Raw genomic sequence first — 45,653 nt, forward strand, 5'->3', positions numbered from 1 at the left:
GTTGTAGATCAGCGAGGCGATCACCTCGGTGCGGTGCTGGGGCCCGCCGCCGGTGAGGGCGAAGACCATGTCGAACACCTGGAAGCTGGCCACCACCTGCGTGACCGCGAGGAAGAACGTGGTGGGCCGCAGCAGCGGGACGGTCATGAACCACAGCTGCTCGGCGGGACCGGCGCCGTCGATCCGCGCCGCCTCGTAGATCGAGCCGGGGATGCGGGACAGACCCGCCTGGAAGAACAGCGAGGTGTAGCCGACGTTCTGCCAGATCGCCACGAACGCCACCGCAGGCAGCGCGAGGGCGGGATCGGTGAGCCACTCGATCCGCGCGCCGAGGATCTGGTTCAGCGCGCCGACGGACGGCTGGAAGATCCACTTCCACACCACGCCCAGCGCGAGCGGCGCACACACCCAGGGGACCACCACGATCACCCGCACGACGGCCGAGCCCGGCAGGGCCCGCACCAGCTGCGTGGCCAGGATCAGCCCCAGCGCCAGCGAGACCGGCACCGAGATCAGGGTGAAGATCCCGGTCACCAGCAGCGAATTGGGCAGCGCGCCGTCGGTCAGGAGGCTCCGGTAGTTCTCCAGGCCGATGAAGCTGCGGGTGCCCAGCAGGTCCCAGCGGAACAGGGACACCAGGAAGGCGAGCAGCACCGGCAGGATCAGGAAGGCGCTCACGCCGATCAGGCTGGGGGTGATCAGCAGCCAGCCCAGCAGGGGTCTGCGCGAGTTCATCGGCCCTGGTCCCGGTGCGGTGTGGGCGGAGGAGTCACCAGCTCACGGTATAGCAGGCGGGCGCGGTGGGCGGAGCGGATCGCGTCCCCCTCGCACACGGGGGCTCGATTACGCTCGGCCCATGAGCTCAGCGACGGATCCCGCAGCCCGTGGCGCAGCGGCCACCGACCCCCACGCCAGCATCTACGACCACGGCTTCGTGCGCGTGGCGGCGGTGACCCTGCCGGTCGCGCTCGCCGATCCCGCCACCAACGCCGAGCGCCACCTGGAGATGCTGACCGAGCTCCACGACCAGCAGGTCGGCGTGGCGGTCTTCCCCGAGCTGTCGCTGACCGGATACTCGCTGGATGACCTGGTGATGCAGGAGCCGCTGCTGGACGCGGCCGAGCAGGCGCTGGCCCGCCTGGTCGCGGCCAGCCGCGAGCTGATGCCGCTGATCGTGGTCGGCGCCCCGCTGCGCGCCACCGACCGCAGCCGGGTGTTCAACTGCGCGGTCACCATCCACCGCGGCGAGATCCTCGGCATCCACCCCAAGCAGAACCTCGCCACCTACCGCGAGTTCTACGAGCGCCGCTGGTACGCCCCCGGCGACGACGCGGACGGGGTGGGGGTCAGCGTGCTCGGCGGTGAGCACGTGCTGACCCCGCACTCCCTGATCACGGTGCCGGACCTGCCAGGGCTGACGCTGTTCGTGGAGATCTGCGAGGACATGTGGGTGCCGATCCCCCCGTCGGCCGAGGCCGCGCTCGCCGGCGCGACCGTTATCGCCAACCTCTCGGGCTCGCCGATCACCGTCGGCCGCGCGGAGGATCGCAAGCTGATGGCCCGCTCCGCCTCGGCCCGTTGTCAGGCCGCATACCTCTATGCCGCCGCAGGGGAGGGGGAATCCACCACGGATCTCGCCTGGGACGGCCAGACCTTCGTGTACGAGTGCGGTGACCTGCTGGGCGAGTCCGAGCGCTTCCCGCAGGGGCCGCGCGCCACGATCGTGGACGTGGACCTCGACCGGATCGTCGCCGAGCGTCGCCGCCAGAACACGGCCGACGACAACCGCCGCACCCACGCGGCCTCGCTCGAGAAGTACAGCTCGTGGACCGCCACGCAGCTGTTCGAGCCCGAGCCCTACCTGGTGCTCGACGACGACGTGGTCGATGCCTCCGCGGAGGACGACGCCGAGCAGATGCCATCGCCGACCGAGGCGAGGCGCCCCGCGACCGGACCGCTGCGTCGACCGCTGCACCGCTTCCCCTTCGTGCCCGATGACCCCACCCGCCTCGCGCAGGACAGCTATGAGGCGTTCTCCATCCAGGTCGCGGGGCTGGTGCGGCGGCTCTCCGCGATCGGCGGGGACCGGCCCGGCGGGACCCGGCCCGTGCTCGGCGTCTCCGGCGGTCTGGATTCCACGCATGCGCTGCTGGTCTGCGCGCGGGCGATGGATCAGCTGGGCCGCGACCGTTCCGAGATCCTGGCGTTCACGATGCCGGGCTTCGCCACCACCGAGCACACCCGCTCCCACGCCGAGCTGCTCTCACGGGCGATCGGCGCGAGCTTCGAGACGATCGACATCCGCCCCGCCTCCACCCAGATGCTGAAGGACCTGGGCCACCCCGCCGGCAGCGGCGAGGAGGTCTACGACGTCACCTTCGAGAACGTCCAGGCCGGGATGCGCTACGACTACCTGTTCCGCCTGGCCAACCACCGCGGCGGGATCGTGGTGGGCACCGGCGACCTCTCCGAGCTGGCGCTGGGCTGGTGCACCTACGGGGTGGGCGACCAGATGGCCCACTACGGCGTCAACGCCGGCGTGCCGAAGACCCTGATCCAGCACCTGATCCGCTGGGTGATCGCCGAGCAGCTGTTCGATAGGGAGACCGCGGACCTGCTGCAGGCGGTGCTGGACACCGAGATCTCCCCGGAGCTGATCCCCACGAAGACGGGGGAGAAGGCGCAGTCCACCGAGGACTCGATCGGCCCCTACGCACTGCACGACTTCACCCTCTACCACCAGCTGCGCCGCGGCTACGGCCCCGCCAAGATCGCCTACCTCGCCCACCAGGCCTGGGGCGATGAATCCGCCGGCCAGTGGCCCGCCGGATACGTCGAGGCGGACAAGCGCGGCTACTCCCGCGCCGAGATCAAGCACTGGATGACCGTGTTCACCCGGCGCTTCTTCTCCAACCAGTTCAAGCGCTCCGCCATGCCCAACGCCCCGAAGGTGCTGGCCGGAGGGTCGCTCTCGCCCCGCGGCGACTGGCGGATGCCCTCGGACGTCACCTCGAAGGCCTGGCTCGCCGAGATCGAACGCGAGGTGCCGGGGGAGTAGCGCCGCGGCGTGGGCCCCGCCGGCCACCTGCCACCGGTCACGCCCGCCACCCCCTGCGGCGACGGAACCCTGCGGCGACGGAACCCTGCGGGGCAGACTTCTGCTGGCCGGAGGACCGATGCCAATCCCGACATCGGTCCTCCGGCCAGCAAAATCGTTCCCGGTGGCGGCGGCGGCGGCCGCGGGCGCCCCGTCTCGTCGGCTTACTTCACCGCACCCATCGACAGTCCGCGCACCAGCTGCTTCTGCGCGATCCACCCGGCCAGCACCACCGGCAGCGAGGCCAGCACCGAGGCGGCGGAGAGCCGGGCCAGGAACTGCCCTTCCGAGGTCATGGTCGACATCAGGAAGATCGGCACGGTCGCGGCGTCCGCGGCGGTGAGGTTCAGGGCGAAGAAGAACTCGTTCCACGCGAAGATCACGCAGATCAGCGCTGTCGCCGCGATGCCCGGAGCCACCATCGGCAGCAGCACCGTGCGCATGGTGCGCACCAGTGAGGCGCCGTCGATCGAGGCGGCCTCGAGGACCTCGCCGGGCACCTCGAGGAAGAACGAGCGCATCATCCACACCGCGATCGGCAGGTTCATCGCCGTGTACAGCACGATGAGGGTGAGGATGTTGTCGAGCATCCTGATCTGCCCAGCGATCACGTAGATCGGCATGATCACCGCGACGATCGGCAGCATCTTGGTGGAGATGAAGAAGAACAGGAAGTCCTGGGTCCGCTTCACCGGCCGAATGCTCACGGCATAGGCGGCAGGGACTGCGAGGACCAGCACCAGCAGGGTCGAGCAGACGGTGGCGGTCACCGAGTTCAGCAGATAGTTGCCCGCGCCGTCGGTGCTGATGATCGAGGCGTACTGGTCCAGGGTCGGAGTGAAGAAGAAGCTCGGCGGATTCGAGGCCGCCTGGCTCTCCTGCTTGAAGCTGGTCAGCACCATCCATGCCACAGGGGCGAAGAAGAGCAGACCTGCGGCCCAGGCCAGCACGGTCAGGGCGATCCCGCCGGACCTGCCGCGGGGCCGTCGCGACCGGATCGGCGTCGGTGCCGGACGGACGTCGAGGACCTGGGCGCTCATGACTGCTCCTTGGAGTTGATGCTCGTGAAGATCAGGCGCAGCGCGAACGTGGCCAGGATGATCGTGGCGATCACCGTGATCACGCCCATCGCGGAGGACTGCCCGATGTCGAAGCCGAGGAAGGCACGCTGGTAGATGTAGAACGGCAGGTTGGCGCTGGCCGTGCCGGGCCCGCCCGCCGTCATCAGGTAGATCTGGTCGAAGGTGTTCACGACGTAGATCGCCCCCAGCAGCACCGACAGCTCGAGGTAGAACCGCAGGTGGGGCAGGGTGATGTGCACGAAGGTCTGCAGCGGTCCGGCGCCGTCCATCGAGGCGGCCTCGAGCACGTCACCGGTCTGGGACTGCAGACCGGCCAGGAGCAGCAGCATCATGAACGGGGTCCACTGCCATACCAGCGCGATGATGATCGAGAGCATCGGCAGCTGGCTGGTCCAGTCCACGGGAGAGATCCCCACGGCGCCGATCAGCCAGTTCACCAGGCCGTAGGTGGGGTCGAACATCGAGATCGCCCAGAGCATCGCCCCGGCCACCGGCATGATCAGGAACGGCGTGATCAGCAGGGTGCGGATGAAGCCGCGACCGAAGAACTTCCGGTCCAGCAGCATGGCCAGCCCGAGCCCCATCACCAGCGAGACCATCACGCAGCCGAAAGTGATCAGGAGGGAGTTCAGCGCGGCGGTGCGGAACGTGGAGTCGACGAAGATGTCGAGGTAGTTGCGCAGGCCCACGAACTCCTCGCCCTCGGGGCGCAGCAGGTTGCGGGAGCGCAGCGAGTACCAGATCGTCAGCAGGAACGGGATCTGGGTGCAAATGACCACGAAGAGGAACGCGGGCATCAGAGGCAGCCGCCGCCGCCAGGCCTCGGCCTTGGAGCGCCCGCCGTCGGGCGTGCCGCCCGAGGCAGCGGCCTTCGCGGAGCGCGGCGCGGCGACTCCGGGCCCGGCGGGGGTGTCGGTGGCTGTGCTCATCGGTCCGTCTCCTTCGGCTGGTGGCTCGCTGCTCGTCGAGTGGCTGGCGCCATCGCTCAGTCCTCCCATCCGTAGGTGCGGGCGACCGATGCGGCGAAGCCCTGCGCCTGCTCCAGCGCCTCGTCGACGCTCTTCTGCCCGGCGATCGCCGCAGAGAACTGCTGGCCCACGCGGGTGCCGAGGTCCTGGAACTCGGGGATGCCCACGAACTGCAGGCCCGGGTACGGCACCTCCTCGGTCATGGACTGCTCCTGGGTGGCGGCCGCCATCGAGTTCAGGGTGGGCTCCGCGTAGGTCTTCGAGAGCTCCGCGTACTCGGGGATCTCATAGGTGGACAGCCGCGACCCGGGCGGGAGCGCCTCCCAGCCGATCTCCCCGCCCACCAGCTGGAAGTAGTCGGGGTGGGTCATCCAGGCGATGAACTCCCAGGCTGCATCCTTCTTCTCGCTGGTCTCCGGGATGGCCAGCGCCCAGGAGTACAGCCAGCTGGTGGACTCGGTGAGCTCGGTGGGCCCCAGGGCGTACCCGGTCCTGCCGACGACGGTCGAGGACCGGGGGTCCTCGATCCCGGAGACCATCGAGGTGGCGTCGAACCACATGGCGGCGTTGCCCTGGCTGACCAGGGTCAGGCAGTCGCCGAAACCGGAGGTCGCGGCACCGGGCTGACCGAAGGAGCGCACGGTGTCGACGTAGGTGCTCACCGCCTCCCGCACCTCGGGGGAGTCGAGGGAGGGGGCCCAGTCCATGTCGAACCAGCGGCCGCCGAAGGTGTTGATGGTGGTGGTGATCGGTGCGAGGTTCTCGCCCCAGCCGGCCAGCCCGCGCAGCGCGAGGCCGGTCATGCCGGCGTCGGGGTCGTGGAGGGCTTCGGCGAACTCGCGCAGCTCGCCCCAGCTGGGGCGCTCGGGCATCTCGAGTCCTGCCTGTTCGAAGAGGTCCTGGCGGTACACGAGGAACGCGCTCTCGCCGTAGAACGGCACCGAGTACATCGAGCCGTCGACGGTCAGGGCATCCTTGATGGTGGGGATGAAGTCATCGGGCTGGTAACCCTCGGTCTTCGCGATGTACGGCTCGAGGTCGGTGAGCCAGTCGTTGGCGGCCCACAGCGGGGTCTCATAGTTGGAGATCATCACGACGTCGAACTCGCCGCCCCCGGAGGCGACCGAGGCGGTGATCTTCGCGCGTGCCTCGTTCTCCGGCAGGGACACGAAGCGCACGTCGATATCGGGATGCTGCTGCGTGAAGTGGTCGATGAGGCTGATCGCGTCCTGCATCTGCGGGTTCGAGATGATCGCGACGACGATCGACTCGCGATCCCCGGAGCCGCCGCACCCGGCGAGGCCCGCAGCACCGAGACCGGTGAAGCCCGCTCCGAGGACCGTGCGCCGGCTCGGTCGCGCGGCGTTCAGCGGCTGCAGGGGCGATCCTGCGGCGCTGGCGGTCGACGCTCGTGTGCCTGCCGTGAGGCGGGGCGGCGGGGGCGAGGAGGCGGAGGTGCGTGGCGGGCGCTGGCGGTGCGATCCCATGGGCTGTTCTCCTGTGAACGGTGTGTGGCCGGACGGTCCGTAGCTGAGCTGTCGCGGCAGAGAGGGGTCGGAGGTCTGGGGGTCTGATCGGGGAGGGATCAGCGGTCCGGGGAGTCGGCGGGGTGAGGGGTGGGCCCGGTGGCCGGAGGCAGGCGCGCCCTTCGACTCGGCGGGCCCCGGTGCGAGTGTCGCCGACGGCCCGTCGGGGGTGTGGTCGGCAGCAGCGCCGACGCTCTCATCTGATGGGTCTAGCTTCTCAACTGAGAGTGACTCTAGCGATATATGCTCAGCTGAGCAACCTCTGGGTCGCAGATGTCGACTGCAGGAGCGGGTGGAAAGGGGGTCGTCATGGGATGCGACGGGACGCCCGGGCGCGAGAAGGCGCCGGGCGCGGCTGCGACGGGCGCCTCCGGCGCGGCGCCGGCGGACGCCTCGGGCGTGGCGCCGACCGATGCCGCTCCGGCGGGCTCGTCGGGCAGGGCCGCGCCGAGGGGCGCCTCGGACTCGGCCGCCCCGGCGGCCTCGTCGCCCGCTCCGCCGGCCGATGGTGAGGCCGACGAGGCGCTCAAGGTCGTCCTCGCCACCGAGCACCACCTCGACAGCGTCTCCAAGGTGGAGCTCGCACGTCGGCACGGGCTCTCCCGTTTCCAAGTCGCGCGGCTGCTCGACGAGGCGCGCGAAGAGGGCATCGTGCGCATCGAGATCGTGGATCCGACGGCCGCCGGCCGCGATATCGCGCCGCTCGCCCGGCAGCTCGGGGTCGCCTCGGTCACCGTCGCCTCGTCCCGCCCGGGGGAGTCGGTGCGTGCCGCGATCGCGCGGCAGGTCGCCGGCCTGCTGCGCGCCCACCTGCGGGAGGGCGGTCGCCTCGGGGTCGCGTGGTCCCGCACCCTCATGCATCTCCCGGACGCCCTCGGCCCGCTGCCGTCGGCGGACATCGTCCAGCTCGTCGGCCCGCTCAGCGCCAAGGGCTATTCCACCGCGCAGTCCTCCGGGCTGGTCCATGCCCTCGGCAGGCACGTCGGCGGGCAGGTCTGGGCGCTGCCCACACCGCTGATCGTGGACTCCCCGCAGGTCGCGGCGTCGCTGAGGTCGATGGAGGAGGTGCGCACGGCGCTCGACGCGGCCGACACCCTCGACGTGGCCACGGTGTCGATCGGAGCCTGGTCCGCAGGTGCCTCGACACTCTGGGCCCGGCTGCGGCCCGATGAGCAGCAGCGGGCCCGGGATGCGGGGGTCGTCGCCGAGATCAGCGGGATCCTCCTGGACCGCGACGGGGCAGTGTGGCACTCGGCGATGGAGGATCGGGTCATCGGGGTGCGCCCCGACCAGCTGCGACGGGCGCGCGTGATCGCCGCGGCCCCGGCGATCGGTCATCCCGAGGCAGTCATCGCGGCGGCACGCTCCGGCCTCGTGGACGACCTCGTGCTCGCCCCTGATCTTGCCGACCAGGTAGCGGCGCGGCTGGCCTGAGGTGCTGCCGCGGCGGGCAGGTGTGCTGTGCGGGCGGTGCGGCAGGGGTGCGTCGATCGGCAGTCGGGACCGCGCCCGTCCGTCGGCTGACGCGACCGCGCCCGTCCGTCGGCTGACGCGACCGCGTTCTATGGCGATGCCACAGGCGATGGCCGGGATGTGGGACAGATGAGCGTTTGCCCCTGCTCATTTGTGGTAAAGCTGTGTATCGTCGGCCTTGCCCGCACTTGCCGATGAAGGATGAGCCATGACGGATCTGAATGCTTCTGCACTGCCCGAGGTCGCCGGTCGCGGCGAGGTCGCAGTGCCCACCTACCCGCTCCAGGAGCGCACGATCGGCATCGTCCACTTCGGCGTCGGCGGCTTCCATCGCGCGCACCAGGCGATGTTCCTGGATCGCCTGATGAACGCCGGCCGCGACCGCGACTGGGCGATCTGCGGCGTGGGCCTGCTGCCGGGCGATGCCCGCATGCGTGACGCACTCACCTCCCAGGACGGCCTGTACACCCTGGTCACGAAGGCTCCCGACGGCACCCGCGACCCGCGGCTGATCGGCTCCATCGCCCGCTACCTCTTCGCCCCGGACGACCCCGAGGCGGTGCTCGCGCAGATGACGGACCCGGCGGTGCGGATCGTCTCGCTCACCGTCACCGAGGGCGGCTACAACTACAACCCTTCCACCGGAGAGTTCCAGTTCGAGACCGAGGCGGTCGCCGCGGACCTCGTCACCCGCTTCGATGCCGGAGGCGCGCCGGCGGCGGCCCGGGCCGGGGCGGACGGGGAGGATGCGGACACCGCGCACCGCGCCGGCCACCCCCGCACCATGTTCGGCTACGTCGTCGAGGCGCTGCGCCGACGCCGCGAGGTCGGCACCGCTCCGTTCACCGTGATGTCCTGCGACAACGTGCGCGGCAACGGCGACCTCGCCAAGCGGATGATCCTCGCCTACGCCCGCCGTCGCGACGAGAACGGCCTGCACGGTGACGCCTTGATCGCCGACTGGATCGACTCCGACGTCGCGTTCCCCAACTGCATGGTGGACCGGATCACCCCGGTCACCGCGCCCGCGGACATCGAGATGATCAGCAGCGACTACGGCATCGATGACGACTGGCCCGTGGTCGCCGAGGACTTCGTCCAGTGGGTCCTCGAGGACGAGTTCCCTGCCGGCCGCCCCGCCTACGAGGAGGTCGGGGTGCAGATGGTCCAGGACGTCGAGCCGTACGAGCTGATGAAGCTGCGCCTGCTGAACTGCTCGCACCAGGCCATCGCCTACTTCGGGCTGCTGCTCGGCCAGACCTACGCCGACGAGGCCGCGGTCGATGAGCATCTCGCACCCTTCACGAGGGTGCTCTATATGGATCGCGAGGGCACGCCCGCTGTGCCCGAGGTCCCCGGCATCGACCTGGCCGCCTACAAGGACGAGCTGATGGCGCGCTTCGCGAACCAGGAGATCAAGGACACCCTGGCCCGCCTGGCCGCCGAGTCCTCGGACCGCATCCCCACCTGGCTGGTCCCGGTGATCCAGGAGAACCTCGCCGCCGGTCGCGACGTCACGGCCTCGGCAGCGATCGTCGCCTCCTGGGCCCGCTACGCCGAGGGCTCGGGCGAGAACGGCGAGGAGTGGCCGGTCGTGGACCGCCTCCGCGACCGGGTCATGGCCGCCGCGGCTCGCCATGACGAGGACCTGCTCGCCTTCCTCCGCGACGAGGAGCTCTTCGGTGATCTCGCCTCGCAGGAGGCATTCACCGCCCCGTACCTCCACGCCCTCGAGACTCTCCGCGCAGACGGCGCCCGCACCCTCCTCCAGGAGCTCGCCGTGGGGGCCTGACCGGACGGGTCGCGGGGGCTGGTCGCGGGGCTGGCTGGTCGACGGGCCGACTGGCCGACTGGCCGGCTGGCCGTGCCGACGGGGAGCATGGATGGATCTTTTGCGCCGCTCGCGACTGGTCTGGGCCCAGACATCGGTCGTCGGCGGCGCAGAAGCTCGTCGAGTGGCGTCCTTGATCAGGTCGGTGGGCCAAGCGAGCGGCCGAGCCGTGCCTCAGAGCGGCCGGACCAGTTGCTCTCCGGTGGCGCAGAGGCCCCGAGGCGACGGAACGTTCGACGCAGAGCGGACAGCAGCCGCGCCGGAGACGTGATGTCCAGACCGGTGAGGGTGCGGATGTCCCAGCCCGCAGACGCGAGGGAGTCCTTACGGGCCTGGTCCTGCCTCCACTGCTTCTTGCTGCGCCGGTGATAGTCGCCGTCGTACTCCACGGCGATCTTCAGCTCCGGGTAGGCCATGTCCAGGTAGCGCATCTGCCCGGAATGCGGATCGTGCACCGGGAGATTGATGACGGGTTCGGGGAACCCGGCGCGTCCCAGCAGCAGCCGCGTACGTGTCTCTCCGGGGGAGTCCGTGTGCGGGCGCGCGTCTGCCAGAGCTCTTCGCAGAGGGACTGCTCCCCAGAGACCGGAGTACGACTCTGCCGCAGCGACGATCCCCTCGAGTGCTGCGCCGGTGACTCGGGGCCGGCGGGCGATCAGTGAATCGATCGCGATCACGAGATCGTCGTGCTCGAGTACTCCGGCGAGCTCGAGAAGCGCTACATACGGATGGGACACCTCCAGCCCGCCATAGGTGAAGGTCGGGCGTGCAGAGGTCCGGTGCACCACGACGTGAGGTCCGGCCGAGCGCTGAGTTCCCGGTTCTACCCGACAATGCATCAGGGGCGGGGTCTCCAGTGGGTTCGAAGCCCGTGGCGGCCCGTACGAACGGCCGTCGCGTCGGAGCGGGAGGCCGGATTCGACCCGCTCGGTCCAGTGCGGTGGCATGTGGCCGTCCTCGGGACCGGCGGATCGAGGCGTCACGGGCAGAGTGCTCGGGATGGTGAGCACCGAGTCGCTGAGGTACGCGGCGCTGCTCAGCTTTCCGATCTCGTTATCGATCCACCACGGGATCGCGATCCCCATGAGCGCGGCAACCGTCGCGTGGCTGATCACTGCACCGGGGACCACCACCTGTTGGAGGACATGACACATGGTGTTGACGGTGGCCGGGACGGCGGTCGGCGTCGAGAAGCCGCGGAATATCGTGGTGAGGTCGCGGCCCGCGAGACGTTTCGACGAGACCCCGCGGGCACGCCAATCGGCGCTGGAGAGCAGAACTCTCGGCGGTAGCGTTGTGGCTCGCATAGCGGTCGACGGTAGGCGCGGTGCGGGGCGGTCGGCTCCGGGTGGGCCGCGTTGGGGACAGCGGGCCTCTGTGGAGGAACGGTGCTGGGACCGGGGTGCTGGGACCGGGGTCCTGGGGTCGCAGGTGCCGGCTGGGAAGCTCGCATGCCGCTCTGATGAGGCCGGGGATCGGTGTCGGTGTCACAGATTTGCTGGCCGGGAGACCGATGTGCTTGCCGGCATGAGTCATGGCGGTACATTTCCTGCGCAGCGGCCCACCTGCGGCCCACCAGCGGCCCCCCTGCGGCCCTCCTGCGGCCCTCCTGCGGCCCTCCTGCGGCCCTCCTGCGGCCCTCCTGCGGCCCTCCTGCGGCCCACCGCGCAGCCCGCCCAGCGGCCCACCTGCGGCCCTCCTGCGGCCCACCTGCGGCCCACCGCGCAGCCCGCCCAGCGGCCCACCTGCGGCCCACCTGCGGCCCACCGCGTAGCCCGCCCAGCGGCCCACCCCGCACCGGCGCAGGGTACGCCGAGCGTCAACCCGGCCGGACCCCGCCACGCCCGGGTGGATGTTGTGCTGGTCACGCGGCGGAATCGCCGTGACCTGGGGGACTGTCTCGCATGCCGAGGTCACTGTGGCCAGGACCAGGCATTTTCGTAGACTGGACGGTGGCTGGTGCCCGGTTGCAGGGCGCTCGGAGCCGCGTCGGGCGAGTGGGATGACCGCTCCCGGTGCGGTGGATCCAGGGCAGCTCTGCGGTGCCGATCCAGCCCGACGTCCCGCCATCGGACGGCGCCCTCGAGGCGTCCACGGTGCGACGCACCGTACGTCCCCGCACCACCCCGTCTGTCCTCAACCGCGAAGGAAACCGCCTCATGAGCCTGGTCGTCCAGAAATTCGGAGGATCCTCCGTCGCTGACGCCGACTCCGTCAAGCGCGTCGCGAAGCGCATCTCCCTCTACTCGAAGGCCGGTCACCAGGTGGTCGTGGTGGTCTCCGCGATGGGGGACACCACCGATGATCTGATCGATCTCGCCGAGCAGGTGACCCCGAACCCGCCGCCGCGCGAGATGGACATGCTGATCACGGCCGGCGAGCGCATCTCGATGGCGGTGCTGTCGATGGCGCTGAACGAGGTCGGCATCACCGCACGCGCCTACACCGGTTCGCAGGCCGGCCTGATCACGGACAGCGACCACGGCAACGCGCAGATCCGCGACGTCACCCCGGGCCGCATCCAGGAGGCCGTGGAGGACGGCGCCGTCGCGATCGTCGCCGGCTTCCAGGGGGTCTCCCACGACTCCAAGGAGATCACCACGCTGGGCCGCGGCGGCTCGGACGTGACCGCGGTGGCGCTCGCCGCGGCGCTGGACGCGGACGTCTGCGAGATCTACTCCGACGTCGACGGCGTGTTCACCGCGGACCCGCGCATCGCCTCCGCGGCCCGCCGGGTGCCGCTGATCTCCAGCGAGGAGATGCTGGAGATGGCCGCGAACGGTTCGAAGATCCTGATGGCGCGCAGCGTCGAGTACGCGCGCCGGTACGGGGTGCCGCTGCACGTGCGCTCCTCGTACTCGGGCCGCGTGGGCACGATCGTCGCCGACGATCCCCAGCGCGAGATCCCCCTCGACCCCGACGTCACCCTTCCCACCGCGGACGTCGTCCGACGCGACGCCGCAGACCCGAGCAAGGAGCTCCCCATGCAGGACATCACCGCACCGGGCCTCGAGGCGCCGATCATCTCGGGCGTCGCCCACGATCGCAGCGAAGGCAAGATCACCGTGGTCGAGGTGCCGGACCTCCCCGGCCGCGCCGCACTGCTGTTCGACGTGGTCGCCGGCACCGGCGCGAACATCGACATGATCGTGCAGAACTCCTCCACCGTCGACGACACGGTCGCGATCTCGCTGACGCTGCCGGAGGCGGACGTCCCCGCCGCGCTGAAGGCCATCGAGGACGCGCACGAGCAGATCGGGTACACCGAGGTCCGCTACAACGACCAGATCGGCAAGGTCAGCATCGTCGGCGCCGGGATGCGCTCGCATCCGGGCGTCTCGGCGCTGCTGTTCCGCTCCCTCGGCGAGGCCGGCATCAACATCGACATGATCTCCACTTCGGAGATCCGCATCTCCGTGGTCACCGAGCAGAGCAAGCTCGATGACGCGGTGCGCGTGATCCACACGGCGTTCGGCCTCGACGCCGAGCAGACCGAGGCCGTGGTCTACGGAGGGACCGGACGATGAACACCAGCACCCCCAGCACCATCGACTTCTCGCAGACCCCCGGCTATGCGGCCGATGGCCCCGTCATCGGGGTGGTCGGCGCCACCGGTCAGGTGGGCCGTGTGATGCTGACCCTCCTCGCTGACCGATCGGTCAGGCACTCGGAGATCCGTGTCTTCGCCTCGGCCCGCAGCGCCGGGAAGGCCGTGCAGTACGCGGGGCTGTCGCTGACCATCGAGAACGCCGAGACGGCGGACATCACCTCCGAGGGGCAGCAGGTCGACATCGCGATCTTCTCCGCCGGCGGCTCCACCTCGAAGGCGCTGGCCCCGCGCTTCGCCGAGGCGGGCGCGACCGTGGTGGACAACTCCTCGGCCTATCGCCGCGACGGCGAGGTGCCGCTGGTGGTCTCCGAGGTGAATCCGGAGGCGCTGGCGAACCCGCCGCGCGGGATCATCGCGAATCCGAACTGCACCACCATGGCGGCGATGCCGGCGCTGAAGACCCTCCACGACGAGGCAGGGCTGGCGCGGCTGAAGGTCGCCACCTACCAGGCGGTCTCGGGCTCCGGCGTCGCCGGGGTGGCGGAACTGGCCGGTCAGGTTCGCAAGGGTGTCGACGATGTCGAGAAGCTCGCGATCGACGGTTCGGCCGTGGACCTCGGCGAGCCGGAGGTCTACGTCAAGCCGATCGCGTTCAACGTGGTGGCCGTGGCCGGCAATCTGCTGGACGACGGCAGCGACGAGACCGACGAGGAGCAGAAGCTCCGCAACGAGTCGCGCAAGATCCTGGGCCTGCCGGACCTGCCGGTGGCGGGCACCTGCGTGCGGGTGCCGGTGATGAGCGGCCACGCGCTGGTGGTCCATGCCGAGTTCGATCGGGCGCTCACCGCCGAGCGCGCCCGGGAGCTGCTCGAAGCGGCGCCGGGCGTGCAGGTCGTGGAGGTGCCGAACCCGCTCGAGGCCGCCGGCCGCGATGGAACATTCGTCGGCCGGATCCGCAAGGATCAGTCGGTCCCGGGGGACAAGGGGCTGGTGTTCTTCGTCGTGGCGGATAATCTGCGCAAGGGCGCCGCCCTGAACGCGATCCAGATCGCGGAACTGATCGCGCAGAACTGACCCGTGAAGGAGAACCTCCGATGACGCTCGCTGCTGCCAGTGGTCCTCCCGGCCCCGGGACCGGACCGTCGCCGTTGTCATCGTTGTTCTCCGACCGGGTGGGCGAGGAGCACGCGGACGGCGGAGCCACGGCCACGAGCGTGGATCCGCTGTCGCGCGTGCTGCGCACCCTGGACACGATCTCCGCCGCCGAGCTCGAGGGCGGACCGGACCTGCGCACCGTGGTCGAGGCCCCGCCCGTCGGTGCTGCCGATCCGGTGCCGGGTGAGCGCACTGCCGGGAAGCCGGCCGTCTCCGGCCGTCGGGAGGCGATCCTCGACGCCGCCGCCGCGCTGTTCGCCGAGCGCGGCTACCACGGTGCGAGCCTGCGCGACATCTCCCGCCGGGTGGGTATCTCCCATCCGGGGATGCTGCACCATTTCGCCTCGAAGGAGGCGCTGCTGGGGGCGGTGGTCGATCGGCTCGAGGCGCATGCCCAAGGGCTGCTGGACTCCGTCGAGGTGCTGCAGTCCTCCCCGCAGTCCCTGGTGGCGGCGCTGGCCGGGCCGTGGGACCCGCGCGAGCATTCGATGGCGCTGATGGCCACGCTCAGCGCCGAGGTGGTCAACCCGGATCATCCGGGTCGTTTCCGCATCGCCCGGCTGCGCCTGGTGCACGAGCATGTGCTGGAGCAGGTGCTGGCGGGCCTGAGGGCCAACGGCCGGCTGATCGAGGGCTCGGATCCGAAGTTCCTGGCGCGCACGCTGTTCTCGCTGCTGCTGGGCCTGACGGTGCGCGAGCGCACCGTGCGCGAGCTGCAGAAGGTGGCCGACGGCGACCCGATCGCCGATGTGCAGGCGTTCGTGCAGCAGCTGATCGCCGACTGAGCTCGCGTCCCTGCGGCCGTGGAGGGCCGGACGCCGCGGGCAGCGGCCCCCGGCAACGGGCCGGTCGGTAGACTCCCAGGTTGTGATCGCCTGCGGAAGTGACCGATGAGCCCCGGTACGGCACCCGACGGGTCGGGTGACGCCGCGCCGCCGTCGGTGCCCGACGAGGCTGCGGCCGAGGCCGCCCCCGGCGACCAGCCCGCCGCGCCGTCGGCGTCGGAACCCGGGCCCCGCGCCCGGGCACGGCGCCGGCGTCTGCAGGCGCTGGCCGGAGTGACCGTGCACGGCAGCGACGGAAGGACCGTGGGCCGGGTGCGGGATGTCTACCTCCGCGACGCCACCGGTGAGCTGGCCGCGATCGCCGTGACGCCGCGGCAGCTCAGCGCCCGCAGCGTGCTGATCCCGGCCATCGCGATCGCCGCCCTGCCGGAGGTGCACGGGGAGTCCTCGGCCCCGCCCCGCCCCGCCCTCGATGACGCGCCCGTGCCGGACGGCGACCATGTCCTGCACCTGCTGGTGGACGCCGCCACCGCGAAGGCGGGCACGCCCCCTCCGCTGACCCTGCATGCCACGCCCCAGGAGCTGCGGGCGGCCGCGGAGTCGCTGCACCTCGAGGAGGGGTCTGCCCGCGCATGAGACTGCTGCTGCTCACCCACTACTACGGCCCCGAGTTCGGGGCACCGCAGCGCCGCTGGTCGGCCCTGATCTCGCGCTTCATCGCCGCCGGGCACCCGGTCACGGTCGCCGCACCGGTGCCGCACTACCCGGCCGGCCGCCCCACCCCCACTCAGCGCCGCAGCCACCGGGTGGGCGCGGTCGAGAGGGGTCGGCACGGGGAGGTCATCCTGCGCACCGCCTACCTGCCGCACCGCGCGGACATCGCCTCCCGCACGGCGGACCACCTGGTCGCGGCCGCCGATGCCCTGCGACGGCTGCGGCGGCGCTTCGCCCGGCCCGGCACCCGGCCGGATGTCATCATCGCCACCGCCCCGGCGATCCCCACCCTCATGGTGGGCCGGGCGCTCTCGCTGCTGTGGCAGGTGCCGCTGGTGGTGGAGATGCGCGACGCCTGGCCGGATCTGGTCACCCATGTCGGCCCCGCCGGGGCGCTGGGCCCCGAGGCCGTGCACGCGGCACGGCGCAGCGTGCTGCGGCGGGCGCTGTCCTGGGCGGTGGCGCGGGTGAAGGGCACGGTGCATCAGCGGGTGACCGGCTGGCAGAGCGGAGCCCGCGCCGTGGTCACCACCACCGGGAGGTTCGCCGAGGTGCTGCGCGAGCGCGGCGTGGAGCCGGTGCGAGTGGTGCGCAACGGCACCGACCTCTCCCTGGTGGCGCGCCAGCGTGATCACCCCAGCGGGGACCATCCCGAGCTGCGCTGTCTGTACCTGGGCAACATGGGCCGCTCACAGGGGCTGGACACGGTGGTCCGGGCCGCCGCCGCACTGCACCGGGAGGGCGTGGACGTCCAGGTGAGGATGGTGGGCCACGGGGTGGAGGCCCCGGCGCTGGCGGCGCTGGCCTATGAGCTCGACGCCCCGGTGGAGGTGATCCCGCGGATCCCGCACCGCGAGGTGGGCTCGCAGTACGCCTGGGCGGACACCGTCCTCGTCTCGCTGCGCGACTGGGAGCCCTTCGCCTGGACCGTGCCCTCGAAGCTCTACGAGATCCTCGCGACCGGCCGGCATATCACCGCGCTGCTGGCGGGGGAGGCGGCGGATGTGGTGCGGGAGGCGCAGGCGGGGGACGTGCTCCCGCCCGAGGACGTCGGCGCGCTCACCGAGCTGTGGCGGGAGCTGGCGGCGGAGCGCTCCCGCACGACGGTGCGGGCCAGCGGCCGTGCCTGGGTCGCGGACCATGCCGATGATGAGGTGCTCGCCCGCCGCTATCTGGAGATCCTCCAGCGGGTCACACGAGACTGAACCGCTGCTCCTCGGCCGGGCCCGGGCGGCCGAGCAGCCGCGCCCGCGGCACCGCCGGCGGAGCCCTCACAGCTCGGTCTCCGCTCCCATCACCACGGTGCGATCGGTGGGCAGGTGCAGCACCAGGGTGCGCTGGGCCGAGGCCCGGTTCAGCTGCCGGAACAGTGCCCGCTGCCAGTGCGGCATCCCACCGGCCTGCGTGGTCGCGCCGCCGCCCGGTGCTTTCTCCAGGCGCAGCATCGAGAGCACGTAGATCGCCTCGTCGAGGTCGAGCTCGAGCTCGGGGATGAAGGCGGGGCCGTCTGCGGGGCGGTCGCCGCCGCGCCTGCCGTGCTGCTCCACGGCGGCGCGCAGCGCGGCGGGGACGTCCTGCGAGTCATGGAAGCCCACCTGGTAGATGATCTGCACCAGCCCGTCGGTGCCGTCGCCCAGCACGTTCACGTGCACCCGGTCGTCGCGGTGGACGTGCGGCACATGCCGGTGCTCGAGGGTCAGGATCACCACGTGCTGGTGGAGGACGTGGTGCATCTGCACCCCGGTGCGCAGCGCGAGCGGCACCGTGGTGGGATCGGTGTGCGGGTAGACGGCCAGTCCCGGCACCCGGGCCACGCTGCGGGCGCAGCGGGCGATGAAGTCCTCCAGCGGGCCCTCCCTCTCCCGGCGCCGCTCGGCCAGCAGGCGGGCGCCGCGCCGCCAGGTGAGCATGATCGTGGTCAGCGTCGCGGCGATCAGCAGCGGCAGCCAGCCGCCGTCGGGGATCTTGATCAGGGTTGCGGCCAGCAGCACCAGCTCGAGCCCGCCCACGATCACCGCGAGCAGCGCCACCTGCCACAGCGGCCGGTGCAGGATCTGGCGGGCGTAGAGCAGGAACAGCGCCAGCACCAGGATGATCGTCGTGGTGACGGCGACGCCGTAGGCGGCGGCGAGGGCGGAGGAGTGCTGGAACACCAGCACCAGGGTCGCCACCCCGAGGAACAGCAGCAGGTTCACGGTGCCCACGTAGATCTGCCCGCCGTGCACGGAGGAGGTCTGGGTGATCTGCAGCCGCGGCAGCAGGTTGAGCCGGATGGCCTGGCGGGCCACGGAGAACGCCCCGGCGATGACGGCCTGGGAGGCGATCACGGTGGCCATCGTCGCGAGCACCACCAGCGGGATCCGCAGCGGCTCGGGCACCAGCGAGAAGAAGGGGTTCGCGATCGTGGCCGGGTCGGAGAGGATGAGCGCCCCCTGCCCGAAGTAGTTCAGCAGCAGCGCCGGCAGCACCAGGCAGCCCCAGGCCAGGGCGATGGGATGATGGCCGAAATGACCCATGTCCGCGTACAGCGCCTCGGCGCCGGTGATGGTCAGCACCACCGCGCCCATCGCGATGAAGGCGATCAGCGGCCGGTCCACCATGAACGCGATCGCATAGGTCGGGGACAGGGCGCGCAGGATCGTGGGCTGGGCCAGCACGTGCGGCAGCCCCATCGCGGCGAGGGTCAGGAACCACCCCGCCATGACCACGCCGAAGGAGCCGCCGATGCGGCCGGTGCCCCAGCGCTGCACGGTGAACAGGGCGGTGAGCACGATCAGTGCGCCGGGCAGGATCACCGCGTTCGGGACGGCGCCGGTGACCTCGATGCCCTCGAAGGCGGAGAGCACCGAGATCGCGGGCGTGATCAGCGAGTCGCCGAGGAACAGGGCGGCGCCGAGGACCCCCAGCACCAGCGCGACCCCCGCCTCCCGCGGGCTCGCCGCCGGGCCCAGCCTGCGCAGCACCAGCGCGGTCAGCGACAGGATCCCGCCCTCGCCCTGGTTGTGCGCCGTCATGATCAGGCCGATGTAGGTGACGGTGATGATGGTGATCAGGCACCAGGTGACCATCGAGACCACCCCGAGCACATCGGAGTAGGTGGGCGCGACCGCGTTGTGGTGGGAGCTGAAGACCGTCTGCATCGCGTACAGCGGGCTGGTGCCGATGTCCCCGAACACCACGCCGAGCGCACCGAGCATCAGCAGCGGCACCGGCTCATGGGGCCGTGGCACGCCCCGATGGTCGAGGTGGCGGTGCCCGGGGGCGTGCTGACGGGAGTGCTGAGGGCGGTGCTGGCGTGAGCGTTGGGGGCGCGGCCGCGCGGCCGGCGCCGGTGGGTGCGCCGGGGAGGCGGCCGACGGGACCGTCGAGGAGGATCCGGCCGGCCGCAAAGCGGCTCGCGGGGCCGACGGGGGAGGGGCCGAGGGCGTGTGGCCGTCGGTCGGATGGGGCCGCTCCTCCTGCGTGGGGTGAGGCTCGTCGGCGCGGGGCGAGCGCGAGATGTCCTCGGGCACATCTCCGATCCTGCCACTGTTCGGGCCGGATGCACCCTCGGTCGAGGCATCGGTTCGATGTCGTGCGCGCGGGCTCCGGTCCGGGAGCTCGTCGGCGCCCCGTCTACGATGAGCCCATGACGTCCTCGCCCAGTTCTCCGCGCGGGGCGGGGCGCGGGAGCCGCCGGGCGGCACCGGTGGGCCACGCCGCGATGCGCTCGGCCAATCTGAGCCTGCTGCTGCGCCACCTGCACACCCGCGGCGGTCGCTCCCGCGCGACCCTCGCCCAGGAGACGGGACTGTCCAAGGCCTCGGTGACCTCGCTGGTCAGTGATCTCGCCGAGCTCGGGCTGGTGCAGGAAGGCCAGGTCGAACGGCGGGGCACCGTGGGCCGGCCCGGCACCGAGGTGCGCATCTCGCCGCAGCACGTCGCCGGGATCGGGCTCGAGCTCAACGTCGACTATCTCGCCGTCTGCCTGCGGGACCTCGCGGGGGAGGTCCGCTTCACCTCGTCGGTCCCCATGCCCTACGAGCTGGACGCGACGGTGGCGGACGGTCGCTCCTACCCGCCCGGCCTGGTCCTGGACCACGTCGCGCAGCAGCTGGCCGAGAGCCTCGAGGTCGCCTCCCGCAAGGGGCTCTGGGTCGCCGGGGTCACCATCGCCCCGCCCGGCCCCATCGACTACGAGGGGGTCAGCGTGCGCGTCGCCGCGAACCTGGGCTGGACGGATGTGCCGATCGGGGAGGAGCTCGCCGCCCGCCTCGGCCCCGAGCACCCGGCGCTCTCGCTGGAGAACGATGCGAAGCTCTCGGCGCTCGCGGAGGCGCCGCGGCTGGCCCGGCGCGGCATCACGGATCTGGTCTACCTCACCGGTGACATGGGCGTCGGCGCGGGCATCATCGCCGAGGGGCGGCTGATCCGCGGCTGGTCCGGTTTCTCCGGCGAGGTGGGGCACATCGGCCTGGATCCGGCAGGGGTGGCCTGCCGCTGCGGGCGCCGGGGCTGCTGGGAGACCATGGTCGGCTTCGACACGGTGCTCGCGGTCCTCGACGAGGGTGACCCCGCCCGCTCCGGGCGCCTGCCGATGCTGGAACGGCTCGAGCATCTGCGGGTGCTGCTGGAGGCCGGTGATCCGCGCCTGCACGAGCGCTTCACGCGCCTGGTCGACGATCTGGTGCGCGGCATCGGCGTGCTGGTGGACGTGCTGAACCCGCAGGCGATCGTGCTCGGCGGCTACTTCGGGTACTTCGCGGATCTGCTGGTGGGCCGGGTGCAGTCCGCCCTGGATGCGCGCCTGCTCGCCACCGATGGACGGGTCGAGGTCAGCGGGTCCGTGCTCGGCCTGGAGGCCGCGGCCAGCGGCGGGGCCGCGGCGGCGCTGGAGCGGGTGCTCGAGGACCCCCTCCTCGCCCCGCCCCTGAGCACCGACGCCTCGGTCTGATCCGCCCACCGATTCCTCGCCCTGATCCCCGTAGTGCCTCATGTCAAGATGCCCGCGAAATCCCTTGACAGCGGGCACCGCGGCCCCTAGTTTGTTCTGAACGTGAACGTTTTAGGTGTCGGGGCTCCCGCGCGATCAGCGCACCCCTGCCGCCCTCGACGAAGGAGCGAGCATGATCAAGTTCGGCACCGGTGGCTGGAGGGCCATCATCGGGGACGAGTTCACCCGGGAGAACGTGCGCCTGCTCGCCCAGGCGCTCGCCGATCGGATGCACGCCGAGGACGTCGTCGAGCGGGGACTGGTGATCAGCTACGACCGCCGCTTCCTCTCCGACGTCTCCGCCTGGTGGGCGATCGAGGTGCTCGCCGGCAACGGCATCCCGGTGCGGGTGATCACCCGCCCGGTGCCCACCCCGATGTGCATGTGGACGGTGCAGCAGACCGGCGCCGCCTACGGCATCGCCGTCACCGCCTCCCACAACCCGGCCCTGTACAACGGCCTGAAGATCTTCACCGAGGGCGGGCGCGACGCCGATCTCGGGGTGACCGACGAGCTCACCGAGCACGTGGCGACCCTGAGCGCGGACGACGTGCGCTCCCTGGCCCCGCACGAGGTGCACGACAGCGAGCTGGTCACCGAGCAGAACTCGATCAACTGGTACCTCGATGCGATCATCGACCAGCTGGACCTCGAGGCGATCCGCCACGCGCACCTGCACGTGGTGCTGGACCCGATGTTCGGTGTGGCCCAGACCAGCCTGCAGACCATCCTGGTCAGCGCCCGCTGCCAGGTCGAGGTGATCAACGCCCGCCACGACCCGCTGTTCGGCGGCCGCATGCCCTCCCCGGCCGAGGGCAGCATGACGCCGCTGCGCCAGGCCGTCCTCGAGCAGGGCGCGGACCTCGGCATCGCCACCGACGGCGACGCGGACCGCCTGGGCATCATCGACGACCAGGGGAACTACCTCAGCCCCAACCAGGTGCTGGTGCTGCTGTACGAGTACCTGCTCACCGGGAAGGGGTGGACCGGTCCGGTGGTCCGCAACCTCTCCACCACCCACCTGCTGGACCGGGTCGCGGCCGCGCACGGCGAGGTCTGCCACGAGGTGCCCGTCGGCTTCAAGTGGATCAGCGCGAAGATGACCGAGACCGATGCGGTCATCGGCGGCGAGTCCTCCGGCGGCCTGACGGTGCGCGGCCACATCCCCGGCAAGGACGGCATCCAGGCCGCCGGCCTGCTGGTGGAGATGGTCGCCCGCTCCGGCAAGAAGCTCTCCCAGCTCTACGCCGAGCTGGTGGAGCGGCACGGCTCGCTGGTGATGGAGGAGGCCGCCTACGGCTACACCCCCGAGCGCCGCGAGGAGCTGCAGAAGCGGATCTTCGTCGAGCACGAGCTGCCGGGCTTCGACCGCGAGATCGACCGGATCTCCTGGGAGGACGGCTGCAAGATCTACTTCGCCGACGACTCCTGGCTGACCATCCGCTTCTCCGGCACCGAGCCCGTGATCCGGGTGTTCTCCGAGGCGGAGACCGCCGAGGAGGCCCAGCAGCTCTCCCGCACCATCGCCGACCACTACGACCTGGGAGCATGATGACCCCCACCATCACCACCGCCGTCGTCCTCGCCCGTGGCCTCGGGACCCGCATGCGGGCCGAGGGCCAGTCCAGCCTGAGCGCCGAGCAGGCCGCCGCCGCGGCCTCGGGCCACAAGGCGCTGATGCCGATCGGCGAGCACCGTCTGATCGACTACTCGCTCAGCGCCCTGGCCGACGCCGGGATCCGCAGGGCGGTGCTCGTCGTCGCCCCCGAGCACGAGGACTTCACCCGCCACCTCGCCGAGCTCGCCCCGACCCGACTGGAGGTGGTCCTCGCCGTCCAGGAGGAGCCGCTCGGCACAGCCGACGCCGTCTCCTCCGCCCGCGAGGCCGTGGGGGAGGAGCCGTTCATCATGGTCAACGGCGACAACCTCTACCCCGGCGAGGGAATCGGCCGCCTGCTGCAGGCCGAGGGCAACGCCCTGCTCGGCTTCGAGCGCTCCTCCCTGGTCACCGGCAGCAACATCGCCGCCGACCGCATCGCCGCCTTCGCCCTCATCGAGCAGACCGGCGGCCGGCTCGAGCAGATCGTGGAGAAGCCCGACGCCGAGACCATCGCGGCCGCGGGTCCGGACGCCCTGGTGAGCATGAACTGCTTCGCCTTCACCTCGGAGATCTTCGAGGCCTGCGCGAGGATCGAACCCTCGCCCCGCGGGGAGCTGGAGATCGTCGACGCCGTCCGGGAGCTGGGGACGGTCCAGGTGCTGCCCTTCGCCGGCGGGGTCATGGACCTCTCGCGCCGCGACGACATCGATGAGGTGCAGCGCCGCCTGGCCGGCGTCGAGGTCTCCCTGTGACGCCCACCCCCGTCACCTGGGCGATGCCCGGACGGATCGAGGTGCTCGGCAAGCACACCGATTACGGCGGCGGGCGGGTGCTGGTCTGCGCGGTGGACCGCGGGATCACCGTCCGCGCGGAGGAGACCACGGGCCTTCCCGGCACCCTCGAAGCGGTCAGCGACGCCTACCCGGGCGCCCTCCACCTCGAGGCCGAGGCGCTGCCGACGCTCCCGGCAGGACACTGGGGTCGCTACGTCCACACCGTCCTGGCCCGGCTGACCGACAACTTCGGCCCGCTGCGCCCGGCCCGGCTCACGGTCTCCTCCGACCTGCCGCCGGCCTCGGGCATGTCCAGCTCCTCGGCGATGATCACCGGCGCCGCGATGGCGCTCGCGGATCTGAACGGCCTGCCCGAGACCGCGGCCTGGACTTCCCAGCTGCCGGATCGGATGGCACTGGCCGGGTATGCCGCCTCGATCGAGAACGGCAAGAGCTTCGGCACCCTGGCGGGCCGGCCCGGCGTGGGCACCAGCGGCGGCTCCCTGGACCACACCGGGATGCTCGCGAGCGAGGAGGGGCTGATCTCCTACGCGGAGTTCGATCCGATGCGGGTCATCGACCGGGTCGCGCTGCCGAGCGGATGGTCCTTCGTGGTCGCCGTCAGCGGCGTGCTCGCGGAGAAGACCGGCGGCGCCCAGGAGCTCTACAACCGGGGACCGGCGCTGCTGGCCGACCTCACCGCACGGTGGAACCGCGAGACGGGCCGCAGCGACGCCACCCTGCAGGCGGCGCTGCGCTGCCTGGTCGGATCCGACCTGGACTCCCCGCTGCTGCCGGGAGTCGAGCTGACCGCTCCGCTGCCCGCGGGCGGCGAGGCCTCGCCGCTGGCGCGCGATGAGCGGCTCGCGCCGCTGCGCCGCCTCGCCGCCGAGGGTGTGGAGCGGGACCGGCTGGACCAGTTCCTGCTCGAATCCGCGGTGCTGGTGCCGCGCGCCCAGGCGGCGCTGCGGGACGGGGACCTCGAGGCCTTCGCCGCCGCGGCGACCACCTCGCAGCGCCTGGCCGAGACGCACCTGCGCAATCAGGTCCCGCAGACCATCGAGCTGGCGCGCAGCGCCGAGCAGCTCGGTGCCCGCACTGCCTCCGCCTTCGGCGCGGGCTTCGGCGGGAGCGTCTGGGCACTGGTCCCGACGGCCGACGCGGACGGTTTCGCCGCCGCCTGGCGGGAGCGCTACTTGCGCACCGAGGGTGCACCGGAGACGGCCAGCACCCTGGTGACCCGGCCGGGAGCGCCGGGCCGGAGGGTGGACCCGGCCACGGTCTGAGCGCCCGGACGGGTGCGCCGGCCCGAGCCGGCGCACCCGGGCGCGGTCAGATCTCCAGCTTCTCGTCCGGATTCGGGCCGGCACCCGGATCCGGGTGCTCGGCCTGGTGCTGATCCGCCTCGTGCACGGCACGGAAGGCCGGCAGCACCACCTCGTCCCGTAGCGCCTGGCGCTGCTCCGTCGGGGCGAATCCCGCATCGAGCCCGGTGAGCACGACCTGTTCGAGGTCCGTCAGGCTCCAGTCGAAGGTCTGCGCCACCAGCAGCATCTCGCGGGAGGTGCGGGTGCGGCTCATCAGGCGGTTGTCGCTGCTGAGCGCGATCGCGAAGCCCAGGCGGTGCAAGGGGCCGACGGGATGGGAGGGGTAGTCCGCAGCGGCGCCGGTCTGCAGATTCGAGCTGGGGCACACCTCCAGGCAGATCTGCGCCTCGTGTACCCGCGCGGCGGTGTGCCCGAGCTGCGGGGAGGCCGGGCCCGTCTCCTCCTCGAGGTCCTCCAGCAGCCGTACGCCGTGCCCGATCCGCTCGGCGCCGCAGTCCAGGGCGTCGGCGATCGAGGAGGGGCCCTCGGCCTCGCCGGCGTGGATCGTCACCCGCACGCCATGCTCGCGGGCGCGCTCGAACTGGGCACGGAACCAGGAGGCCGGGAACCCGGCCTCCGGACCGGCCAGGTCCAGGCCCAGCACACCGGTGCCGTGGCGGGCGATCGCGATGTCGACCAGGTCCTCGGTGGGCTCGCGATGACGCAGATAGCACAGCAGCTGGCCCACCACGATCCGTCGCCCGGATTCCGCGGCCGCGGCGACCCCCTCGTCGAGCCCGTCCTGGACCGCCTGCACGGCCTCGTCCAGGCTGAGCCCGCCGGCGGTGTGCTGGTGCGGGCCCCAGCGGGTCTCGGCGTAGACCACTCCGTCGGCGGCCATGTCCTCGACGAACTCGCGCGCGATGCGTCGCAGCTGCGGGGCCGTCTGCATGAGGGCGACAGTGTGCTCGAAGGTGGAGAGGTACTCGGGCAGCGAGCCGGAATCGGCGGCGGCGTGGAACCAGTCCGCGACCTTCCGGGCGTCCTCGGCATCGCCGGCCGGCTGAGCCTCGTCGGAGCCGTCGGCCGCACGGGTCGCGCCGGCCGGGTCCTCCAGTCCAGGCACTTCGAGCCCCAGTTCACGGCTCAGCTCGAGCACGGTGCCGGGGCGCAGCCCCCCGTCGAGGTGATCGTGGAGCGCGACCTTCGGCAGCGCCGCGACGAGGGCAGGAGTGAGTTCCATCTGCCCAGGATACGCGGCAGAGCGTTCTGGTCTGTAGAGCACCCTGAGATGGAGATGCCAAGTCGCCGGTTCCCTCGGGACTTTGCGGCGCTATCGACGTGGTGAGTTCCTCTGTGAAACCTGACCGGCTCGCCGGCCAACTAGCTCCAGTGCTGAAGATCGGGAAGTGCTGTGCGGCTGAGAGGGCCACTAATGATGGTGGCGAGGATATGAAGCTCGCGTACACCCGAGGCGTAGAGTGCGCATGCCCGGTGGTTACCGTCGAGGATTAGCAGGCCGTCCGGGACCTCGCAGCACAGCACTGACAATACCGAGGACCCGAGATCGAGGGCAGATAAGCGGTTCACCTGCTGCTGGCGAAGGCTGTCGAGTCGGTCGAACGAACTAAACGCCTGGGAAATCGTCAGTGGGCGATCATCAGCCTGATCGTAACTGCTCTCATGTTGGCCGTCGGATGACAGATACCAGACGGTGTACAGGGCGCCGAGCTGCTCGCGGTCGAGGATAGCTGCGTGCGAGATGCGGGTGCCCTGTTCACGAAGCACCGACCACTGGATCTTCACTCGTACACAGGGCGAGTACAAGTCGAACACTTCATCGATGGAAAGGGCTGACGATGCATTCACTTTCGGGGCCGCCCATGCAATTCCTTCGACATGCTGAGAGTTCCGATCGTCGTGAGGATAAACCCAATAGCCCAGAGAGTGGTGGGCCAGACACGAGAGACCCATGACGAAATGTCTGGCCCGCCTTGCAGACTGGTCCACGTGGTCGGGCCCGCCAGCACCAGCGCGACGAGCGCCGTCCCATAGAAGATGGTGAGAATCGGGAACGTCCAGTTGCTTGTGCCTTCTTTGTCACGACCATTTTCGCGTAGGTGGGTCTCCCACAGCGAGGTCTCCAGGCTCAGATGCCTTGCGAGCTCCGGTTCTAGTCGGGTCCACATGTACTCCCCGAGGCGCTGTATGGCCTTGTGGTGGTCTAGCCATTGGTACCCGAAGGCAGCGGACAGGATCGGGATGAGGAGTAGCAAACGCGCATCACCGATGTGGCTGACAGTCACGCCCGCCAATGCCACGCTCGCACTAACACTCGAAGCCTGCACTGCCTGTTGCGTCGTGGACCGTCGCGCGATCTCGGCCGATACCCGGCTCATCGCCTGGTTCAGAGTGTCCACGTATTCGGGGGAAGCTCCGCCCGTCAGACCATGCGTGGCGCGGCCTGGAAGAGCAATTCTCTGCCTGCGGCGCCGGAAGGTGAGCATGCGTGAATCTAGCATGATTGCCCGGTATGCGACGTGGGTTCGGGGTGGAGTCGGCGGAACTCAGCCCGCGCTCGTCCCACGGTGCTTCGCGGAGAGGTCGACGTAGACGCGAGCGTTCTTCCGCAGCGCCTCGCGACCATCCTCGTCCAGCTGCTTGCGGACCTTCGCCGGCACCCCGGCCACCAGCGAGCCGGGCGGGATCTGCATCCCCTCGGTGACCACGGCGCCCGCGGCGACCAGGCTGCCGGCCCCGACCACGGCGCCGTTGAGCACCACGGCCCCCATGCCGATCAGCGAGTCGTCCTCGACGGTGCAGCCGTGCAGCACGGCCCGGTGGCCCACCGAGACCCCGGCCCCCACCACCGCCGGGAACCCCTCGTCGGTGTGGACGACGCAGCCGTCCTGGATGTTGCTGCCGGCGCCGATGCTGATCGAGTCCATATCCCCGCGCAGCACGGCGGTATAGAACACGCTCGAGCTCTCGGAGAGCGTCACCTTCCCGATCAGGGTGGCGTTCGGCGCCACCCAGGCGGTCTCGGGAACCTGGGGCGCAGCGCCCTCGAAATCGATGATGGTCACGGCGGGTGCTCCTTCGTCCGACGGATGTGCCTACAGCTGAGACGGTACGTGCTCGGCGCTCACAGCGCCCGCCAGAGGCTCGCCACGGCCTGCCCGCCGCCGATGCACATCGTCGCCAGGCCCAGCTCGCGACCGGTCACCCGCAGGTTCTCGATGGTGCGGGCGGAGATGATCGCGCCGGTCGCCCCGATCGGGTGGCCCCAGGCGATCGCCCCGCCCAGCGGGTTCACCCGCGCCGGGTCCAGGCCCAGGTCGCGCACGATCGGCACGGCCTGCGCGGCGAAGGCCTCGTTCAGCTCGATCCAGCCCAGGTCGCTGCTCCTGAGCCGGTTGCGGTCCAGGATCTTCTCGATCGCGGGCTTGGGGGCGTAGCCCATCACCGCCGGATCGATGCCCACCTTGGTGAAGTCCACCAGCTCCGCGAGCGGGGTCAGGCCGCGCCGCTGCGCGACCGAGGCGCGGGTGAGGACCATCGCGGCGCCGGCGTCGTTGATGCCCGAGGCGTTGCCGGCGGTGACGGTGCCGCCCTCCCGCTGGAACACGGTGCGCATCGCGGCGAGCTGCTCCGGGGTCACCGCGCGGGGGTGCTCATCGGTGTCCACGACGGTCTCGCCCCGTCGGCCGCGGATCGTCACCGGGGTGATCTCCGCGGCGACGGCTCCGGCGGCCAACGCCTCCTGGGCGCGGCGCTGGGATTCCAGCGCGTAGGCATCCTGCTCCTGCCGGGTGACGCCGTACCGGGAGGCGACGTTCTCCGCCGTCACCCCCATCGGCACCTCGTCGAAGGGGTCGGTGATCAGCGCGGAGGTGCCGTCCATCAGCACCCGGTCCCCGAGCGAGTAGCCCTGCTTCGCGGAGTAGTCCAGGAACGGCTGGGCGGACATGTTCTCCGTGCCGCCGGCGACCACGAGGTCGGACTCGCCGCTGCGCAGCTCCGCGGCGCCGAGCGCGATCGCCTGCATCCCGGAGCCGCACAGCCGGTTCACGGTCATCGCGGTCGAGGTGACGGCGGCGCCGGCCTCGATCGCGACGCGACGGGAGATGTAGGCGTCGCGCCCGGTCGCGCCGACGCAGCCGATCACCCACTCCTCGACCTCCTCGGCCGCGACCCCCGCGCGCTCGAGGGCCGCCCTGGCGGCGGTCGCCCCGAGGACGTGCGCGGGCACGGCGGCGAGGGACTTCCCGTAGGAGCCGACGGGGGTGCGGGCATAGCCGAGGACGACGATCGGGTCATCGCTGGGGCGCATGGGGAGCCTTTCGGAGCGGAAGCAGGCGTGCGGGAGTGCGGACCGGCCCGCCGACGAGGCCGACCGGGTCGTGTTGCCGACCGGGCCGGCCGGGCTGCGGAGTCCGGGCCGCGGAGTGGCGGGTCAGCCGGTGAGGGAGACGGTGAAGTCGGGCTCGGTGAGCTCCCGGACCTGCTCATGGGTGACCTCGGGCGCGAGCTGGGTGAGCACCAGTCCCTGGTCGGTGACGTCGAAGACGGCCAGCTCGGTGATGATCCGGTTCACCACGCCCTTGCCGGTCAGCGGCAGGGAGCACTCGTGGACGATCTTCGCCGAGCCGTCCTTGGCGGCGTGCTGCATCATCACCACCACTCGCTTCGCGCCGGCGACCAGGTCCATCGCCCCGCCCATGCCCTTGACGAGCTTGCCGGGGATCTGCCAGTTGGCGATGTCGCCGCTGCCGGTGACCTGCATGGCGCCCAGGATCGCGGAGCTCATCTTCCCGCCGCGGATCATGCCGAAGCTGGTGGCGGAGTCGAAGATGGTCGCCCCGGGCAGCAGGGTGATGGTCTGCTTGCCGGCGTTGATGAGGTCCGGGTCCTCCTCGCCCTCGTAGGGCCAGGGACCCATCCCCATCACCCCGTTCTCGGACTGCAGGGTGATGTTCACGCCCTCGGGGAGGTTGTTGGCGACCAGGGTCGGCATGCCGATGCCGAGGTTCACGTAGTCGCCGTCGCGCAGTTCGGCCGCGGCGATCGCGGCCATCTCGTCACGGGTCCAGGCCATCTCAGGCCACCTCCTGCGTCTGGGAATGCGGCGAATCGGGTCGGGGGTGCACGGTGCGCTGCTCGATGTCCTTCTCGGCGGTGGCCTGCATCAGATGGTGCACGTACACGCCGGGGGTGTGGATGTCGTCGGGCTCGATCCGGCCGGGAGCCACGATGTGCTCGGCCTCGGCGAAGGTGACCGCACCGCACATCGCCGCCATCGGGTTGAAGTTGCGGGCGGTGAGCCGGTAGCGGAGGTTGCCGAAGTGGTCCGCGGTGTGGGCGTGGACCAGGGCGAGGTCGGCGGTGATCGCCCGCTCGAGGACATAGGTGCGGCCGTCGAACTCGGCGGTGGGCTTGCCCTCGGCGATCGGGGTGCCGTACCCGGTGGGCGTATAGAAGGCGGGGATGCCGGAGCCGCCGGCGCGCATCCGTTCGGCGAGGGTGCCCTGGGGGACGAACTCGACGTCCAGCTCCTCGTCGATGTACTGCTTCATGAACAGCTTGTTCTCCCCGACATAGCTGGAGAGCACCTTGGTGATCTGGCCGTTCTCCAGCAGCAGGCCCAGGCCCTTGCCGTCCACCCCGAGATTGTTCGAGGCGACGGTGAGGTCCTTGACCCCGCTGTCGCGCACGATGGTGATCAGATCGGTGGGGATCCCGCACAGACCGAACCCTCCCACCGCGATGGTCATGCCGTCGCGCAGCACCGCGGTGAGCTGGGCGGCGGCGTCGTCCGTGACCTTGGACATCGCTGTCCCTCCTAACGAGTGCGTCAACCCCATGCGGCGCCGCGACCGGCTGGACGCATCGAGGGCGTGTCACCCCGACCATATGCGGTCCGCGGTGACCGGTGCCACAGAGGGGTGGACAGGATTCCCGTGCGGGATTTGTAGATTCCTACAGCCACGGAGCGCCTTCGGCGTCCCCATGGAGCACTGCACGGTGGGGCCGTCGTGGACGGCCGGACAGCCGTGGAGGCGCTCGCGCAACCGTCTGGTCAGTCTCCGTGATCCGAGGTGCCCGCGGTCGGCGGACCTGCAAGGGTGGGCACCATGGACGACACTCATGAGACCCCGAGCTCCCAGGTTCCCACGACGGGCGCCAGGGTGCTGCTGGTGGCGGACCCCGGCCTGCCCACGACGAGAGCCCACGCCATCGAGGGCCAGCTGCAGCAGCTGCTCGACGAGGCCTACAGTCCACCGATCAGCCTCGAGGTGAGCACGGCGATGCTGCGCCTGCAGGCGGATGAGACGCTGGACCTCTCCCAGGCGGTGGAGCTGTCGGAATCCTTCGGCGACCCGGATGCGGTGCTGCTGCTGACCGAGATCCCGCGCGTGCAGGACGGCCACCCGCTGATCGCCGAGATCTTCCCCGAGCAGAACATCGCGGTGATCTCCTGCCCCACCCTGGGGGTCGTCACCACCGGGCGCCGGATCATCGATGTGATGATGAGCTGCACGGTGCGGATGAAGCCGCTGCACGACGCCCGCGACACCTCGCGCTATGAGCGCTGGTGGACCACGTGGCGGGAGGGGGACGGCGGCGAGGCGCATCCGCTCCTGCTGGCCTCACGGTTCCTCGGCGGGGCCCGGACGGTGACCGGCATGGTGATGGGCAATGAGCCGCTGCGCACCGCGCCGCGGCTCTCCAGCGCCCTGGCCGCCGCCGCCGCGACCGGGGCGTTCGGCATCTTCTACAGCTCGATCTGGTCGATGTCGATGTACCTGTCCACCCAGCGCCTGGTGGGCATCGGGGTGCTCGCGATGCTCGCGATCACGGCCTGGCTGATCATCGGCAACAAGCTGTGGGATGCCCCGAAGAATGCGGGCCTCGCCCGGGTGGTGCTGCTCTACAACCTCTCCACCGCGCTCACGCTGCTGATGATCGTCGGCCTGCTGTATGTCGTTCTGGTGGTGCTGATCTTCGCCGGAGGGCTCATCGTGATCGCCCCGGAGTATCTGTCCGAGATCATCGGGCGTGACGCCGAGGTGGTGCGGTATCTGGACATCGCGTGGCTGAGCGCGGCGATGGGGATCGTCGCAGGGGCGCTGGGGTCGAGCTTCGACAAGGAGACCGATCTGCGCAGCCTCACCCACGGTCAGCGCGAGCGGCAGCGGATGTACGCCGAGGAGAAGGACTGAGGGAGGAGCGGGCATGAGCAGCGAGCACCGTCCCGCCCGCACCCTGTGGGTGGGCTGCGGCCGGCTCGGCCGGCGAGCCGGTGCGGCGCTGGTGGGAGCCGGGGGAGAGGTGCACGCGCTGCGCCGCGGCGTGAGCGGCCTGCCGGCGGGGTTCCGCGCCCTGCCGGCGGATCTGGCGCACCCCGTGGAGAGGATGCTCCCCGAGGTCGACGCGATGGTCATCACCCTGCCGCCACCGGACGCCGCGGGCGGCTACGAGACCCCGCTGCGCCACCTGGCCGCTGCCCTGCCGCAGCTGCCGGCGCGCACCGTCTTCGTCTCCTCGACCCGGGTGTTCGAGGGGTACGCGGACCGTGCGGACCCCGCCCCCGTGCTCACCGAGGCCGATGCCCCGCAGCCGCTCGGCGACCGGGCCCGCAGCCTCCTGGCCGGTGAGCGGACGGCGCGGGAGCTCTTCGACGCGATCGTGGTGCGGCCGGCCGGGATCTACGGCCCGGGACGGGACCGGATGCTGCGCACGGTGCGCGAGGGACGACCCGTCGCACACCGGCGGCGCACCAACCGGATCCACGAGGAGGACCTCGCCCGCCTCCTGGTCGCCCTGCTCGAGCACCCGGAGCCGCCACGACTGCTGCACGCCGTCGATGATGCCCCTGCCCGTCTCGGCGAGGTGGTCACCCATATCGCCGAGCGGCTGGCACTGCCGGTGCCGCCCGCCGCCGAGCCCGATCCCGGCCACGGCACCGTGCTGAGCGGGGCGCTGAGGACGCAGCTGCTCGGCTCCCTGCGCCATCCGGACTTCCGCTCCGGATACGACGCGATGCTGGCGGACCTGGGGTGCTGACCGCGCGGGCTCAGGCGCCGTGCCGGGACGTCGGCTCAGCGGCGGGGACGGAACGCCAGGCGGATCATGGTCAGCGCCCGAGGAGCCGGGCGAAGAAGCCGGGGCGCTTGGGTGCGTCGGCGTGGCCCGGGCAGCGCTCGGTCTGCGGGACGTTCTGCATCACCTGATCGACGTGCTGGCCGCAGCCGGCCCAGGTGGTCTTGCCGCAGGTGCGGCAGGTGGCGGCTCTGCACATGCTGTTCTCCTTGGAGGTTCGGGGGTGGGTCAGGGGGTCGGAGCGGGCGTCTGCTCGAAGAGCGCCGCGAGGGAAGGATCCGGTGCGACGCGGTTCCAGGGCATCTTCGAGAGCAGTGAGGCCATGGCGCAGGAGTCGCTGAGCGCCGAGTAGGTCAGGCCCGCCCCGATGGCTCCGGCGAACAGTCCCAGCCGGGGGTGGAGGAGCTGCCCGGCCAGTGTGCCCACCAGCACCAGGGACCCGGCCGTCATCCGCACCTGGCGGTCCATGGCCCAGCGGGTCCCGCGCCGCACCACGGCGCCGCCCGACTGCTCGAAGGCGGCGATCCCGCCCGCGAGCACGGCGGCGGAGTCGACTCCGGCCCGCTGCAGGGCCGTGCAGGCCGTGCCGGCCCGGGAGCCGGACTGGCAGACCAGCACGACGTGCTCGCCCATGCGCTCGGCCAGGTCGGCGGTGTGCTCGGTGAGCAGTTCCAGCGGCACGTTGTAGGAGCCGCGGATGTGGGTGGTCGCGAACTCGCCCGGGGTGCGGACGTCGATGATCATCAGCTCCGGGTCCTCGGCGAGGCGCTGGGTGAGCTCGGTCGGCGCGATCGAGCGCGCGTCGTTCTGCACGGTGGCGGTCATCGGGCATCCTCCGCGGTGGTCGCGAGATCGTGCTGCTCGGCGGTCCAGCGGGACCATCCGGCATAGCTGCCCTCGAGCTCGACCACGTCGTACCCGGCGCGGCGCAGCGCGGCGGCGGCCACGGAGTTGCGCAGCCCGGACTGGCAGAAGGTGATCAGCCGTCCGGCGTCCGGTGCGGGCAGCTCGTCCTGGTGGAACAGCACCTTGCCGGCCGAGAGCTGCTCGGCCCCGGAGATGGTGCCCTCCGCATGCTCGCTGCGGTTGCGGACGTCCAGCAGCAGCGCGGTGGAGTCCTCCGCGCGCAGGGCCGGGAGATCGGCCGGGGCGACCACCGGCGGGACCGTGCTGGGCAGGCCCTCGAGGGAGGGGAGGTAGCCGATCAGGGAATCCACCCCGACGCGCACGAAGTGGTCGCCGTATTCGGCGGCCGTCTCGGCATCCTCGGCGAGGACGACCAGCTGCGCCGCATCGCTCTCGGGGTCGAAGGCCCAGGCGATGTGGGTGGCGGCCTTGCCGGGCGAGGGGATGCTCAGGGCCCCCGGCACGGTCCCGGCGTGGACCTCGTCCACGGGGCGCGTATCGACCAGGGCGAGGCTGCCGTCCTCGAGGCCGCGGCTCATTTCCTCGGCCTCCACGGCGCGGGGGGTGGGGCGCTCGCCCAGCAGGGCCGGGCCCTCCTTGTTCTGGCGCTTCATGCGAGCGAAGTAGGCGTGGGCGTCGGGCTGACCATCCAGCAGCTCGTCGATGAAGCCCTGCTCGTCGTCGTTCGCGAGGTAGGGCCCCCACCAGGCGAACTTGCGCTCGTAGCCGACGGTGGTGGAGGGCACGGCGCCGAGCGCCTTGCCGCAGGCGGAGCCGGCGCCGTGGCCGGGGAAGACCTGCACATGGTCCGGCAGGGTCAGGAAGCCGCTCTGGAGCGAGGCGAACAGCTGCTTCGCACCCTCGAAGCGGGTGTTCTCCATCCCCGCGGCCTCGTCCAGCAGGTCGGGCCGTCCCAGATCTCCGGAGAAGACGAAGTCGCCGGTGAGGTAGTAGCCGGGCTCCTCGGTGAAGGCGCCGTCGGTCACCAGGTAGGAGAGGTGCTCGGGGGTGTGGCCCGGGGTGTGGCGGGCGGTGATCGTGATGTTGCCCAGCTGGATCGTGTCACCGTCGTGCAGGAGCTCGGCGTCGAAACCGTAGCTCCAGTCCTCCCCGCCCTCGCCGGAGACGTACGTGGTCGCGCCGGTCGCGGCGGCCAGCTCCCGGGTCCCGGAGAGGAAATCGGCGTGGATGTGGGTCTCGGTGACGGTGGAGATGGTCATCCCGTGGTGAGCGGCGAGGTCCTGGTAGACCTGGATGTCGCGGCGCGGGTCGACCACCAGCGCCACGTTCTCGGCCTGACAGCCGATGAAGTAGCTGGCCTGGGAGAGGTCTTCGTCGTAGATGCGTTCGAGAAGCATGGATCCTCCTGATCGGTGGGTCGTGCGGTCGAGAGGCCGCATATACCCCCGAGGGTATCAAGTACCCCGGGGGGTATGCAAGGTCGGGGCCGGGTGCTCGGGCTCGCGCGGTGGTGGTGTCATTCTCGCGCCCGGGCGAGGGTTCTGGCGAGGGAGGAGGCGCGCAGTCCTCCGCGGTGGGTCTCGACGAGCCGTCCATCCCGGAAGACCATCACCGTGGGCAGGGTGCGGATCTGCGCGGCCGCGGCGAGGCCGGGCTCGGCCTCGGTGTCGACGCTCGCGAACAGCACGTCGGGATGGGCGGCCGACGCGGCGGCGAAGACCGGCGCGAACCGTCGACAGGGGGCGCACCATGAGGCCCAGAAATCAACGACCGCCAGGTGGTGGCCCTCGATCGCGGCCGCGAATTCGGCTTCGGTCAGGGCGAGGACCCCAGCGGGATCGGCGAGGGCCGGGCCGGTCATGAGGCCACCGCCGAGGGGCGCAGCGGGCAGGAGGGGAGCGCGAAGCGGCACACGGCGCCGGCGACCAGGAGGAGGGCCGCCACGAGGGCGACGACGGCGCCGGCGATCCCCGGCAGCTCCTGGACCAGCACGACGGTGCCCATCGCCAGCACGAAGACGCCGAAGCCGGTGCGCAGCGAGGCTTCCGGGAGGTGCCCGGCCAGCCGCGCGCCCCCCAGTGAGCCGAGGATCGCGGCGAGGGTGACCCCGCCGATCAGGCCCCAGTCCAGCGAGACGGAGGTGAGGTACCCGGCGAGGCCCGCGAAGGACTTCAGGGCGATCACCACGAGCGAGGTGCCGACGGCGACCGGCATCGGCAGCCCGCCCAGCAGGGCCAGGGCGGGCACCACGAGGAACCCGCCGCCCGCGCCGACCAGCCCGGTGGCGACCCCGACGGCGAGGCCCTCGAGCACGATCTTCAGCGTCGGCAGCGTGCGGGGGGCGGCGACCTCGAGGGGCGCCGTCCGGCGGCCGCGGAGCATGGCGATCGAGGTCGCGACCATCATCAGGGCGAAGGCGATCATCAGCACGGTGCCCGGGAGGTATCCCCCGAGGATCCCGCCCCCGAAGGCGCCGACCATCCCGGCCGTCCCGAAGTGCAGTCCCGTGCGCCACTGCACCCGGCCCGCGCGGGCATGGCTGAGGGCGCTGACGGCGGAGGTGGTGCCGACGACGAACAGCGAGGCGGCGATCGCCTCCTTCGGCGGGAGTCCCGCCACGTAGGTCAGGATCGGCACCGTGAGGATCGAGCCGCCCCCGCCCAGCAGTCCGAGGGAGACGCCGATGAGCACCGCCAGCAGCAGGGTCAGGGCGAGGGTGGGTGTCACGGGGGCCTCCGAGGGGCAGGGGTCGTAGGGCGGGCGAGCCGGCGGAGCGCTCTGGGAGCACCCCGCGGCGACGAGACTGCCACATACCCATGGGGGTATGCAAGACACCCCCTGGGGTATAGGATGAGGGTGTCGCCGACGGCGCCAGCCGATGTCATCAGGAGGACACCATGGAACTCGACCCCGCGGGCATGACCCCCGTCATCCACCGTCTCAAGCGCGCCCAGGGCCAGCTTGCCGCCGTCACCCGGATGCTCGAGGAGGGCAAGGAGTGCAAGGACGTCGTCACCCAGCTCTCCGCGGTGTCCAAGGCGCTGGACCGGGCCGGGTTCGCGATCATCGCCAGCGGCATGGAGCAGTGCATGAACAGCGACAACCAGGAGCTGGACCGCAAGGAGCTGGAGAAGCTGTTCCTCAGCCTGGCCTGATGTCCTTGCTGGCCATGCCCAGATCGAGCGCCACGATGCCCGGTACCCCGACCCGAAGGAGCATGACATGACCTATGCCCACCAGCTCACCCTGGCCCAGCCCTACCACCGCGCGGTGGAGAGCGTGCGCGCGGCGCTGTTCGCGCAGGGCTTCGGCATCATCACCGAGATCGACATGCGTGCCACCTTCGAGGCCAAGATCGATGCCGCCGCGGCGCAGGAGATCGGCGACTATGTGATCCTCGGCGCCTGCAACCCCGGCCTCGCCCGCCAGGCCCTCGCCGCCGAACCGCAGCTCGGCGCGCTCCTGCCGTGCAACGTCATCGTCCGCCGCGGCGAGGAGGGCCGCAGCATCGTCGAGGCGATGGACCCGATGGTCATGGTCCAGCTCAGCGACAGCGAGCAGGTCCGCGCCGTGGCCGAGGACGCCGATGCCCGGCTGCGCGCGGCGCTGGGGGCGCTGGCAGGGGAGTGAGCCGAGCGGGCCGCGTCGGCGCGGTTCAGCGCCAGCTGTGCTGCGGGTCGTAGCCCAGCACGGCGCGAGCCTTCTCGATCGAGAGCAGGGTGCCGTGGCCGGAGATGTTCCCGTGCACCGGCACGTCCGGGAACACCTCGGTGACGAGCTCGGTGTTGTCCCGTGACATGACGGTATCGGCGGCGGCGATGATGAAGCGGTCGAAACCGGGCACCGGGTGCTCCAGTGCCAGGCGCACCGCCTGGGCACCGTCGCGGCCGTCGAGGTAGCCCCAGAGTTTCCCCTTGCGCAGCTGCGCGTCCGCATCGAAGGAGGGGAAGGCGGCGTAGTCCTCCTCGTCCATGACGTTCGAGAACCGCAGCGCGATGATCTTCAGCTCCGGATGCCAACGGGTGAGTTCGATCGCCAGCTGCTCCTCGAGGTGCTTGGACAGGGAGTAGGTGGACTCGGGTCGGGCGGCGTACTCCTCGTCCGCCGGGAGGTACGGCGGCGGGGTGTCGAAGGGGAGCCCGAGGACCGTCTCGCTGGAGGCGGTGACGATGTTCCTGTTGCCTGCCTTGAGCGCGGCCGTGAACACGGTGTAGGTACCCAGCAGGTTGTTGTGGAACGTCGCGGTGTTGGTCGCCAGGCCCGGGGCGGGGATGGCGCTGAGGTGCACCACGGCCTCGAAACCGTCGGGGGCCTGCTCGTCGATGCCGGTGAGCGCGTCGTGCACCTGGCCGGCGTCGGTGAGGTCGATCTGCACGAAGCCCGGGCCGCGCTCGCCGGAGCGGTCCAGGTTCACCACCTGGTGCCCGTGGTCCTGCAGATGTCGGACCACCGTTCGTCCGAGCTTTCCCGAGCCACCTGTCACTGCGATTCTCATCAGGCCATCGTGCACCCGTCGGGGCTGAGAGGGAACAGCGCCGGGTTCCCGTGCTGGATGGTCATCTCCGTTCCGGCGCCCCGCGTGGCCTTCAGCTCTGCACGGTGCCAGGCCTTGCCGAAGAGTGCCTCCGCCGACAGGAACCGGGTTTCGCAGCTCAGCCGTGGCCGTTTCCGGAAGCCGGCCCTTCCCTGTCCGAGACCAGCAGGTCGGCCCATCCGGCACCGGTGCGACCGCTGCCAGGCTCCCCAGCTGGCTCGCAACGGCGAAAAGACGGAAGTGCGTAGATTCTGGCCCAGAAATATGCGGTTGATTGATGACCGTCATGGAAATGGGGCGAACACTGTGAGAGAGGAAGGTTCCTGCTACGCACGCCGCTGACCTCGGCAGACGAGTTGACGACCCTGGGCCTAGCACATAGTGTTCGAGCACTTGCTGACCGTTGATCGGTCGTGACGCGTCCACACAGAACGGGGCCATCCGCGTGAGCATGACTGAGCAGAGTTCTCGCCAGCGTTCGAAGTCGGAGATCTCGATCTCCAAAGGATGGGTGCAGGGCGTCGCGCTCGTGCTCGTCTTCGGGTTCATGGTCATGGGGGTGCTCGCATACCGCACGTACACCGATTCGATGCCGATGCCCCAGCAGGTGGTCAGTGAGGATGGGGAGGCCGTCTTCACGCAGGAGGAGATCACCCGCGGTCAGAACATCTTCCTGACCCGAGGTATCCAGCAGTACGGCTCGATCCTGGGCCATGGCGCCTACCTCGGGCCGGACTTCACCGCCGAGTACCTGCGTCTGAGCAGCGAGCACATCACTGACCTGCTCGAGCAGCAGGGCGTGCAGGAGCCGGCGGCCGCGACCTCGGAGATGCAGCGGACCAACCGTTATGACGAAGAATCCGGCACCCTCGTCCTCACCGACGAACAGATCAGTGCGTACCAGGAGCTCCAGGGCTATTACGCAGACTTCTTCGGCGATCCGACGACCGCGAACGGGCTGATCCCCAACGCGATCACCGACCCGCAGGACATCCACGACCTGACCGCGTTCTACGCCTGGACGGCATGGGCGAGCGCGGCGGAGCGCCCGAACCAGAACTACTCCTACACCAACAACTGGCCGGCCGAGCAGCGCGTCGACAACCATCCGACTGCAGACATCCTCGTCTGGTCTGCGATCTCCTTGGTCGCGCTGCTGGTGGGCCTGGGCATCCTGTTCGCGATCTACGGGCGCTGGAGCGCCAAGCTCGGCTGGAAGGGCAACGACACCACGTCCCTGAAGTTCCTCCAGCCCGGAGAGGTGGGGATCACGAAGGCCCAGCGCTCCACCGCCTGGTTCTTCCTCGTGGTGGCCCTGCTGTTCCTCATCCAGGCCACCGTGGGCGCGTCCGTCGAGCACTACCGGGTCGAGCTCCAAGGTTTCTTCGGCTTCGACCTCGCGCAGATCTTCCCCTTCAACCTCGCGCGCACCTGGCACGTGCAGCTCTCGTTGCTGTGGACCTCTGCCGCGTTCCTGGCTGCCGCGATCTTCCTGGCCCCGATCATCTCGGGCCGGGAACCGCGCGGGCAGCACCTGCTGTCCTATGGTCTGCTGGGCGCCCTTGCGCTCGTGGTCGTCGGCATGTTCGGCGGTACCGCCATCAGCATCTACGGCCCCGAGTGGGCCGACGGGTCGCCCTTCTTCTCCCAGCAGTGGGAATACCTGGACCTGCCCCGCTTCTTCCAGGTCTTGCTGGCTATCGGGCTGTTCCTGTGGTTCCTGATCATCTTCCGCGCGATCCGTTCGAGGTTGCGCACCGAATCCAAGTTCAACATGCCGTGGCTCTTCGTCTATGCGGCACTCGCCATCCCCGCCTTCTACGCGGTGGGCCTCCTGGCGACCAACGAGACGCATCTGACCGTCGCCGAGTTCTGGCGCTTCTGGGTGGTGCACCTGTGGGTCGAGGACTTCCTGGAGCTGTTCACCACGGTGATGGTGGCCTATATCTTCGTGATGCTGGGCGTGGTGCGACGCCGGATCGCGATCCAGATCATTCTGCTCGACGTCATCCTCTACTCCTCCGGCGGCGTCATCGGCACCATGCACCACCTGTACTTCTCGGGCACCCCGGTGGAGCACATGGCGCTCGGTGCGGTCTTCTCGGCGCTGGAGGTGATCCCGCTCACCTTCCTGACCGTCGAGGCGTGGACGTTCCTGCAGCTGGGCGCCCGGCAGGAGTCGCGCACCAAGGCCCCCTTCCCGCACCGCTGGGCGGTCATGTTCCTGGTCGCTGTCGGCTTCTGGAACTTCCTGGGCGCGGGCGTGTTCGGCTTCCTGGTGAACCTCCCCATCGTCTCCTATTACCAGATCGGCACCTCGCTGACCGCGAACCATGCACACGGGTCGATGATGGGTGTTTACGGGATGTTGGCCGTCGGCCTGACGCTGTTCGCGCTGCGGTACGTCATCCCGCCCCAGAAGTGGCCGGAACGACTGGCCAAGCTCTCCTTCTGGTCGCTGAACATCGGACTCGCCTGGATGATGTTCGCGACGCTGCTTCCGCTGGGAGTGCTGCAGCTGTGGGCCTCCGTCAACGAGGGCTATTTCGAGGCCCGCGCGCTGGGCTACATCACGCAGCCGGGGAACGTGGCGCTGGAGTGGATGCGCCTGCCCGGAGACGTGGTGTTCCTGGTCGGAGGGGTTCTGCCCTTCGTCTATATCACCTGGTTGGGGGTTCGGTACGGGGTGAAGGCCACCGTTAACCGCATGGAACCCGAGACCCTCTTCGTCGAGGAGCATCCAGAGGCCCGGGAGGACCGGACCGGGAATCCCGAAGCGGCCCTCGCAGTCTCCACGAGCGTCTCGGGCACGGTCCCCTCCAGTCGGTATGCCTCGGATCGCCGCCGGGATGAGGAGGGGGAGGAGACCACACCATGAGTGCGATCGAGCTCACTGCGTGGCTCTCTGCGGGGTACGCCGTGGTCCTCCTGCTGTGCGCCTACGGGATCGACCTGCTCGCCCGGCGTGCCCACACCGCGAACGACGAGCAGCAGACCCAGGGTTTCGTGTTCCATGAGGACCACGACGCCTGGCTCTGCCCCGAGGACCAGTGGCTGTGGCCCCAGTCCTTCGACCCCGACAATCGCGTGATGCGGTACCGCGGCAAGCCCTCGGTCTGCAACGCCTGCCCCGTCAAGGACTCCTGCACCTCGTCCGATGACGGCCGTGAACTGGGGCGGACGGTCGATTCCTGGCCGTCCTCCGAATCTGCTCGGTTCCACCGCGGTATCGCCTGCTCCGTGACCGTGCTCGCCGTTCTCTGGCCGGTGGTCTCCAGTGTCACGGTCGAGCACCTGGCCAGTCAGATCCTGCTGTTGGGCACTGCCCTTGTCATGGCGATCGCCGCCCTGCCGCTCTGGTCCCACCTGCGCCGGTCCCCGGTCGACCCCGAGGGAGTGCTGTTCAAATCGTTGGATGAGAACCTGGAGGATCGCGCCCGCGCCGTCGAGACCCTCGACCGTCGCCGCACCAGCTATGCCTCCGATCGACGCCCCGCCGCGGTTCCTGTCCCCCTGGATCTGGGACGCACCCGTTACGCCTCCGAACGAAGGAGCACGACCGAGAATGCCTAGCCCACTGCTCCTCGCGATCATCGTGATCGTGATCCTGCTCGTCGTGCTCATCACGTCGCTGAGAGTGGTGCGCGAGTACGAGCGGATGGTCGTCTTCCGCCTCGGCCGCCTGCGCGGCTCACTCGGGCCAGGCCTCGTGCTCATGCTGCCCTTCCTGGACCGATCCGTACGGATCGATCTGCGAGTGGTCACGCTGACCATCCCTCCGCAGGAGGTGATCACCCGCGACAACGTCACCGCCCGCGTGAACGCCGTGGTCATGTTCAAGGTGGCGGAACCGGTGCGGTCGGTGATGTCGGTGGAGAACCACGTCGTCGCCACCTCCCAGTTCGCTCAGACCACCCTGCGCTCCGTCGTGGGACGTGCGGACCTGGACACGCTCCTGGCCCATCGGGCCGACCTCAACGAGGACCTCGCCCAGTCGATTGCGCAGCAGGCCGTGCCGTGGGGCGTGGAGGTCTCGGTCGTCGAGATCAAGGACGTCGAGATCCCCGAGATGATGCAACGGGCCATGGCTCGCCAGGCGGAGGCCGAGCGCGAGCGTCGGGCCAAGGTGATCAGCGCCCACGGCGAGCTGGAGGCGGCGGAGGAGCTGCGCGACGCGGCCCGGATCCTCGGCGAGGCACCCGGATCGCTGCAGCTGCGCTATCTCCAGACCCTGCTCGAGCTCGGTGCGGACCAGAACTCCACCGTGGTGTTCCCACTGCCGATGGATATCGTCGGCCCGCTGATGGGCGCGCTGGAGCAGCTCTCTCCCCACAGCGGCGACCACGCTCCCCACGCGACCGCGACTGCCCGGGACTCGCCCGACTCGTACGCCCCCGCAGCTCCCGACAACCTTGCAGAAGGGCGATCATCATGAATGACACCAGCCCTGTCCCTGGGCAGGCCTCCGCCGTCGGTCCCACTCAGGCCTCCGGGGCCCGGCCGACGGGCGGTGACCGCGTCGGGATCCTCGACGGCGACATTCCGGTCCCGCCCGGCCGTCCGGTGCGTCTGGAGCCCACTCCCCCAGGATTCTGGCGAGTGCTGCTGGGGGCCATCGTTACCGTGCTCGCGCCCCTGTTCGGCATCTTGGTGGGCACCAGCGTGGGAGCCCCGGCCAGCGGAGGCGCCATGGATCCTCTGTACTGGGGATTCTTCCTCGGTGGGCTGCTCGGATTGCTCGGCCTGGTATCGGCGGTGTTCGGTGCCGCGTCGCTGATACGGCACTCGCGGACGACGACGGCGGAGGAGCCCTCGTGAGTGCGCCTCACGTGCACGCACCGGCCGACCCCACGCAGCGCCCGGGCATCGCCGCTCCGGCTCGGAGCAGCAGCGGTTTCCGGTCCGACAGGGCTCCGGACCGGATCATGCGACGGCTGACCGGGGTCACGGAGCTCGACAGGAGGTCCGGCGAGGGGGCGCATCGTGCCTTCCGGATCTCCGTCGTCCTCTCGGCTCTCCGCTGCCTCATCACCTACGTCGCGATTCCGATCATCATCCCGATCCTGAGCCTCTCCGGCTGGGTCGCCGGACCGGTCGGGATCGCGCTCTGTGTGGTTGCTGCCATCAACGGAGTGGTCAGCGTGCGCCGGTTCTGGCGGGCAGATCACCGGCACCGGTGGACATACACCGTCTTCATCGTGATCGTGTTCGCGATCCTCACCGTTTCCACGATCACCGAACTGAGCCGATTGGGAGTGGCGCTATGAGCATGACGCACGATGCACGAACCGATTCCCCTCGGGCGGAGCACGCACAGGGCGAGGCCCTGCGCAGCACCCCGCCGACGACCGAGGGCTGGACCCCCGAAGACCGAGCGCCGAGTGCGGCGGAGAACAACTTCATGAGCTTCGCCCTGTTCGGGTTCCTCATCATCTTCGGCGTCGGCTGCCTCGTCTTCCTCTGAGCCCCGAGCACGCCCAGGTCGAGCAGCCCAGGTTCGTGACGCGCTGTGGCTCGCGGCCGGTGCGAGCCCGCCCTTGTGCTCGCCGCACGGGGGCAGGGAGAGGATCTCTTCGCGTCAGGTCTCGATGAGCCGGGCGGAGATCACGGTGTTGTCGAGGTGGTGACCGTCCTCGTCGACGTCCCCGCTGCAGGTGATCAGTCGCAGCTCGGGCCCCTCGGTGCGTCCGTAGACGGTCAGGGTGGGGAACTCGTCCTTGGGATAGCGGACGGAGTCGTAGACCTCGAAGCCGGCGGTGGTCCCGTCCTCGCGCTCGATGTCGATCCGGTCGCCGGGCGCGAGACGGCCCAGCTCGAAGAACACCGACGGCTCCCCGCCCCAGGTCACGTGCCCCTCGATGACGGACGGACCGAGTTCGCCGGGGGTGGGAGAGCCCTCGAACCAGGCCGGCAGGTGCGCGCGGTCACCGCTGGGCGCGAGCAGCTCCCCGTCCGGGCCGAGACCGATCGGGAAGACCCTCTCCTCGACACCGATCGAGGAGATGGTCAGGGACGTCGGTGCGGACTCCGCGAGTGCTTCCACCGGCGGGGTCGACATTGCGGCCGCCCCGGGTCCTTCCTCGGAGCCGGTCGCGTCAGTGCTCGGGGCCGGCGACGGTCCTGCGAGCGGCGTGCCGGAGGTGGACGCGCTGCCGCCTGCATCAGAGGCACCCGTGGACGCTTGCCGTTCGGGCTGCGGTGGGGCGCCGACCTGGTTCGTCAGGGCGAACACCACGAGCGCCGCACCCACGAGCGCGAGAACGCCGAGGGCGACGACCGTCGTGCGACGGCCGCCGCCCTGGCGGGGTGATCCCGGTGGGGTCATCTCACTTCTGGAGCGCGCGCTTGCGCAGTGCGACCATGCCGGCAGCCGCCGCGGCGATCAGGCCGCCACCGGCGAACAGGGCCCCGGCGGACTCGATGCCGGCAGTGGAGCCGTCACCGGTCTCCACGCCGCCCTCGGTGGTCAGCGACACCGCGACCGCACCGTAGGAATCGGCGGCGTCGGTGGTGCGGATCGCCCCCTCGAAGCCGGAGCCCTCCATGCCCGGATCGGGGCACTCATTCGCCCCGCCGATATGGATGTGCTGGGCGTGCGGCGCCTCTGCGAGCAGTCCCGCGGTCTCGAGCGTCACCGTGACCTCGTTGCCCTCGAGCGAGATCCACGCAGAGCCGGACGCTCCCGAGTCGTTCAACTCGCTCAGGCTGGCCTCGAGAGTGGTGGCGCCCTCGCCGTCGTGATCGTCCGCCAGTGCGGCACCGGATGCTCCGAACGTGCCGAGCATGGCCGTGGCCGCGAACAGGGGCAGAACCTGCTTCGTTCTCATGCGCATGGTGACTCCTTCAGGGGCACCGGACGGCCGAGCAGCCGTCGGGGACGATGGCCCACATGTGGTTCGGAGCACACTGTCACGAATCCTTAGATAGGCTAAGTAGTTTTTCCGACGCAGGATTCCTTGACTCTCCTGAGGGCACGGGGGCACCTGTTGCCTCGAGGCGGTGGCTCAGGAGTGCCCGAGGACCGTGGAAGTGGGTGCCTTCCGATCGGTAGGTGCGTGCAGCCTCGGGCGGCACGGCGCATCCTCAGTGGCAGACGCAGCCATGCCGAGACCGGCTCGAGGAGGTTGCGCGGAAGCAGCCGGAAGTGCGTCTCCGCGCCGGTCCTGCTGACTCTTCGCAGCGTGTGAGGGGCTCGCCGGAACAGATCCCGGCGAGCCCCTCGAGCTGCGTGCGCGAGCCTCAGACGCTATGGGGGTGGCGGAGTCGCTGGGTCGGGTCTTGTGGCCCAGGGCCCCGCTATGAAGACTCGTGGATCA

At 70.5% G+C, this 45,653-nt stretch carries 43 protein-coding genes (1 of these 43 only partly in view); 22 read left to right on the forward strand and 21 right to left on the reverse strand.

Annotation, left to right across the window (positions count from 1 at the left end; translation table 11 throughout):
• On the reverse strand, positions 1 to 735 hold the 5' portion of the coding sequence (locus ACHUEU_RS01265) for a carbohydrate ABC transporter permease (RefSeq protein ID WP_394214062.1). It extends 129 nt beyond the left edge of the window; only the first 735 of its 864 coding nucleotides appear in the window; its start codon is at positions 733 to 735; its stop codon lies beyond the left edge, outside the window.
• 121 nt (positions 736 to 856) lie between these two features.
• Here ACHUEU_RS01265 and ACHUEU_RS01270 point away from each other — a divergent pair, with 121 nt between their 5' ends.
• Entirely contained in the window at positions 857 to 3,058 is a 2,202-nt protein-coding gene (locus ACHUEU_RS01270; RefSeq protein WP_394214063.1) for an NAD(+) synthase, read from the forward strand.
• Between the two features lie 203 nt (positions 3,059 to 3,261).
• On the opposite strand, the gene ACHUEU_RS01275 is transcribed toward ACHUEU_RS01270, so the two are convergent.
• From ACHUEU_RS01275 to ACHUEU_RS01285, 3 genes are read right to left on the reverse strand one after another with little or no spacing between them, the layout of a single operon-like run.
• On the reverse strand, positions 3,262 to 4,137 hold the full coding sequence (locus ACHUEU_RS01275) for a carbohydrate ABC transporter permease (protein ID WP_394214064.1): 876 nt from the start codon (positions 4,135 to 4,137) through the stop codon (positions 3,262 to 3,264).
• Positions 4,134 to 5,108, reverse strand: coding sequence for a carbohydrate ABC transporter permease (locus tag ACHUEU_RS01280; protein ID WP_394214065.1), 975 nt, complete (start codon positions 5,106 to 5,108; stop codon positions 4,134 to 4,136). Before ACHUEU_RS01280 ends, ACHUEU_RS01275 begins: the two co-directional genes overlap by 4 nt.
• Positions 5,109 to 5,164: 56 nt before the next feature.
• On the reverse strand, positions 5,165 to 6,634 hold the full coding sequence (locus tag ACHUEU_RS01285; protein WP_394214066.1) for an ABC transporter substrate-binding protein: 1,470 nt from the start codon (positions 6,632 to 6,634) through the stop codon (positions 5,165 to 5,167).
• A gap of 348 nt (positions 6,635 to 6,982) precedes the next feature.
• Here ACHUEU_RS01285 and ACHUEU_RS01290 point away from each other — a divergent pair, with 348 nt between their 5' ends.
• Both ACHUEU_RS01290 and ACHUEU_RS01295 read left to right on the forward strand, forming a co-directional pair.
• Entirely contained in the window at positions 6,983 to 8,107 is a 1,125-nt protein-coding gene (locus ACHUEU_RS01290; protein WP_394214067.1) for a sugar-binding transcriptional regulator, read from the forward strand.
• 247 nt (positions 8,108 to 8,354) lie between these two features.
• Positions 8,355 to 9,938, forward strand: a complete 1,584-nt coding sequence (locus tag ACHUEU_RS01295) for a mannitol dehydrogenase family protein (RefSeq protein ID WP_394214068.1) — start codon at positions 8,355 to 8,357, stop codon at positions 9,936 to 9,938.
• Positions 9,939 to 10,114: 176 nt separating this feature from the next.
• Here ACHUEU_RS01295 and ACHUEU_RS01300 read toward each other — a convergent pair whose 3' ends face one another.
• Complete coding sequence (locus ACHUEU_RS01300) at positions 10,115 to 11,284, reverse strand: hypothetical protein (RefSeq protein WP_394214069.1); 1,170 nt, start codon at positions 11,282 to 11,284, stop codon at positions 10,115 to 10,117.
• Between the two features lie 852 nt (positions 11,285 to 12,136).
• Here ACHUEU_RS01300 and ACHUEU_RS01305 point away from each other — a divergent pair.
• From ACHUEU_RS01305 to ACHUEU_RS01325, 5 genes are all read left to right on the forward strand, one after another.
• Positions 12,137 to 13,504, forward strand: a complete 1,368-nt coding sequence (locus ACHUEU_RS01305; protein WP_394214070.1) for an aspartate kinase — start codon at positions 12,137 to 12,139, stop codon at positions 13,502 to 13,504.
• Positions 13,501 to 14,601 (forward strand): aspartate-semialdehyde dehydrogenase, encoded by a 1,101-nt coding sequence (locus ACHUEU_RS01310; protein WP_394214071.1) that lies wholly within the window; start codon positions 13,501 to 13,503, stop codon positions 14,599 to 14,601. Before ACHUEU_RS01305 ends, ACHUEU_RS01310 begins: the two co-directional genes overlap by 4 nt.
• 20 nt (positions 14,602 to 14,621) lie before the next feature.
• Positions 14,622 to 15,467, forward strand: a complete 846-nt coding sequence (locus ACHUEU_RS01315) for a TetR/AcrR family transcriptional regulator (RefSeq protein ID WP_394214072.1) — start codon at positions 14,622 to 14,624, stop codon at positions 15,465 to 15,467.
• A gap of 105 nt (positions 15,468 to 15,572) precedes the next feature.
• On the forward strand, positions 15,573 to 16,103 hold the full coding sequence (locus ACHUEU_RS01320; protein ID WP_394214073.1) for a PRC-barrel domain-containing protein: 531 nt from the start codon (positions 15,573 to 15,575) through the stop codon (positions 16,101 to 16,103).
• Positions 16,100 to 17,386, forward strand: coding sequence for a glycosyltransferase family 4 protein (locus ACHUEU_RS01325; protein WP_394214074.1), 1,287 nt, complete (start codon positions 16,100 to 16,102; stop codon positions 17,384 to 17,386). The genes ACHUEU_RS01320 and ACHUEU_RS01325 overlap by 4 nt, the downstream gene beginning before the upstream one ends.
• Before the next feature lie 66 nt (positions 17,387 to 17,452).
• Here the strand turns inward: ACHUEU_RS01325 and ACHUEU_RS01330 are convergent, their stop codons facing one another.
• A complete protein-coding gene (locus ACHUEU_RS01330) occupies positions 17,453 to 19,411 on the reverse strand; it encodes a potassium transporter Kup (RefSeq protein WP_394214075.1) in 1,959 nt (652 codons plus the stop codon).
• A 398-nt stretch (positions 19,412 to 19,809) separates the two neighbouring features.
• Here ACHUEU_RS01330 and ACHUEU_RS01335 point away from each other — a divergent pair, with 398 nt between their 5' ends.
• From ACHUEU_RS01335 to ACHUEU_RS01350, 4 genes are all read left to right on the forward strand, one after another.
• Complete coding sequence (locus ACHUEU_RS01335; RefSeq protein ID WP_394214076.1) at positions 19,810 to 21,114, forward strand: ROK family transcriptional regulator; 1,305 nt, start codon at positions 19,810 to 19,812, stop codon at positions 21,112 to 21,114.
• 172 nt (positions 21,115 to 21,286) lie between these two features.
• A complete protein-coding gene (locus ACHUEU_RS01340; RefSeq protein WP_394214077.1) occupies positions 21,287 to 22,705 on the forward strand; it encodes a phosphoglucomutase/phosphomannomutase family protein in 1,419 nt (472 codons plus the stop codon).
• On the forward strand, positions 22,702 to 23,505 hold the full coding sequence (locus ACHUEU_RS01345; RefSeq protein ID WP_394214078.1) for a sugar phosphate nucleotidyltransferase: 804 nt from the start codon (positions 22,702 to 22,704) through the stop codon (positions 23,503 to 23,505). Before ACHUEU_RS01340 ends, ACHUEU_RS01345 begins: the two co-directional genes overlap by 4 nt.
• Complete coding sequence (locus ACHUEU_RS01350) at positions 23,502 to 24,812, forward strand: galactokinase family protein (RefSeq protein WP_394214079.1); 1,311 nt, start codon at positions 23,502 to 23,504, stop codon at positions 24,810 to 24,812. Before ACHUEU_RS01345 ends, ACHUEU_RS01350 begins: the two co-directional genes overlap by 4 nt.
• 46 nt (positions 24,813 to 24,858) lie before the next feature.
• On the opposite strand, the gene ACHUEU_RS01355 is transcribed toward ACHUEU_RS01350, so the two are convergent.
• From ACHUEU_RS01355 to ACHUEU_RS01385, 7 genes are all read right to left on the reverse strand, one after another.
• Entirely contained in the window at positions 24,859 to 26,076 is a 1,218-nt protein-coding gene (locus ACHUEU_RS01355; protein ID WP_394214080.1) for an adenosine deaminase, read from the reverse strand.
• A gap of 140 nt (positions 26,077 to 26,216) precedes the next feature.
• Positions 26,217 to 26,639, reverse strand: coding sequence for a hypothetical protein (locus ACHUEU_RS01360; RefSeq protein ID WP_394214081.1), 423 nt, complete (start codon positions 26,637 to 26,639; stop codon positions 26,217 to 26,219).
• A gap of 59 nt (positions 26,640 to 26,698) precedes the next feature.
• Positions 26,699 to 27,253, reverse strand: a complete 555-nt coding sequence (locus ACHUEU_RS01365) for a hypothetical protein (protein ID WP_394214082.1) — start codon at positions 27,251 to 27,253, stop codon at positions 26,699 to 26,701.
• Positions 27,254 to 27,400: 147 nt separating this feature from the next.
• A complete protein-coding gene (locus ACHUEU_RS01370; protein WP_394214083.1) occupies positions 27,401 to 27,919 on the reverse strand; it encodes a gamma carbonic anhydrase family protein in 519 nt (172 codons plus the stop codon).
• 59 nt (positions 27,920 to 27,978) lie between these two features.
• The gene (locus ACHUEU_RS01375; RefSeq protein WP_394214084.1) at positions 27,979 to 29,166 is read right to left on the reverse strand and encodes a thiolase family protein; all 1,188 of its coding nucleotides are present in this window, start codon (positions 29,164 to 29,166) and stop codon (positions 27,979 to 27,981) included.
• A gap of 123 nt (positions 29,167 to 29,289) precedes the next feature.
• Positions 29,290 to 29,931, reverse strand: a complete 642-nt coding sequence (locus ACHUEU_RS01380; RefSeq protein WP_394214085.1) for a CoA transferase subunit B — start codon at positions 29,929 to 29,931, stop codon at positions 29,290 to 29,292.
• A 1-nt stretch (position 29,932) separates the two neighbouring features.
• Positions 29,933 to 30,664: a CoA transferase subunit A gene (locus ACHUEU_RS01385; protein ID WP_394214086.1), complete on the reverse strand. Its 732-nt coding sequence runs from the start codon at positions 30,662 to 30,664 to the stop codon at positions 29,933 to 29,935.
• A gap of 303 nt (positions 30,665 to 30,967) precedes the next feature.
• Here ACHUEU_RS01385 and ACHUEU_RS01390 point away from each other — a divergent pair, with 303 nt between their 5' ends.
• Positions 30,968 to 32,056 (forward strand): hypothetical protein, encoded by a 1,089-nt coding sequence (locus ACHUEU_RS01390; protein ID WP_394214087.1) that lies wholly within the window; start codon positions 30,968 to 30,970, stop codon positions 32,054 to 32,056.
• A 13-nt stretch (positions 32,057 to 32,069) separates the two neighbouring features.
• Positions 32,070 to 32,900, forward strand: a complete 831-nt coding sequence (locus ACHUEU_RS01395; protein WP_394214088.1) for a sugar nucleotide-binding protein — start codon at positions 32,070 to 32,072, stop codon at positions 32,898 to 32,900.
• Positions 32,901 to 32,970: 70 nt separating this feature from the next.
• On the opposite strand, the gene ACHUEU_RS01400 is transcribed toward ACHUEU_RS01395, so the two are convergent.
• The 5 genes from ACHUEU_RS01400 to ACHUEU_RS01420 form a co-directional block, all read right to left on the reverse strand.
• On the reverse strand, positions 32,971 to 33,135 hold the full coding sequence (locus ACHUEU_RS01400) for a hypothetical protein (protein ID WP_394214089.1): 165 nt from the start codon (positions 33,133 to 33,135) through the stop codon (positions 32,971 to 32,973).
• Between the two features lie 29 nt (positions 33,136 to 33,164).
• Positions 33,165 to 33,761, reverse strand: coding sequence for a rhodanese-like domain-containing protein (locus tag ACHUEU_RS01405; protein ID WP_394214090.1), 597 nt, complete (start codon positions 33,759 to 33,761; stop codon positions 33,165 to 33,167).
• Entirely contained in the window at positions 33,758 to 35,200 is a 1,443-nt protein-coding gene (locus tag ACHUEU_RS01410) for a rhodanese-like domain-containing protein (RefSeq protein ID WP_394214091.1), read from the reverse strand. Before ACHUEU_RS01410 ends, ACHUEU_RS01405 begins: the two co-directional genes overlap by 4 nt.
• Positions 35,201 to 35,319: 119 nt before the next feature.
• Positions 35,320 to 35,664: a thioredoxin family protein gene (locus tag ACHUEU_RS01415; RefSeq protein ID WP_394214092.1), complete on the reverse strand. Its 345-nt coding sequence runs from the start codon at positions 35,662 to 35,664 to the stop codon at positions 35,320 to 35,322.
• Entirely contained in the window at positions 35,661 to 36,530 is an 870-nt protein-coding gene (locus ACHUEU_RS01420) for a sulfite exporter TauE/SafE family protein (RefSeq protein ID WP_394214093.1), read from the reverse strand. The genes ACHUEU_RS01415 and ACHUEU_RS01420 overlap by 4 nt, the downstream gene beginning before the upstream one ends.
• A gap of 170 nt (positions 36,531 to 36,700) precedes the next feature.
• Between ACHUEU_RS01420 and ACHUEU_RS01425 the strand changes: the two genes are divergently transcribed.
• Together ACHUEU_RS01425 and ACHUEU_RS01430 are read left to right on the forward strand one after the other, a co-directional pair.
• Entirely contained in the window at positions 36,701 to 36,958 is a 258-nt protein-coding gene (locus ACHUEU_RS01425; RefSeq protein ID WP_394214094.1) for a metal-sensitive transcriptional regulator, read from the forward strand.
• 67 nt (positions 36,959 to 37,025) lie between these two features.
• A complete protein-coding gene (locus ACHUEU_RS01430; protein WP_394214095.1) occupies positions 37,026 to 37,433 on the forward strand; it encodes a DUF302 domain-containing protein in 408 nt (135 codons plus the stop codon).
• 25 nt (positions 37,434 to 37,458) lie between these two features.
• On the opposite strand, the gene ACHUEU_RS01435 is transcribed toward ACHUEU_RS01430, so the two are convergent.
• On the reverse strand, positions 37,459 to 38,298 hold the full coding sequence (locus ACHUEU_RS01435) for an NAD-dependent epimerase/dehydratase family protein (protein ID WP_394214096.1): 840 nt from the start codon (positions 38,296 to 38,298) through the stop codon (positions 37,459 to 37,461).
• Positions 38,299 to 38,788: 490 nt separating this feature from the next.
• Between ACHUEU_RS01435 and ACHUEU_RS01440 the strand changes: the two genes are divergently transcribed.
• The 6 genes from ACHUEU_RS01440 to ACHUEU_RS01465 are packed head-to-tail and all read left to right on the forward strand — an operon-like array spanning position 38,789 to position 43,801.
• The gene (locus tag ACHUEU_RS01440; RefSeq protein ID WP_394214097.1) at positions 38,789 to 41,215 is read left to right on the forward strand and encodes a nitric-oxide reductase large subunit; all 2,427 of its coding nucleotides are present in this window, start codon (positions 38,789 to 38,791) and stop codon (positions 41,213 to 41,215) included.
• Positions 41,212 to 41,910, forward strand: coding sequence for a hypothetical protein (locus ACHUEU_RS01445; protein WP_394214098.1), 699 nt, complete (start codon positions 41,212 to 41,214; stop codon positions 41,908 to 41,910). The genes ACHUEU_RS01440 and ACHUEU_RS01445 overlap by 4 nt, the downstream gene beginning before the upstream one ends.
• Positions 41,903 to 42,772, forward strand: coding sequence for a slipin family protein (locus tag ACHUEU_RS01450; RefSeq protein ID WP_394214099.1), 870 nt, complete (start codon positions 41,903 to 41,905; stop codon positions 42,770 to 42,772). Before ACHUEU_RS01445 ends, ACHUEU_RS01450 begins: the two co-directional genes overlap by 8 nt.
• A complete protein-coding gene (locus ACHUEU_RS01455; protein ID WP_394214100.1) occupies positions 42,769 to 43,155 on the forward strand; it encodes a hypothetical protein in 387 nt (128 codons plus the stop codon). Before ACHUEU_RS01450 ends, ACHUEU_RS01455 begins: the two co-directional genes overlap by 4 nt.
• On the forward strand, positions 43,152 to 43,604 hold the full coding sequence (locus ACHUEU_RS01460) for a hypothetical protein (RefSeq protein ID WP_394214101.1): 453 nt from the start codon (positions 43,152 to 43,154) through the stop codon (positions 43,602 to 43,604). The genes ACHUEU_RS01455 and ACHUEU_RS01460 overlap by 4 nt, the downstream gene beginning before the upstream one ends.
• Entirely contained in the window at positions 43,601 to 43,801 is a 201-nt protein-coding gene (locus ACHUEU_RS01465; protein WP_394214102.1) for a hypothetical protein, read from the forward strand. The genes ACHUEU_RS01460 and ACHUEU_RS01465 overlap by 4 nt, the downstream gene beginning before the upstream one ends.
• A gap of 114 nt (positions 43,802 to 43,915) precedes the next feature.
• Here the strand turns inward: ACHUEU_RS01465 and ACHUEU_RS01470 are convergent, their stop codons facing one another.
• Together ACHUEU_RS01470 and ACHUEU_RS01475 are read right to left on the reverse strand one after the other, a co-directional pair.
• Positions 43,916 to 44,395, reverse strand: a complete 480-nt coding sequence (locus ACHUEU_RS01470; protein ID WP_394214103.1) for a class F sortase — start codon at positions 44,393 to 44,395, stop codon at positions 43,916 to 43,918.
• A 268-nt stretch (positions 44,396 to 44,663) separates the two neighbouring features.
• The gene (locus ACHUEU_RS01475) at positions 44,664 to 45,164 is read right to left on the reverse strand and encodes a hypothetical protein (protein ID WP_394214104.1); all 501 of its coding nucleotides are present in this window, start codon (positions 45,162 to 45,164) and stop codon (positions 44,664 to 44,666) included.
• Positions 45,165 to 45,653: the final 489 nt, after the last annotated feature.

Origin of the sequence: Brachybacterium vulturis, assembly GCF_043641765.1 — a bacterium.
Taxonomy (GTDB): Bacteria; Actinomycetota; Actinomycetes; order Actinomycetales; family Dermabacteraceae; genus Brachybacterium; species Brachybacterium vulturis_A.

Coding starts and splice junctions, on each gene's coding strand:
- ACHUEU_RS01310 (WP_394214071.1), top strand. CDS start 13,501: ATGAACACCAGCACCCCCAGCACCATCGACTTCTCGCAGACCCCCGGC.
- ACHUEU_RS01390 (WP_394214087.1), top strand. CDS start 30,968: ATGGACGACACTCATGAGACCCCGAGCTCCCAGGTTCCCACGACGGGC.
- ACHUEU_RS01355 (WP_394214080.1), bottom strand. CDS start 26,076: ATGGAACTCACTCCTGCCCTCGTCGCGGCGCTGCCGAAGGTCGCGCTC.
- ACHUEU_RS01385 (WP_394214086.1), bottom strand. CDS start 30,664: ATGTCCAAGGTCACGGACGACGCCGCCGCCCAGCTCACCGCGGTGCTG.
- ACHUEU_RS01325 (WP_394214074.1), top strand. CDS start 16,100: ATGAGACTGCTGCTGCTCACCCACTACTACGGCCCCGAGTTCGGGGCA.
- ACHUEU_RS01340 (WP_394214077.1), top strand. CDS start 21,287: ATGATCAAGTTCGGCACCGGTGGCTGGAGGGCCATCATCGGGGACGAG.
- ACHUEU_RS01410 (WP_394214091.1), bottom strand. CDS start 35,200: ATGCTTCTCGAACGCATCTACGACGAAGACCTCTCCCAGGCCAGCTAC.
- ACHUEU_RS01415 (WP_394214092.1), bottom strand. CDS start 35,664: ATGACCGGCCCGGCCCTCGCCGATCCCGCTGGGGTCCTCGCCCTGACC.
- ACHUEU_RS01315 (WP_394214072.1), top strand. CDS start 14,622: ATGACGCTCGCTGCTGCCAGTGGTCCTCCCGGCCCCGGGACCGGACCG.
- ACHUEU_RS01305 (WP_394214070.1), top strand. CDS start 12,137: ATGAGCCTGGTCGTCCAGAAATTCGGAGGATCCTCCGTCGCTGACGCC.
- ACHUEU_RS01470 (WP_394214103.1), bottom strand. CDS start 44,395: ATGTCGACCCCGCCGGTGGAAGCACTCGCGGAGTCCGCACCGACGTCC.
- ACHUEU_RS01285 (WP_394214066.1), bottom strand. CDS start 6,634: ATGGGATCGCACCGCCAGCGCCCGCCACGCACCTCCGCCTCCTCGCCC.
- ACHUEU_RS01475 (WP_394214104.1), bottom strand. CDS start 45,164: ATGAGAACGAAGCAGGTTCTGCCCCTGTTCGCGGCCACGGCCATGCTC.
- ACHUEU_RS01375 (WP_394214084.1), bottom strand. CDS start 29,166: ATGCGCCCCAGCGATGACCCGATCGTCGTCCTCGGCTATGCCCGCACC.
- ACHUEU_RS01405 (WP_394214090.1), bottom strand. CDS start 33,761: ATGACCGCCACCGTGCAGAACGACGCGCGCTCGATCGCGCCGACCGAG.
- ACHUEU_RS01300 (WP_394214069.1), bottom strand. CDS start 11,284: ATGCGAGCCACAACGCTACCGCCGAGAGTTCTGCTCTCCAGCGCCGAT.
- ACHUEU_RS01335 (WP_394214076.1), top strand. CDS start 19,810: ATGACGTCCTCGCCCAGTTCTCCGCGCGGGGCGGGGCGCGGGAGCCGC.
- ACHUEU_RS01465 (WP_394214102.1), top strand. CDS start 43,601: ATGAGCATGACGCACGATGCACGAACCGATTCCCCTCGGGCGGAGCAC.
- ACHUEU_RS01440 (WP_394214097.1), top strand. CDS start 38,789: ATGACTGAGCAGAGTTCTCGCCAGCGTTCGAAGTCGGAGATCTCGATC.
- ACHUEU_RS01430 (WP_394214095.1), top strand. CDS start 37,026: ATGACCTATGCCCACCAGCTCACCCTGGCCCAGCCCTACCACCGCGCG.
- ACHUEU_RS01450 (WP_394214099.1), top strand. CDS start 41,903: ATGCCTAGCCCACTGCTCCTCGCGATCATCGTGATCGTGATCCTGCTC.
- ACHUEU_RS01295 (WP_394214068.1), top strand. CDS start 8,355: ATGACGGATCTGAATGCTTCTGCACTGCCCGAGGTCGCCGGTCGCGGC.
- ACHUEU_RS01320 (WP_394214073.1), top strand. CDS start 15,573: ATGAGCCCCGGTACGGCACCCGACGGGTCGGGTGACGCCGCGCCGCCG.
- ACHUEU_RS01455 (WP_394214100.1), top strand. CDS start 42,769: ATGAATGACACCAGCCCTGTCCCTGGGCAGGCCTCCGCCGTCGGTCCC.
- ACHUEU_RS01290 (WP_394214067.1), top strand. CDS start 6,983: ATGGGATGCGACGGGACGCCCGGGCGCGAGAAGGCGCCGGGCGCGGCT.
- ACHUEU_RS01345 (WP_394214078.1), top strand. CDS start 22,702: ATGATGACCCCCACCATCACCACCGCCGTCGTCCTCGCCCGTGGCCTC.
- ACHUEU_RS01395 (WP_394214088.1), top strand. CDS start 32,070: ATGAGCAGCGAGCACCGTCCCGCCCGCACCCTGTGGGTGGGCTGCGGC.
- ACHUEU_RS01275 (WP_394214064.1), bottom strand. CDS start 4,137: ATGAGCGCCCAGGTCCTCGACGTCCGTCCGGCACCGACGCCGATCCGG.
- ACHUEU_RS01425 (WP_394214094.1), top strand. CDS start 36,701: ATGGAACTCGACCCCGCGGGCATGACCCCCGTCATCCACCGTCTCAAG.
- ACHUEU_RS01280 (WP_394214065.1), bottom strand. CDS start 5,108: ATGAGCACAGCCACCGACACCCCCGCCGGGCCCGGAGTCGCCGCGCCG.
- ACHUEU_RS01400 (WP_394214089.1), bottom strand. CDS start 33,135: ATGTGCAGAGCCGCCACCTGCCGCACCTGCGGCAAGACCACCTGGGCC.
- ACHUEU_RS01435 (WP_394214096.1), bottom strand. CDS start 38,298: ATGAGAATCGCAGTGACAGGTGGCTCGGGAAAGCTCGGACGAACGGTG.
- ACHUEU_RS01380 (WP_394214085.1), bottom strand. CDS start 29,931: ATGGCCTGGACCCGTGACGAGATGGCCGCGATCGCCGCGGCCGAACTG.
- ACHUEU_RS01445 (WP_394214098.1), top strand. CDS start 41,212: ATGAGTGCGATCGAGCTCACTGCGTGGCTCTCTGCGGGGTACGCCGTG.
- ACHUEU_RS01270 (WP_394214063.1), top strand. CDS start 857: ATGAGCTCAGCGACGGATCCCGCAGCCCGTGGCGCAGCGGCCACCGAC.